This window comes from Nocardiopsis mwathae (assembly GCF_014201195.1).
Taxonomy (GTDB): domain Bacteria; phylum Actinomycetota; class Actinomycetes; order Streptosporangiales; family Streptosporangiaceae; genus Nocardiopsis_C; species Nocardiopsis_C mwathae.
Window position 1 is genome coordinate 1,265,203 of sequence record NZ_JACHDS010000001.1, and the last position, 56,841, is coordinate 1,322,043.

The window sequence follows — 56,841 nt, forward strand, 5'->3', positions numbered from 1 at the left end:
GTCGTGGTCCTGCTTGTGACGGGCGATTCTGACGCAGCACTCGATGCGCTCTCGGATGATTTCTAGAAGGCGCTCGTCGATCCCGTCGAGTTCCGATCGGAGTTCCGATAGCTGGTCTTTTCCTTCATGGGATGCCGACATGGATACCCGCCTTACTTCGACTCTTTGCCCGAACGTCGTGCTGGATTCAATCACATTCTCCAGGCGGTCTCCAGTGCATGACAGGTTCCTGCCAGATGACAATGGACAAGGGGTGCCCGCGTGATCACCAAGGGTGAATTCTGCGAGCTGGGCGGGCATTTTCAGAAGACGCGGTCGGCTTCGGGGTGCAGTGGCGCCGTGCTATCGTCCGCTGCGGCAGGAAATATTTACCGCCCTGTCGGCGGACGCATTCACCTACGATCGTCCACGACGCCGGGAAGTCCGCGGCGCGGGCCCATCCGACCCAATGGTCGGCCGGACCGTCCGCTGAGAATTCACCCAGGATCTCCCCAGCGAATGCCGGGGATCGCCCGGCGGGGTGCGTCCGATGCCTCGCGGGGGCTGCGGGCCCGATGGACGACCGACGATTCGCCCCACCCGATTCGAACATCGCAGGCGGTGTGCAATGACCATGTCCCTCAGCACGACGTCCCACGGTACGACGGCGACATCGGCTGCCCAGCAGCCCGACTGGCAGGACGGCGACCTCCTCGACCACGTCCGGCGGCGGCTGCGCGACCTGCCCGGCCTGACCACCGAGGATGAGGTGGGGGAGCTGGAGCGGGCGCTGGCCGGGGCGGCACGCGGCGAGGCGCTGGTACTCCAGGGAGGCGACTGCGCCGAACGCTTCCACGACGCCGTACCCGACCGCGTCCGCCGCAAGCTCGATCACCTGCAGGGACTGGCATCCGTCCTGCGGGCGGGAACGGGCCTGGGCGTGGTGCCGGTCGGCCGCATGGCGGGCCAGTACGCCAAACCGCGATCGGACCCCTACGAGACACTGCCCGACGGTCGCCGCGTGCCGAGCTACCGCGGTGACGCGGTCAACGACCCGGCCGCCGACCCGGTGCTCCGGGCGGCCGACCCGACCCGGCTGGTCGACGCCTACGACTGCTCCCGGGCGGTGCTCGGGGCGGTGCGCGCCTCGTGGGCGGGTCGGCAGGCGGGTGAACGCGTCTACACCGCCCACGAACTCCTCCTGCTCCCCTACGAGGAATCACTGGTCCGGACGGGGAAGCGGGGCGACTATGCTGCGTCGACGCATTTCGGCTGGATCGGTGCCAGGACCAGCGCGCCGGACGGCGCGCACGTGGGGCTGGCCGCGTCGGTGCACAACCCGGTCGGGGTGAAGATCGGGCCGCGCACCTCGCCGGCCCACGCCGTCGAGCTGGTCCGGAGACTCAACCCCGACGCGGTGCCCGGGCGGCTGACGTTCATCGTCCGGATGGGTGCCGAGCAGCTGGACAGCGCCCTGCCGCCCCTGGTCGAAGCGGTGGCGGCGGGCGGCATACCCGTCGTCTGGCTGAGCGACCCGATGCACGGCAACACGTACCGCGCGCCCGGCGGGGCCAAGACCCGGTCCCTGTCGGCCATGCGCGCGGAGACGGAGGCGTTCGTGCGGGTGCTGCGGGAACACCGGCAATGGCCGGCCGGCCTGCACCTCGAATTGACACCCGACCCGGTGACCGAGTGCGTGGACGTTCCCGAAACAGCCACCGGTCGCCTCGTATTCCCCCATTACCGCTCCGTCTGCGACCCGCGGCTCAATCCGGCGCAGGCCGAGCAGCTCGTGCACGCATTTCTCCGCCTGCTGTGAAAGGGGTCGTCGGCGGACTCAGATCTTCGTCAATCGAGCTTTCTGCAGATCCGGCCCTCCTGTGTCGCTTTCACGCCGGCGGCGAACCTGCTCGTCGCGTTCAGCTCCTCCATGACATCGGCGATCCGGCGCCGCACGGTCCGCACGCTGAGCGAGAGGCGCCTGGCGATCTGTTCATCGGTGTATCCGAGCGCCAGATAGCACAGGATCTGCTGCCTCAGGTCGGCGCGTCCGCCGCTCTTGCTGCATACCAGGCATATGCTCGGGAGCTCCTCGCCTATCGTCAGCGTGTTATCCCAGCTTTCTGAGGCGGTAGAGCCGATGCGGGTGGAGGGAACTCGGGACACGAGCTCGGGCATGATCTGTTCTCCCCTGAGGAAAAGCAACACTGAAGTCCGGCGCGAGCGGGTGAAGGCATTCGTGCCGGACGGGTGATAACGGCCTACATCATCGCGCCGACCATGGAAGGCGATGTGGACGACGTCGTTTCGCCCTCGTCCATCGTCCTCCGTTTCCGGCGTTCCATCCGGATGGGGGGCGGGGACACGTGGGTCGGCGGCGTCGATTCAACGATAGGGAGTGGCCCTGGGCGTCCCCAGTCCTGGAGCGCACAGCACTGGACTCCCAGGGAACTCCTTCGGCGTCACGGCTTCGGCGCCGGCGGCCGCACCACTCCGGGGCCGAAGTGCAGGATGCGGTACTCGCGGGGCGGGATGCCGTAGGTGGCGCGGAACAGGCGTGAGAAATAGCTCGGATCCCGGAAGCCCCAGCGCGCGGCGATCACGCTCACCGGTTCCGTCTGCTGAGCCGGGTCGGCCAGGTGGCGGCGGCACTGTTCCAGGCGGCGCGTCCGAATCCACTCCACGACCGTGGCCTCCTCGGTCTCGAAGAGCTTGTGCAGGTAGCGCGTGGAGATGTGGTGCGCGGTGGCGATGTTCTTCGGGGACAGGTCGGGGTCGTCGAGGTGCCGGTCGATGAACGCATAGACCCGTGTCAGAAGTGCACCGCGGTGGCTTTCGGGCGGCACCTCCGAGTCGCGTTCGAGCCGTCCGGCCAAGGCGACGGCCAACAGGTCCAGCAGCGCGGTCGACAGGCGCACGCCGTCGGCGCCTTCCACGGGATCGCCCTCCAGGTTGTCGGCCAGCCCGACCAGGAAGTTGGAGACCAGCTGCCCCATGCCCCGCTGCCCGTCGATCCGGACCGCGGTCAGCCGGGCGACGTTGTCCACCCGGATGGGCAGGAGGTGGCGAGGGAACGTCACGGTCACAGCGCGTACCGAAGACCGGGGCGCGCAACCCAGGTGGGAGGGGCGCGTGACATCGAGGAACCCGAAGTCGCCGGGGATGAAGCCGGCTTCCCTGCCGTCCTGGTTGAGGACGACGGCAGCGCCCCCCAACTGCAGTTCGAGGAGGTATTCGTCCGACTCGTCCTGGCGAATGTGGCGTGCGCTGCGGAAGATCTCGTAGCTGCCGCTCGCCGTGTATTCCACGAGCGAGTAGTGGACGGCGCCGAGGTTCGTCGACACCACCCGGCCCCAGAAGCCGTCGTCCCTCTGGTCGATTCGGGTGGTGCACCGGACGAAGTTCTCCGAGGTCACATGCTGCCAGTAGTCGATTCGCTCGCCGGGCGCCACGTCATCCGTGCACACTCGATTCACCAAGGTTCTCCCCAGTCATATCCGCTTTTTGTAGGATATATGCCTACCTGATGGGTGTGATCGGCAGGGTCGTTGCGCGTGGCGCGGCAGATGCACATGTCTCCGGGAATCACTGGCAGGAAACTGCCGATGGTTCCCCTTGACAACGGCGCCACCTCGCTGAAAGGCCACCGGGAGTATGCGCCGCCATGGTCGGCCGGCGGTTCCGCCGCGGCATGGCCGGACACGGCCGCCGCGCCGCCACCGCCGCCCGGCGGCCTGCGGACCGGCGCAGGCGGCACGCCGAATCCGCGTCCAGTGCGGGGATGTCGCACGGGCCGCCCCGGGGCCCACCCCGCGCACCCCGGGAAGCGGGCCTGCCCCGGAAATCGACACCGGACGATTTTCCCCGGGCCCGAAAATCCATCGGGAATTCGCATCCCCGGGGCCACTGGAATCCCATTGTCGGCCGCCGGCGCGACGGCCGCCCCGACGTCCCGATCGGATCCGGTCCCCCGAGAATCCGTGCCGCGGAGGCATGAAACAGCCGGTCAGTTCACTCCGCGGGCGCCGTGTGCGCTCTCGTCCCAGTCCGCCGCCCCTTGCCGCGTGAATCCTTTTTGCCACCTGCATTCGTCGCTGGCTAAAGTTGCCGCCGTATGTCGGAAGCGCCCCCCGTCCGGCTCCCCGAACGTTTCCGATGTCCGCGAACACCATGTGGAATGGAATCAATGAGCTCTGCTGACGCACCCCGGTCCGCACCCTCGTCGACGACCCCCCGGCGGGCGACACCGCGGGAATGGGCGGCCCTGGCGGTCCTGACGCTCCCCGTCCTGCTGATCTCCGTGGATATGACGGTGCTCGGCTTCGCCGTTCCCCACCTGAGCAGGGACCTGGCACCCACGTCGGTCCAGCTGCTGTGGATCGTCGACGTCTACGCCTTGGTGCTGGCGTCCCTCCTCGTCACGATGGGTGCGCTCGGCGACCGCGTGGGGAGGCGCAACCTGTTGATGGTGGGTGCGGCGGGCTTCGGCGTGGCCTCGCTCGCGGCCGCCTTCGCGCCCAATGCGGAGGCCATGATCGCGGCACGGGCCCTGCTCGGCCTCGCGGGTAGCACCCTGATGCCCTCCACACTGGCGCTCATCCGCAACATCTTCCGCGACGACGTCCAGCGCAAGTTCGCCATCGCCGTCTGGTCGTCCGCGCTGGCCGGGGGATCGGCGCTGGGGCCGGTCCTCGGCGGTGCCCTGCTGGAGTTCTTCTGGTGGGGCTCGCTCTTCCTGATCAATGTGCCGGTCACCGTCCTCACCCTGGTGCTGACACCGTTCCTCGTCCGCGAGTACCGCGCCGCCCATCCCGCCCCCATCGACGCCGCCAGCGCGCTGCTCGTGTCCGCCACCGTGTTCCCGGCGGTCTACGGGGTGAAGAAGCTGGCCGAGCAGGGGCTCGCCCCCGTGCCCCTGATGCTCGTGGCGGTGGGCGTGTTCTTCGGCTGCGTGTTCGTCCGCAGGCAGCTGCGGCGGGACAACCCCATGCTGGACATGCGCCTCTTCACCATCCGCGCGTTCAGCGTCGGTGTGTGGCTCAACCTCCTCACACTGTTCACGATGATCGCGGGGCTGTTCTTCCTCACCCAGTTCCTGCAGATCGTCCTCGGCATCTCGCCCCTGCGGGCGGGCCTGGCACTGCTGCCCGGATTGATGCTGTCCATCGTCGCCAGCTTCCTGGCGGTCGGCGCAGCGACACGACTGGGCTTCAGGGGCACACTCACCGCCGGCCTGACGCTGATGGCCGGAGGCTTCGCGGTGCTGAGCCAGCTCCCACAGGGGTCGGCCGCGGTGGCCGTCGCCGGCTTCGCACTCATCTGCTTCGGCATGGGGCTCACCCAGACCCTGACCAACGACGCCGTGGTGGGCTCGGTGCCCGAGGAGCGCGTGGGAGCCGCGTCAGCGGTGTCGGAGACCGGCTACGAACTGGGGGCCGCCCTCGGCATCGCGATCCTCGGCAGCGTGCTGTGGGCCTCCTACGCTTCGGCGATCCGCAACGTGGACGGCGTCCCGGGTGAGGCGATGGAGACCGCCCGCGACACCCTCGGCGGCGCGGTGCACACCGCGGAATCCCTCGCTCCGGAGGCCGCGAACGCCCTCGTCACCGCGGCACACGTCGCCTTCGTCGACGCGATCCACGTGACCAGCACCGTGGCCGCGGTCATCCTGGCCCTGGCGGCGATCCACACCGCCTGGGTGCTCCGTCCCGCTGCACCGGCCCCTGACCGGGCTCCCCGCTGACCAGGCCCCCGGGCTCAGGTGCCGGCGTCCGCTTCGGCGAGCGCGGCGGTGGTACCGGCGCCGGTGGGGTACGGCCCGGGGGTGTCGTCTGCGGGTGGGGCGTGGTGGTCGAGCCAGGTCGCGGCCTGGGTCTCGCCGCGGGTGTAGGAGTGGTCCGTGGCGACCCGCAGGGCGCGCTCGTGCAGGAGCCGGGCCCGTTGGGGGTCGCCCTCGGCGAGGGCGGTGCGGCCGAGGCGCGTGAGCGTCTCGACCACCTCGACCCACAGGCGCAGGTCCTCGGCCGTTGCGAGGCATCCGCCGAGCAGCTCGGCGGCGAGCGCGTGGTCGCCGTCGAGCTCGGCCAGGCGGGCGCGGGACCGGTCGGCCCGTAGCAGGCCCCAGCGGTCGCCGAGGGCACGGAACAGTTCGGCACTCGCCGCCGCGTCCCGCCGGGCCGACGCCGGGTCGTCCGCCTCCAGGTGGTGCTCGGCGCGTTCCGCCAGAGCGAGGGCCTGGCCCCAGTGGTCTCCGGCCGTACGGGCGCCGGCCAGGGCGCCGTCGACGAGGCGGCGGCCCGCGTCGCGGCGCCCGGAGCGGTACAGCGCCGCCCCCAGGAACCAGCGCAGCCGCGACCTCAGCCGGGGGTCGCCGACGCGGTCGATCGGCTCCTCCCACAGGTCCAGCGCGGCCGACCAGGCCTCGGCCGTGGCCCGTGCGGGCGCGGGTCCGCCGTCGGTGCCGAGCGCCGCACGCAGTGACCGGCGCGCCTCCGGCAGCCGGCGGCGCAGCACCCAGTACCACGCCAGCCCGTTCACCAGGCGCAGCGCGGTCGAGGCGTCGGCCTCCCGCAGCGCCGTGTCCAGGGCACGGCGCAGATTGACGGTCTCGGCGTCCAGGTACGCCAGATACCGGTCCTGCTCCGGGCCGCGCAGGTGCCGATCGGCCGACTCGGCCTGCTCGGCGTGGAACCCGGCGAAGCCCCGGCGCACCCGCGCCAGCTCCCCGGCCTCCTCCAAGCGCTCGGTGCAGTAGGCGGCGACCGACTCCAGCAGCCGGAACCGCTCCCCGTCGCGGACGACCAGCGACCGGTCCACGAGCCGGGTCAGCACATCCAGCACCTGATCGGGCGGGATGTCGGTGTCGGAGGAGACGACCTCGGCGGCCCGCAGGGTGCAGCCGTCCGCGTGCACGGCCAGCCGCCGCAGCACGGCCTGCTCGGTTTCCCCGAGCAGCTCCCAGCTCCAGTCGATCATCGCCCGCAGCGTCCGCTGCCGCGGCGGGCGGCCGCGCACCGGCCCGGTGGGCAGCGCGAAGCGGTCCTGCAGGCGGGCCGCGATCTGCTCGGGGGAGAGAACACGGAGCCGGGGAGCCACCAGTTCCAGCGCCAGAGGGACACCGTCCAGGCGTCGGCAGATCGCCGCGACCGCCGCCGCGTTGCCGGCAGTGAGGGCGAACCCGGGAACCGCCGCCTGCGCGCGCTGTACGAAGAGGTCGACCGCGCCGGAACCGGCGGCCCCGGATCCGTGGTCGCAGGTGCCGGGCTCGGGCAGGTCCAGCGGTGGCACCGGGCGCACCGTCTCGCCGGGGACGTTCAGCGCCTCCTGGCCGGTGACCAGTATCCGGGCGGTCGGGGCGGCCCCGAGCAGGGCGGCGGCCACCGTGGCCACCGCCTCCACCACGTGTTCGGTGTTGTCCAGGAGGAACAGGGCGTGCCGGCCCGCCAGCGCGGTGGACAGCCATGACAGGAGGCCGAGCGGGTCGGAGTCGGAGTCGGCCGCCGCGGCGTCGCACAGGCCGAGCGCGGTGATGATCCGCTCGGCCACATCCTCCGCCGTGGAGCGGTGGTCCAGGCCGGCGAGCTCCACGAGCAGGACGCCGTCGGGGAAGTCGCCGACCAGGCCTGCGGCGGCGGCCAGCGCGAGCCGCGTCTTGCCGACGCCGCCGGGGCCGGTGAGGGACAGCAGCCGGACGTCCGACACGGGGGACAGGAGCGCCCGAACCTCGGCCACCGCCTCGGCACGGCCGATCAGCGGGGTCGGCGGTGCGGGCAGGTTGGTGCGGGGCCGTTGCGCGGCGGTCGGGTCCGCGGCGAGCCCCGGATCGTGCCGCAGGATCGCCTCGTGCAGTGCGCACAGCTCCGGCCCGGGGTCGGCCCCGAGCTCATCTGCGAGCCGGTTGCGCAGGTCCTCGTAGCCGTCGAGGGCATCGCCGCGGCGCCCGGCCCGGTAGAGGGCGCGCATGTGGGCGGCCCGCAGGCGCTCGCGCAGCGGGTGCCGCTCCACGAGCGCGCCCAACTCGGTGGCGAGGGCGCGGTGCTCGCCGAGTTCGAGGCGCGCCTCCGCCAGGTCCTCGACGGCGGCCAGCCGGAGCTCCGCCAGCCGCGCGATCTCGGCGCGCGCGAACGCGTGGTCGGCGACGTCGGCGTAGGCCTCGCCCCGCCACAGCTCCAACGCCTCGGTGAGCAGCCGCGCGCGTATCCGCGGATGCCGGTCCGCCCCCGCCCGCTCGACCAGGTCGGCGAAGACCTCGGCGTCCAGATCGCCCGCCTCGACCCGCAGCCGGTACCCCGCGGCCTGCCGGACCACCCGGTCGCGCCCCAGCACCCGGCGCAGCTGGGACACCTTGGTCTGCAGGGTGTTCAACGGGCCGCCGGGCGCCCGCCCCTCCCACAGGTCGTCGATGAGCCGGTCGGCCGGCACCGGGCCGCCCCGGTGCGTCAGGAGGATCGCCAGGAGGGCGCGCACCTTCGTCTCGGGGACCCCCGCCTGCCGCCCGTCGGCGTCCCAGACGGCCAGCGGACCGAGTACTCCGTAACGCATGCACGGCACCCTACCCGGCGGCGCCGTGAGCGTTGCGTGCGGGAACCGTGCGCGCCGCTCAGCACTCTGGAGGGCGTTGTCGCGATCGAGAGGAGCCCCTGTCATGAGACGCGCGAGCGGCGGCCGGGCCGGCCCGCGGGAATGGGCCGGACTGGCGGTCCTGGCCCTGCCCACCATGCTGCTGGGACTGGACGTCACCGTGCTGCACCTTGCATTGCCGTCCCTGGCGGCGGACCTGAGGCCCACGGGCACCCAGGAGCTGTGGATCGTCGACGCCTACGGATTCCTGATCGCGGGATTCCTCATCACCATGGGGACGGTGGGGGACCGGATCGGTCGCCGCCGTCTGCTGCTGATCGGCGGGGTCGCGTTCGTCGCCGCATCCCTCGCGGCCGCCTACTCCACCAGCGCCGAGATGCTGATCGCCGCGCGCGCCGCACTGGGGATCGCCGGCGCCACCCTGATGCCCTCGACGCTCGCCCTGATCAGCAACATGTTCGCCGACGCGCGGCAGCGGGCGCTGGCGATCGGCATGTGGGTGATGTTCTTCGCGCTCGGCATGGCCGCCGGACCCCTGGTGGGCGGCGCCCTGGTGGAGTACTTCCGGTGGGGAGCGGCGTTCCTCGTCGCGGTGCCGGTCATCGGGACCATGCTGGTGGCCGCCCCGTTCCTGCTGCCGGAGTACCGCGCCCCCGACAGCGGTCGGCTCGACCTCCCCAGCGTCGCGCTGTCGCTGGCCGCGATCCTCCCGGTCGTCTACGGAATCAAGCAGTTCGCCAAGGACGGACCGCAGCCGGAGGTGGTGGCCGCCCTCGCGGCCGGGGCGGTGTTCGCCGTGGTGTTCGTCCGGCGGCAGCGGACCCTGGCCGACCCCTTCCTGGACGTCACCCTGTTCCGCAACCGCGCCTTCGGCGTCGCGCTGGGCATGATGCTCGTCGGGCTGGTGGGCGTCGGCGGCACCATGCTGCTGGTCACCCAGTACCTGCAGCTGGTGGCGGACCTCCCGCCGCTGACCGCGGGGCTGCTCTACGGCCCGCCCGCGCTGATGATGATGCTGTCCGCGGTCGCGGCCCCGCTCGTCGCGCGGCGCGTCCGCCCCGGGTACGTCGTGGCGGGCGTGCTCGCGGTCTCGGCGGGGGGCTACGCCCTGCTCGCCGTCGTCGGCAGCGACGACGGCGTCCCCCTGGTCGTCGCCGGCTTCTCGCTGATCTACCTGGGCCTGGGCGCGATCGCCGTCCTGGGGACCGATCTGGTGGTCGGAGCGGCGCCGCCGGAGAAGGCCGGGTCGGCTTCGGCGATGTCGGAGACCGTCCAGGATTTCGGCCTGGCGGCGGGGATCGCGCTGCTGGGCAGCCTGGCCACCGCGGTCTACCGGCGAGGCGTCGAGGAGCAGGCGGACGGCCTTCCCGCGGATGTCGCCGTGCCGTTCGGCGACAGCCTCTCCGGGGCCGCCTCGGTCGCCGCGCGGCTCCCCGACTCCCTGCTCGACCAGGCGCGCGCGTCCTTCACCGCGGGCCTGAACACCGCCGGTGCGGTCGGCGCGGTGGGGGTCCTGGTGCTGGCGGCTCTGACCGCGGTGACCCTGCGGCACATCGGCACCATCGGCACCGATGACCCGGGCGACGCGTCGGGCGACGGCGCGGGTGACGGCGCGACGGAACCCGCGCGACCGGTCGGCTGACATGCGCGATGTACCGGGAGCGCCACCCCCGCACCCGCGGGGGTGGCGGCGGCGCCGACCTGCCGATGTGCCCGCGGGGGCACCGGGCGCGCACGGCCCCGCCGTGGCGATGCCCTCCGCGGCCCCTCCGACACCCCTTCCCGCAGAGGGAGCGGGCGGTTACTCTGCGCTCGACAGTCGCCCGCCGTAGCAGTGTGCATACCGAACAAAAGGATCCCCCTATGCACAGACGCTTGACACTCTGTCTCACCGTCGTCTCCCTGGCCGCGCTCGCGCTCCCGTTCGCGAGCACCCACCCTCCGGCCGCGGCCGACACCGCGGCCGACACCGCGGTCGAGAGCGCGGTCGAGAGCGCCGAAGTGGTGCCGATCCAGGTCACCGGCGACCCCAACCGGCGGTTCAACCTCATCGTCCTCGGTGACGGCTACACCGAGGAGGAGATGCCGCTCTTCCACGAACAGGTCCGGCACCACCTGGCGGTGCAGTGGAGCATCGAGCCCTTCCGCGGCTACCGCGACTACTTCAACGTCTACGCGGTCGAGACCCCCTCGGCCGAGTCCGGCGTCGGCTGCGACCCCGACCTCGCCGCCGGCCCCCGCGACACCGCCCTGGGCATGGGCTTCCACGGCGGCTGCCGGCCCGACCGGCTGCAGCGCCTGCTCACCGTCGACAGCGCGGCCGCCGCGGCCGCCGCCGATCTCGTCCCCGGTGTCGCCGCGGACAACCGGCAGGTCCTGGCCCTGGCCAACAGCGACACCTACGGCGGAGCCGGGGGCACCTACGCCACCGCTTCGGCCGGAAACGCGCTGTCCGCACTGATCAGCCCGCACGAACTCGGCCACTCGCTGGGGCGGCTGCAGGACGAGTACCCCTATTACCAGCGCGACACCAGCCTGGGCCGCTGGGACCGCGGCGAACCCGACTCCGCACACCACACCCTCATGACACCCGAGGCGATGACGGAGCGGCGCGCCAAGTGGTGGCGGTGGCTCGGTGAGGAGAGTGAGTCCGGCGGCACCATCGGCGCCGCGGGCTCACCCGGCCACGAGGGCGGGCTCTACCACTCCGAAGGGGTGTGGCGCCCCAGCCGCCACTCGATGATGAAATCCCTGGGTTACTACTTCGACCAGGTGAGCCGGGAGATCATGGTGCAGCGCATCTCCGGGCAGCGCGACCGAGGACGCCTGCCGGTCTCCTCCACCCCCGAGGGCGAGGTCGGGCCCGACGACGCCGTGTGGGTCGATGCGCCGTACCCCGCCTACCACGAGCTCACCTTCACCTGGACGGTCGACGGCGAGGAACTGCCCGAGGCCGAGGGGCGCCGTGCCCTGGACCTCTCCGACCTCGACGTCGGGGCCGGAACCGAGGTGGAGGTCCGGGTACAGGACCCCACCCCCTTCGTGCGCGACCCCGAGATCCGCGCGTCGGCCGCGCTGACGCAGACCCGCGGCTGGACCGTCGGCGCCCCGCGGCCGGCCGACGACGCGCCGGTCGAGTTCGCCGCCGCCCGCGACACCGAGCGCCCGCTCGCCGCTGACGAGGTCGTCTACGCGCAGACCACCCACCCCTCCGACCGGGTCCCCGAGGTGGTCTGGGAGCTCGACGGCGCACGTGTGGCCACATCCGCCGACGGGCGAACCCTCGACCTGGGAGCGCTCGACCTGAGCGGAGACGGGCACAGGCTCACCGCCACCGCCGACCCGGGGGCGCCCGACCCCGACACCCGAACCTGGACCGTCGACGCCACCCCGCCCACCGCCCCGCGTGAGGTGTCGGAGCCCGCCGCGCCGGTGCGCGGCGCCGACGGCGAGCACGGTATCCACCTCGGCTCCCTCACCCTCGGCCTGGAGCCGCGCGACGACCGCGAGGGACCCGTCGTGGCCGAGTTCCGGGTGGACGGGGACGGCTGGCACCACTACTACGGCTGGCCCACCGACGCCGAGGCGCCGTTCCTGCTCACCCCGCGGGGGACCGACATCGACGACCTCGTCTACGGGAGCCTGGGCAGCGGCGGGCTGTCGATGTCCGTGATCGAGGTGGACGGCCACGAGCCCGGCTGGGGCACCCACACCGTCGAACACCGCGCCATCGACGCCGCCGGCAACATCGGCGCGGCCGAGTCCTTCACGGCGACCGTCGTCCCCGGCACCGAGCCGGCGTGCACGCGCACCGTCACCGGAGTGCACCGCGGCGGCCTGGAGGTGCGCGAGGGAACGGTGTGCCTGGACGGCGCGACCGTGCACGGGGGCGTGACCGTTGCCGCGGGCGCCTCCGTGGTCGCACAGGGCGCGACGGTGTGGGGCGGTCTGACCGCGCGGGGCGCGGTGACCGTCCGCCTCGCCGACACCCGCGTCGTCGGTCCGGTGCGCATCTCCGGCGGCAGCGCCGAGACGTCGCTGCTGGGCTCGGAGGTGACCGGGCCGGTCACCCTGCGCGGCAACACCCAGACCCCGGCCGACGACTGGACCGCGTCGTGGTCCGAGGACGCCGCGTCCGGCGGGTACGGCGTGATCGTCGCCGGGAACCGCGTGCGCGGCGGAATCGACTGCAGCGGCAACACACCGTCGGTCACCGATTTCGGCGCTCCCAACACCGTGGCCGGGCCCGCCACCGGTCAGTGCGGCGACCTGTGACCGCTTCCCCGGGCGGTCGGTGGCCCCGTGCGGTCGGCATCCACATGTGCCGGACCGGGGGTTGCCGACCGCCCGCGCTCCGTCCTTTGCCGGGTCGGGACAGGGCGGCCGGCCCCGCGCCGGTCCGGGGAACCGGGCCCCGGCGGCGGGAAGACGGGAAGAAGGGAGCGGCGGACGTGTGGTGCTGCAGTCTGTGCGGAGTTGCGGACGTCGGGCAGATGCGGGCCCGGCACACGGGCGAGCGGCTGTGGGTGTGCCGGGAGTGCGACGCGGTGTGGCGCGAGGGCGACGACCTCTCGGATCCGCCCTTTTCGAGCGTCGCCCATGACGAGCCCGAGGGTGGCGTCTCGTGGGACGACTTCCACCCGGTCGCCGACGCCGCGTGCGCCTGGGACGCCCGCGCGCGATCGGTGCCCGGCGGCCGCGCCACCTCCGCGCACCGGGCCGAAGGAGCGCCGATGTGAGGCCTCCGGCACCGCGGCGGTCAGGCGGACGGTGCGTCGGGCGGGTCGGGGCCGCGGGCGGCGGGGGCGGACTCTGCGGCTGCGGCGCGGGCTGCGGCGAGGCGGAAGGTGCGGTGGAAGGCGAGCGGGATCGCCGCCAGGGCGACGGCCGCGAAGAGGAAGGGGATCTCCAGGCCGATCCGCCCCAGCGCGCCCCCGGCCAGCGCGCCCACCGGGCCGGCGGCTTTGGCCAGGAGGCGGCGGGAGGCCATCGCGCGGCCCATGACCCCCTCGGGGGTGACCGTTTGCAGGAGGGAGATGATGACGACGTTGATGATCGTCATCGCCAGCCCCAGGGCTCCGACCGCGAGCGCGCCCAGGCGGACGCCGGGGGCCAGGGCGAGGGCCGCCAGGACCGAGGCGAGTCCGAGGTGGGTGGCGACCAGGACGCGCGCGGCGCCGTAGCGGCGGGTGAGGCGGTCGCAGACCGCTGCGCCGATCAGCGCGCCGACGGCCGAGACCGCCATGTAGGCGCCGTACAGGGCTATGGGGACGCCGAGGGTCTGGGTGACGAACAGGACGAGGATCGCGTTGAGCGCCCCGGCGGCCAGGGAGCCCGCGGCGGCGCACAGGGCCATGCCCCGCTGGACGCGGTCCGACCAGATGTAGCGGAGGCCGTCCAGGGCCTCGCGGGTGAGCGACGAGGCGCGGGACGGGGGCGGGCGGGGCGGCCCCGAGTGGGAGGGCGGCCCACCTCGGCGGGGGCGCAGGGGCAGGGCGAGGACGAGGGCCGCCCCGACGATGTAGGCCCCGGCGTTGAGGGCCAGGGGGATGGCGGCCGCCACCGCGAACAGCAGGCTCGCGACCGGACCGCCCAGCACGTCCTCGGTGACGATCCGGCCGCCTTCCAGCCTGCCGTTGGCGCGGCGCAGCTCCGGCCGCGGCACGATGCGCGGGAGCAGGGTCCGCCCTGCCGTGTCGTAGACGACCTCGCACGTCATCGCCACGAACATCGCGGCGTACAGCAGCCAGACCGATCGCACACCGAGCAGTGTGAGGAGGGTCAGCGCGGCCAGGCAGCCGCCGCGGACCGCGTTGGCGGCGACCATCGCGACCCGCTGGTCGATACGGTCGACGAGCGCTCCCACGTGCAGCCCGAACAGCAGCCATGGCAGGTACCACACCGCCGTCAGCCCGGCGACCGCCAGCGGGTCGGTCGTGATCGCGACCGCGAGCAGCGGCAGCGCGGTGAGCATGATCCCGTCGGCCAGGTTGCTGCTGGTGTGGGCGGCCCAGAAGCGGGCGAAGAGGCGTCCGGGGCCCCTCCGTCCAGGGGCCGGGGGAGGATCGGATCCGGACGGGCGGGGATCAGCCACCCTGCCCGCTGCCGTCGAACCGGGTCATCCGAGCGGAGTCCAGTGTGGTGGGTCCGTGCAGGTGGGAGACCCGACCCTGGGCGTCCGCCGCGGGCGTACCGACCGCCAGCACGTACAACGCGGGCTCGGTGATGCCGTCGACCCCGAGGAGGTCTTCCACGCCCTCGTCGTGGAACGCGGCCGTCTGGAAGGGGCCGAGTCCCAGCGCGGTGGCGGTGAGGGCGAACGTCTGCGCCAGGTGCCCGGCGTTCATCAGCATCACCCGGTAGGCGCGGGGGTGGCGGTACTTGGCGGTGAGGCGGTCGATGACGGCGGTCAGCACGACCGCGGCCCCCGCCTGTGCGACGCCCTGCTGGTCGCCGCAGAGGGACGCGAGGCGTTCCCGGTGGTCGCCGCGGGCGACGAGTTCGAGACAGTGGTCGCGGACGCCGTAGTGGTAGACCCCCGGTGCCACGTCCTCGACGTCGAACACGGCGACGTAGGCCTCCAGTTCGTGGCGGGCGCCGCCGGAGGGGCTGGTGCGGAGCATGAGGGTGCCGAATTGGTCGGCCGCGATGAAGTCCTTGGGGCCGAACGAGGTCGACAGCAGGGCGGCCAGGTGCTCGCGGGCGATGGGCCGGTCGGCGAACGCCCGGTGGGTGCGCCGCGCGTACAGGACCTTCTCGAACGGGGAGTCCAAGGGCACGGGGGAGCGGGGAAGGAAGAGCCGTTCGGCCTCGGGGTAGGTCGTGAAGAGAGCGGGTCGTCCGCCGGCGACGAGCTCGTCCTTGATCTCGTCGGTGGCGTCGGCGAACTCCTCGTTCCTGGTGGCGAAGTGGAAGGCCGCCCCTTCCGGTGCCCAGGGGCCCCACCGGGCGCACAGCCGCTCGTCGGCGGCCTCCTCGCCGTCGTCGTCCTCCCCCAGCAGCAGCCCGGCGCCGTGCAGCGCCGTGGCCGCGTTCTCCACCGACCGGACGTCGAGCCCGGAGTCCTGCGCGGCTTCCCGCGGATCGGTCCATTCGGTGAAAAGGCCGAGGACGTGGGCGGAGAGCGGGTCGGCCGTGATGTTCGCGCGTGTCCGGTGGTTTCTGACGAGGAACTCCCCGTCTCGCCAGTAGCACCCGATGTTACCCGCCGTCTTGAACTTCATCGCCTTCTCCGAATCCATGGGAAGAGGGCCGACCGGACGGGTCCGGCCGGCCCGGCGCATCTGATCAGAATCAGGAGCTGTAGATGATGATGGTGATCGGCTCTTCCTTCTCGATCCTCAGGTCGAACGCCATGGTCTCCTCCTCTCCTCCATTGTTCGATCACGTCGGCATGGATCGGTCGATCCGGTTGACGGAATGTCTCGGCGATTCCCTTGAATAAGGGACTACTGTGCGGAAGCGGTGTTCCGCGCGACGAAGAATGCCTTCAGATCGGCACTCTCATCGAGGCCTTCGTGCAGTTTCCCGCCCTTGATTCCGTACACGGCGACCAGGTCGAATCCGCTTTCCGCCACCGCGGCGGCCACATCATCGCGCGGGAAGTGCCGGTGCGGGTGGCGCGATTCCAGGCGCTCCCACGTCCCGTCCGCGGTCGCGGTGAAGCAGTCCATGACGACCTCCACGCCCCCGCCCGGAACGAACGGCGCGGACGCCGTCCCGTCGAGGACCGCGAGGCTCCCGGGCCCCCGCCGGATCGCGGGGGCGGCACACAGCGCAGCGAAGGTCCCTGCGGTGTTGAGCTCGAAGACCAGCAGCCCGCCGGGCCGAAGAGCGCCGCGGACGCTCTCCAGCGCCGCGCGCAGTTCGGCGGTGTCCGCCAGGTAGTGGAACTGCTCGCCCGCGGCCGTGGCGGCGTCGAAGGACACCGGAAACCCGGGGAGGCGCCGCAGGTCGCCGACGACGAATTCGATGTCCGCCATCTCCTTCTTCCCGCGGGCGATATCGATCATGGCCGGCGAGATGTCGACGCCTGTGACCTCGTACCCGAGGTCCTTGAAGGCCACGGAGCTCTTTCCCGTTCCGCAGCCGAGGTCGAGGAGTCGCTTTCCGGCGCAGCCGTGTCCCTCGATCAGATCGATGAAAATCTTCATCCACGTCGGATAGCCGGGGACATCGGTGACCGCATCATAAATTCCAGCGATCTTCTCGTAGGTGTCCAGGACGGACGGCGCGGGAGGGGTATCCACCATCGGGGCGGCTCCTACTCCAGTGGGCTGGGGCTTTTTGAGATTACCTCAGTTTGCGCTGGGAAGCACGTGGTGAATATTGCCGATCTTCGGCGAAGATCATTTTATGATTCATCCCCTCATGGGTCCTGGGGCGAGATCATTGCGTCGCGCCTCCCCGCTCATACGCGGCGTCGAACCACTCGGAAACACGGAATTCCGCTTCGCGTGGCGGGAGTTCCGAAATGCGAGAGGAGTCGGCCGTTCCGTTCCTCTTACTTCGGCCACCATGGGCGTGTATCCGAGCACGCCGGTCGCGCCCGGCGGTCTCCCACGCTCATCAGGCAGGAGGATGCGTCGCCGTACCGTTCCGCGGCAAGGGGGGCGCCCCGACGACCGGCGGCCGACCGAGGCGAGCGGGCCGGGCGGCTGGAGGCGTCGGTCATGCCCGCCTGGCCCAGGGTGCGGGAGCGGTCGGACCAGCGTTGGGCGGTGGTGGGGCTGACCTGGAAGCGTTCGGCGGCACGGCGCAGCGGCCAGCCGTCCTCGACGATGCAGCGGGCCAGGGCGAGGCGGCCTGCGGGTGCGAGCTTGGCGTTGGCGTGGGTAGTGTGGGCCACGGAGGGCCTCCTGACCTACTTCAGGTGTTGATCTTGACAATCCACACCTATGTCGGAGGCCCTCTCGTGCTGTCGAATCGCTGCCGGGCTGTACCTAACCTCTGTGGTCAGTACACCTAGGCGAGCGCGTCGAGGTAAGTCCATGCTCCCTCGTGGCGCAGGAAGCGGCTGTCCTCGCGGAGCTCGCCCTCCCGGCCGGCGTCGTCGTAGACGGCGCGGAAGGAGACGGTGCCCTCGGTGTGGAAGGGGGTGCCGCCGCTTGTCGCGATGACCTCCAGGCGCAGCCAGCGCATCCGCGGGTCCAGGTCCAGCCGACGCGGTCGGGTGCCGGGGTGCCAGGACCTCAGCAGGTAGTCGGCGTCGCCGACCGCGAACGCGCTGTAGCGCGACCGCATCAGCTCCTCGGCGGTCGCGGCGGTCCGCTCGCCGGAGTGCAGCCGACCGCAGCACGCACCGTAGGCCTCCGGGCGGCCGCAGGGGCAGGGCGGTTCGGCGGAATCGGGGAGTCGGGGAGCGCGCTTCTCGGCCATCCCCCCATTCTGCGACAGCCGAGGGGTGCCGGCGCCCCCGCCGACACCCCGGAGGCGCACCGGTCCGGCGCTAGACTCGCGCCTTCGGAATCGCTGGCAGCGGGATCAGCGGTTCCAGCGAGGGCATCTTGTCGATGAGCCACAGGACGCCGTTGTCGCCGCCGAGACGGGGGAAGTCGGTGATCACGTCCTGGCACATGTCCTTCAGGTGCTCGGTCATGTCCTCGCCCTCGGGGAACTCGTAGTACTCGAACGTCGGCGCGGCATTGCGGCCCTCGTAGGCCCCCGACGTGATCTTCGTCTGCACCAGCTCCCGGACGCAGCCGAACAGCAGGCCCTGCATGGCCGCGATGAACTTGCGCTCCAGCCCGTACCGCGGGCTCCGCTTACCCGGCTTCACGTCGTCCCACGGGGTCCGGTAGATCTCGTCGAGCAGCCGCAGGGTGTAGACGTAGGCGGCGTTGCACAACTCGGCGAGGTCGCGGATGCCGTCCTCCTCCGGGTACGCGGCGATCCTGGGGTCGGTAGGGAGGGGGTGGATGTTGCCGATCGGCTCCCACTGGTCCGCGATCCGCTTGAACTTGACGTAGTGGGGAAGCTCGAATTCGCCCGGCTGGGGGTCGGCCGGCTTCTTGGGGACGACCTGGCGGTCGTCGTCCATCCCCTCGCCCTGCTCCACGATGGTGTTGATCGCGTCGAGCGCCGTTTTGAGGTTGTGCACGACGATCGGCGACCCGCCCCCGCCCTCGTTCCAGTAGGTCTCCACGTACTGCAGTTCGGGCTTGTTGTTCTTGAACAGGTCGTTCATCCAGGTGGCGTCGAACCGGAACCTCTTCTCCGGGGCGACCTCCGTGCCGAACTCCGCGCCGATGTCGGTGTCGAGGATCCCGGACAGGCGGATGAACCCGTCGTAGATCGCCCGGTAGAACTGGCCGAGCGAGTCGTAGTTCTTCGACTGCGGAGGCGACCCCTTCTTCGCCGGCTGCTCGAACTTCATGAACACGTCCTTGACCAGCTTCGGGGTGAGCGGTGCCAGGTGAAGTTTCAGCGGGTCCTCGGGGTTGCGGTGCAGCATGTCGCACGGATAGGCGGGGATGAACCCCGGGTCGCTGAACTGGATGCGGTCGCCGTATCCGATGGAGATGATCAGGTTCCGGGTGAGCGCCAGGTGCAGCATCTCCTCGATGACGACGCTCTTGATGAGTCGGAACGCGCCGACCCCCGCAGCCCACCGCGAGGAGTTCTGGGTCTGGATGGAGTAGCCGGCGTACAGGTACATCGGGATCGACTGCATCTCCACCCGTGAGGCGTCGTAGAGGTGCGAGAACAGCTCCTCCACCGTCTCGATGTCCTTACTGGCGTCGGGCGTGGTGTACACGGCCTCGGTGCTCTGGGTGCTCTGGGTGCTCTGGGTGCTCATGGTGTCGGGTTCCTTCTTCTCAGGTCCGGCCCGCCGTCGGCGGAGCAGGTGTACAGGCGCTGAACAGTCGTCGTTCCATCCACCGGCGCACGGCCGCGTCGGCCCGGGCGGTCGGCAGGCCGGACCCGGCCGCCGCCTCGCCCACCGCCGTCCCCGCGGCCAGGCGGGAGAGCAGGTCGAACTCGCGCGCGCCGATCTCGGTCGCGCAGACGGTGAAGTCGATCCGGGACAGGGAGAGGTGCACGGGCCGACGTGGTGGGAGGGGCGGGTCCTCGCCCCGGCGGAGCGCGGCCGCGAGCGCGTGTACCGGTGCCCCGGCTCGTATCAGCCGCAGGCACGGCGCGGCCGTGAGCCCGGTCGCCGCCCACTGCGGGAGCGCGGGGTCCGGGAGGGAGTCGGACGCGGGGTAGTCCCGGTTCTCGGGGCCGGGCGCCGTGTAGGCGTCGGCGAAGGCGCGTTCGAAGCGGGCGACGTCGATCAGTGTGTCGATCCATGCGTCGTCGCCGTCCGGTTCCGCCTCCGGCCGCGTCTCGCGCAGGAAGTCGGCGAACTCCGCGCCGAGCGCGTGCAGGGTGTGGCTGCGGGATGGCCGCCCGCGCAGGTACTCCATGGCGAAGGCGTCGAAGACCTCGTCGCCGAGCAACCGGTGCAGCACCGGGTAGTGCGCCCGCATGCACTCCACCAGCCGCGCGCGGTAGCCCTGCTGGTAGATGGCGAGGCGGTACCGTGCGGTCAGGGTGGCCGAAGCCGTCACGTACCGCGATACGGCGTCGGCGGCCGCGGTGTCGGCCCCCGGGGCGTCCGCACCGGTGCCGGGATGGCCGTGTGCCGCGCCGGGATCCAGGATCGCCGCCTGCAGCCACGCCTGCGTCCGGCGCAGGGCGTCATCGGGCATGGCCGTGGACCGCTCCCGTCCGCCCGGCGGCCAGCGTGCGGGCCCGGCAGAGCTCGTCGAGGAGGTCCGGGAACGGGGGGATGCGGTCGTCCCACTCCAGCAGCGTCGATACCGGGCCCATCCGCTCCAGCGCGCCGCGGTACAGCTCCCACACCCGGTCGGCGACGGGCCGGTCGTGGGTGTCGATCACGTGGGTCTCCCGGTCGGTGTGCCCGGCCAGGTGGATCTGCACCACGCGGTCCGGCGGCACCGCGCCCAGGTAGGTGTCCGGGTCGAAGCCGTGGTTGCGGGCGGAGACGTAGACGTTGTTGACGTCCAGCAGCAGTCCGCAGTCGGCGTCCTCGGCCATCCGGGCCAGGAACTCCCATTCCGTGAGGGTCGACGCCGTGTATTCGAGGTAGCTGCTCGGGTTCTCCAGGACCAGCGGCCGCTCCAGCACGTCCTGGGCGACGCGGATCCGCTCGACCACGTGTCGCAGCGACCGTTCGGTGAACGGCATGGGCAGCAGGTCGTGGGTGTTGATGCCGAGCACCCCGGTCCAGCACAGGTGGTCCGACACCCACGCCGCCCCGCACCGGTCGGCCAGGTGTCGGACTCGGCGCAGGTAGCCGAGGTCCAACGGGTCGCTGCTGCCGATCGACATCGACACCCCGTGCATCACCACGGGGTAGGCCTCGGCGACCCGGTCGAGGACGTGCCCTGGAAAGCCGTCCACGTCCAGGAAGTTCTCGGTGATCACCTCGAAGAAGTCCACCGGCGGCCGGTGGGTCAGCACATGGGAGTAGTGGGGCGCCCGCAGCCCGACCCCGAACCCGAGGTAGGGGAGGCCGAGCCGGGCCGGCGGCATCAGGCGCCACCCTCGAAGAACGGGAGCTCGGACACGGTCACCCGGCGGTCGGCGTCGGCCGCCTTCTCCAGCTTCTTGCGCTCCTTGCGGATCGGCTCCAATATGTTGCGCACGCGTTCCTCGTAGGCCGGGACCCAATCGTCGGGGCAGCCCTCACCGGGGGACGGATCGAAGGGGCGGCCGGCGTTCCACATCCGCTGCTCGAAGCGCTTGCGGGCCAGCTTCCACACGCCGGTCCCCTTGAACGGTCCGGCGGAGGCCACGCGGCTCTCGTTGATGGGGGAGGCGCAGCTGCCGTTCTCAGAGCAGGACTGCTCGCCGGGGATGGACTGCTCGTACTCCGCTCCCGCATAGCCGCAGCCGCCCTGGCCGCGGCAGTGGTTGTCGGCGTGGCAGACGTGCTGCACGGTCGCGCAGGTGCAGGTCCCCGCCATGGGGGTCTTCTTCTCGCTGCCCTCCGTGTCGTGCCCCCGGCACGCGTTGAGTCCCATACACACGTGGAGTTCGCGCACCTGCCCCTGCTGGACGGTCGGACGCGGTCCGCCCGCCTCGTGGTGGCTCTCCCGGTTCTCGAAGCCGAGGGTGCCGCCCTCGACGATCAGTCGCTGTAGCTCCGTCTTGGTCATTCTGGGACGGCCGTTGCCGTTGCCCGATCGTGCGTTCACGGCGACTCGCTTTCCTCGTCGAGGCGATGGGACCGGAGGCTCGGTCGGCCCGGCCCAGGGCCGACCGACCACCGGACGTTACATTCCGCGTCCATTTATTCACTAAACGTAATTTTGGCGGTGTGGGGCGATGCGCGGCCGGAACCCCGGTGCCCTCGGGGAAGTCGAGGTCGGGAGCCGGGCCGCGGCGCGGACGTGATCTACGGTGTGTCCGCGGACCGGTGATCCACGGTGAGCCGTGGGTAATCCTCGGTAAAAAGCGGGTAATGCGTCAGGATGGCTATTCGTTCGTTGGGACGCATCGAGTGGTACGGCGAGAGGCGGGGCGAGAGGCGCGCGAGGCGCGTGGCACGGGCGGTGGCGGTGGGCCTCTCGGCCGTGGTCGCGCTCCCGGTCGGGGGTGCGGCCGCCCACGCGGGGGCGGCGCCGGGTGCTTCGGCCCCCGCGCTGTCGGCCCCCGAATTCCGGATGTTCTCCTCGGAGCTGCGCATCGGCGATTCCGGAGCCGAGGTCGAGCGCCTCCAGCAACGGCTGATCGATCTCGGCTACTGGCTGGACGCCGCCGACGGCGAGTTCGGCGGCCACACGCTGCACGCCGTCTGGGCGCTGCAGAAGGCGGCCGGGATCGACCGCGACGGGATCGTCGGCCCGGTGACCCGCAAGGCGCTCGACGACGGTGTGCGGCCCCGCGCGCAGAGCACGTCGGGCGACGTCGTGGAGATCGACCTGGAGCGCCAGCTCCTGCTCGTGGTCTCCGACGGGGAGGTGGAGAAGATCTTCACCACCTCCACCGGCTCGGGGAAGACCTATGAGTCGCAGGGTGAGGAGCGCGTCGCGGTGACCCCGAAGGGGCGGTACACCGTCTTCCGGGACGTGGACGCGTGGGACCCGGGCCCGCTGGGCTCGCTCTACCGGCCCAAGTACTTCAACCGCGGCATCGCCATCCACGGCTACACCTCCGTGCCGCCCCACCCCGCGTCCCACGGGTGCGCGCGGGTCAGTGTCAAGGCGATGGACTGGCTGTGGAGCAGCGGGCGGCTCGACATCCACAGCACCGTGCTCGTGTGGTGAGCCGTGACCCGGGACGCAGAGAAGATGTAGCGGGATTGGCGGGGCATACCCGATCGACCCCGGCGACGCCGTCGGCCACTCGGCCGGCGGCGTCGCCGCTGCGGTGGCCGTTTCCGAGCCTGAATCGACGCCGATTGGTTCGACCTGTTCCGTGGCATATGTTGGCTATTGTCTGGGTTCTTGTGGCATTTTGATTTGTGGACTTCCGGTATCGGGGATATGTGGATCTCGAATTCGTGTTTCGGATGTTCCGCCATCCGATGTGCCGACTCCGTGGGGTTCGGTGATCCGCCGGATTCGATGCAGGCCGAAATCCCGATGTTCTTGCATATTCGCAGGTGGTGAGCGGGCAGACCGCAGCGGTATTTCTCAGGTCGCTGACCGCATCCACGCGCATGCCGCTCCCGCCGGAAAAGGCGGGTGATTGCCCCGTTGCCCACTGCATGTGCACGAGTGCGTCGGGTACGACGACGTCGGTCCCGAGAAGCCCCAGGAATCCACGGAAGTCGCCATCCGCTCGATCCCCCTCGGCGGCGCGCCACCGGCGCGGAAGGAACCCCGCCCGGAAAAGGCGCGTTCCCCGCGGACGTTCGAACGGTGGGTGCGATCCGGCGGCCACGCAGTGGAAAACCCCTGTCGACCCCAAGGAAAGTGGTGGTGCGCACTATGACGGAGCAGACCGAGGCCGGTAACGGAACCGACCCCAATGCGACCCCGCTGAGCCTGGGCACCGCGGCGGCGCGGAACCTCGCCACGACGACCAAGACCCCGCCGCAGATGCAGGGGATCACCTCCCGCTGGCTGCTGCGCATTCTGCCGTGGGTGCAGGCGTCGGGCGGCGCCTACCGGGTCAACCGCCGCCTCTCCTACGTCGTCGGCGACGGGCGGGTCACCTTCACCAACGTCGGTACCGACGTCCGCGTCATCCCCGCCGAGCTCGCCGAGCTGCCGCTGCTGCGCGACTTCGACGACGAGGGGGCACTCGGCGCACTCGCCGAGCGCTTCACCCAGCGGCAGTACGAGGCCGGGCAGGTGCTCGTCGAGGCCGGGGCGCCCGCCGACCGCGTCTACCTGATCGCCCACGGCAAGGTGGACCGGTTCGCCGAGGGGGAGTACGACGAGCAGACCCTGCTCGACGTCCTCGTCGACGGCGACCACTTCGGCGACGATGCGCTGGTCGACGCCGAGTCGACCTGGGACACCACGGTCAAGGCCGTCACCCGCTGCACCGTCCTCACCCTGGAGCGCTCCGAGTTCCAGCAGGTCCTGGACGCGTCCGAGGCCCTACGGGCGCAGGTCGACCGCAACCGCTCAGAGGAGGAGGCCCACGACGCCAACGAGTACGGCGAGGCCGCCGTCGACCTCGCTTCGGGCCACGCCGGAGAGCCCGACCTGCCCGGCACCTTCGTCGACTACGAGATGTCCCCCCGCGAGTACGAGCTGAGCGTGGCACAGACCGTGCTGCGCATCCACACCCGCGTCGCCGACCTCTACAACCAGCCGATGAACCAGGTCGAGCAGCAGCTGCGCCTCACCATCCAGGCACTGCGCGAGCGCCAGGAGCACGAGCTGGTCAACAACCCCGAGTTCGGCCTGCTGCACAACGCCGACCTGCGGCAGCGCATCCCCACCCGCACCGGCCCGCCCACCCCCGACGACCTCGATGAACTGCTGGCCCTGGTGTGGAAGGAACCGGACTACCTGCTGGCCCACCCGCGCACCATCGCCGCCTTCGGCCGCGAGTGCAGCCACCGCGGCATCTACCCGCAGAGCATCGACATGAACGGCCACAAGGTGCCGGCCTGGCGCGGCATCCCCATGCTGCCCTGCAACAAGATCCCGGTCTCCCAGACGCGCACATCCTCCATCCTGCTGATGCGCACCGGCGAGGACCGCCAGGGCGTCATCGGCCTGCACCAGACCGGCATCCCCGACGAGTACGAGCCCGGCCTGTCGGTGCGGTTCATGGGCATCAACGAGAAGGCCGTCATCTCCTACCTCGTCAGCACCTACTACTCCGCGGCCGTCCTGGTCCCCGATGCCCTCGGAGTCCTGGAGAACGTCGAGATCGGCCGCGAGGGGTAGGAACCGCACCCTGCCCGCGCGCGGGCGCCCCGGCCGTGCCCCTGCCTGGGCGCCCGACGACCCGCGCGTCCCCTCCGCTCGGTGGGCGGCACCGAGCGCGGACGGCTTCACCACCGACATCGACCACCAAGGAGAGGCGGTAATCACGTGAACCCTCCCCCAGCCGAAGCAAGGGGATTCCTGGCTCAGGAGGCCCCGCAGGTCGGCGGCCGGCAAGGTCGTACTCCCTCGGCACCGGACGGGTTGGAACCGGCCCGGGGCCGGGAAGCGAGTCCGAGAAGGTGCACGCGCCCGGTTCTCGCCCAGCACAGCGCTGAGGCCTTCCGAGCATGTGAGCGGCGTCTCGCCCTTGGGGCGCAACCCCGCTCCCTGTCCGGCTCCGCAGGAGTTCGATTCCTCTCCGGCCCGAAGGCCGGCGCATCCTCGAAGGAGATTCGGTGACGCGGTCGGGTGACGAAGGTGAGCAGGGCCGACTGAGCCTGAGTACGGCAGCGGCGCGGAATCTCGCGACCACGACCAAGACCCCGCCGCAGATGCAGGGGATCACCCCCCGCTGGCTGCAGCGCGTCCTGCCGTGGGTCCGGACGCAGGCCGGGACCTACAGGGTGAACCGCCGGCTGACCCACACGCTGGGCGACGGGCGGGTGGAGTTCGTCATCACCGGGACGGACGTCCGCGTCATCCCGCGCGAGCTCGGCGAGCTCTCCGCCCTGCGCGGGTATGACGACGACGCCGGCCTGGGCGCGCTCGCCGACCGGTTCGTGCAGCGCCGGTACGCGCCCGGCGAGGTGATCGTCACCCCCGGTGAGCCGATGGACCGCCTCGTCCTCATCGTCCACGGCCGGGTGAACCGGGTCAGGGCGGGGGAGTACGACGAGGAGGCGCTGCTCGACGTCCTCGTCGACGGCGACCACTTCGGCGCCGACACGCTGGTCGGGGAAGCGCCCGTGTGGGCGGACACCTACCGGGCGGTCAACCGGTGCACCGTGCTCACCCTGTGGCGTACGGAGTTCCAGGAGGTGCTGGACCGGTCCGAGACCCTGCGCGCGCACCTCGCCCAGGTGCGGTCCGCCCCCGAGCGCCCGCACAACCGCTGGGGCGAGGCCGAGATCGAGCTGGCCTCCGGGCACAGCGGCGAGCCCGAGCTCCCCGGCACCTTCGTCGACTACGAGATGTCGCCGCGCGAGTACGAACTGGGCGTCGCGCAGACGGTGCTGCGGGTGCACACCCGGGTCGTCGACCTCTACAACGACCCGATGGACCAGCTGCACCAGCAGCTGCGCCTCACCGTCGAGGCGCTCCACGAACGCCGCGAACACGACCTGTTCAACGATCCCGAGTTCGGCCTGCTGCACAACGCCGACCTGCGGCAGCGCATCCCCACCCGAACCGGCCCGCCCACCCCCGACGACCTCGACGAACTCGTCTCGCGGCGCCGCAAGACCCGCTGCATCCTGGCCCACCCACGTGCCATCGCCGCGTTCGGCCGGGAGTGCAGCCGCCGCGGCGTCTACCCCGAGACCACCCTGCTGGGCACCGACGCCGTCACCACCTGGCGGGGCATCCCCATGCTGCCCTGCGACAAGATCCCGGTCTCGGCGTCCGGGTGCACCTCCATCCTGGCGATGCGCACGGGCGAGGAGGACGAGGGCGTGGTCGGCCTGCACCAGACCGGGCTCCCCGACGAGTGCGAACCGGGCGTCTCGGTGCGGTTCATGGGCATCAGCGAGAAGGCGATCATCTCCTATCTGGTCAGCACCTACTATTCGGCGGCGATCCTGGTCCCCGACGCGCTCGGGGTCCTGGAGAACGTCGAGATCGGACGCTGAATGGGAAGCACACCCACCACCGGTCGCGTTCCCGCGTGCGACCGCTCCGCCCGCGAAGTCCTGGCGTGGAGCCGCGACCTGGTCGACCCCGCACTGCGCGACGCCGTCGCGACACTCCCGGCCTCGATGCGGCGCGTCGTCGGCTACCACTTCGGCTGGTGCGACGAGCACGGACGACCGGGCCGCGCCCCAGCCGGCAAGGCCCTGCGCCCGGCGCTCGCCCTGCTCTCGGCCCAGGCCGCCGGAGGGATGGCCGAGGACGCCGTCCCCGCGGCCGTCGCGGTGGAGCTGGTGCACAACTTCTCCCTGCTGCACGACGACGTGATGGACCGCGACACCACCCGGCGGCACCGGCCCACGGCCTGGACCGTCTTCGGCTCCGGGCCGGCGATCCTCGCCGGGGACGCGCTGCTCACCCTGGCCCTGGACGTGCTCGCCGCCACCGCCCACCCCGAGGCCCGGCGGTGCGTCCGCACCCTGAGTGCGGCCGTGCAGTCCCTGGTGGGCGGGCAGAGCGCCGACGTGTCCTTCGAACAGCGCACCGACGTCGACCTGGCCGAGTGCCTGGCCATGGCCGAGCAGAAGACCGCTGCCCTACTGGGCTGCTGCTGCGAGCTGGGCGCGGTGCTCGGCGGCGGCGACGCCGACCGGGTGAGACGCATGCGCGGTTTCGGCGAGCAGGTCGGTCTGGCCTTCCAGCACGTCGACGACCTGCTGGGGATCTGGGGCAGACCGGAGGTGACCGGCAAACCGGCCCACAGCGATCTGGCCAACCGGAAGAAGTCGCTGCCGGTGGTCGCCGCGCTGACCTCCGCGACCCGTGCCGGGCGGGACCTGGCCGAGCTCTACCGGCGCGACGGCGAGCTGTCCGGCGACGACCTGGCGCACGCGGCCGAGCTCGTCGAGACCGCCGGGGGGCGGGCCTGGTCGCGCGGCCAGGCCGACCTCCTGCTGACCGAGGCGCTCGGCCTGCTCTACGGGGCCGACCCTCCCGAGGCCCCCGCGACGGAGCTGGCCGCGCTCGCCCGCCTCGCCACCCGTCGCGACCACTGACCGGGCGCCGCGCAGCAGGGCATGGTCCACAGAACACGCCCTCGACCGGGTGAGATCCCCCACGCGGGGTGTCGGCTCCGATGCCCGCCTGTGGTGCGCACACAGCGGGCCACTCGGCCGACACCGCCGCGTTCTCCCCGGCTTACCTGCGCAGAGAGGAGAGAACCGCCGAGCCTCGGTGTACCGTCGGCGGCGGTGCCGACCGCCGCCACGGCCGGGTGACGTATCCGCTGTTTCTCCACTATTCGCCCCTCGCCCCGGCTCGTCCGGGATCATGTTCTTCACCGTGGTCGCGGGCCACCGGGCGCGGCCCGTGAGGACGAGAGGCAGGTGCGGGGGTGGACGAACAGGGCGGGGACCGCCGCTTCCGGGTGGGGCACGCCTGGCCCCCGGTGCTCCTGCTGCTCGTGGCCCTCCTCGTCGTCGCCGCGCTGACCCCGCTACGGCTCGTCGCCGCCCAGGCCGGATCGCTGGACTCCGACGCGGCCGAGACGCGCGCCGCAGCTCCGCCGCTCCCCGAACTCTTCGACAACGCCGGGATCTCCGGAGACGGTGACCCGGCCGCCGCGGACCTCGACGGCGGCGGCAGCAGCCTGTCCGCCGCGGCCCTGCGGCGGGCGGGCTGGCGCCCCGGGGCACCGCTGACCCTGCACCGCACCGAGCTGACCTGGCCCGACACCGAGCCGGGCGAACCGGACAACGTCATCGCCGACGGCCAGGCGGTCGGGGTGAGCGGACGTGGGGACGCGCTCACCCTCCTCGCCACCGCCACCGGGGGCCCCGCGACCGGAACCGGGCGGATCGTCTACGCCGACGGCACCTCCGCCGACTACACCGTCACCGCCCCCGACTGGGTCACCGGGTCTCCCCCCGCCGCCGCGGTCTCGCTTCCGTACGCCAACGCGCGCACCGGCCGCGTCCCGCGCCCCGTCCTGCTCTACGCACTGACCGTGCCCGCCGACCCCGCGCGCGACGTCGCCCGGGTGGAACTGCCCCGCCTCGCCCACGGCACGGCCCGCATGCACGTGTTCGCCCTCGGGCTGCGCGCCCCCGCGCACGGGTGGACGGGCGCATGGTCCACCAGCACCTCCGGCTACACCGCGGTCGGCCCCTGGGAGGACCAGACCCTGCGCCTGGTCCTGCGCACCACCAGCGGCGGCCTGGGTGTGCGGGTCCGGCTGGACAACACCTTCGCCGAGGAGCCGGTGGCCATCGGCCGCGTCACCGTCGCCCTGCGCGGCCGGGGCGCCGCCGCAACGCACGCGCCGGTTCCGCTCGGCTTCGGCGGTGCCCCGGGAACCCGGATCCCCGCAGGCGGGCAGGTGTTCAGCGACATGGCCGCGCTCCCCGTCCCGGCCGGCGCGGAGCTTCTCGTCAGCGTCCATCTGCCCGAGCGGGTGACGGCCGCGCCGGTGCACACCGCGGTCACCGGGATCAACTACACCACCGCGCCGGGCGCCGGTGACGCCACCGGTGAGGCCGGGGACGCGCCGTTCACCGGCACCCTCTCCTCCTGGCCGTTCCTCACCGGGGTGGACGTGCTGGGCGGCCCCGGCTCGGTGGTCGCCCTGGGCGACTCCATCACCGATGGCGTCGGCTCCGCCCCCGGCGCCGACCGGCGATGGACCGACGTGCTGGCCGCGCGGCTGCGGGACCGGGCCGACGTGCCCGACTACGGCGTGCTCAACCAGGGCATCGCCGCCAACAGGATCGTCACCGACCGCTACCCCGGCCGGGGCGCGAGCACCGACACCGCCGGGGTCAGCGCCGTCAACCGGCTGGAGCGCGACGTGCTGGCGCAGACGAACGCGCACACCGTCATCGTCTTCCAGGGCATCAACGACGTACGGCACACCGGGACCACCGCCGGGGAGGTCACCGCCGCGATCGCCCAGATCGCGGCGCGCACCCGGGCGCACGGAAAGCGCGTGCTGGTCGCCACGGTGGCGCCGTGCGGAGGCTTCCGGGACTGCACCGCCGAGGTCGACGCCAAGCGCCGCGAGGTGAACGCGTTCATCCGCGCCAACGGGCGGCCCGGAGGGCGTTTCGACGGTGTCCTCGACTTCGACGCGGTGCTGCGCGACCCCGACGTCCCCGAGCGGCTGCTGCCCGCCTACGACTCCGGCGATCACCTCCACCCCGGCGACGCCGGATTGCGTGCGATCGCCGAGTCGGTCGATCCGGATGTGTTGCGACCGCCCACCTGACCGGTCCCCGCGAAACCTGTGGGGCGCCCGCGATCACAGTCGTCACCTGCGGTTTCAAACGCCTGACGAATTGCCACTTTCGGCCGGATTCCGCCCGCGGATTCGGCGAGCTCGGACCTAGGCTCGAAAGTGACCGTGATTGACGCGTCAACCATTGATCACTCGACCGAGGAGCCGCCGCGATGCACCTGGATTCCTGCCGAGAACTCAAGCGGTCCCTGCGCGAGCGCGCAACCGCTCTCGCGGCCGACACCGCGGTGCCCTGGGTCGCCGTCGGCGTCGAGCGCACCGCCCCCGGCGACTACGTTCTCGCGGTGCGGGTCCGGGACACCGCGTCGGCCGGCCCGCTGCTGGCCCGCATCGCCGATGAGGCCCGAGGCGAGGTCGACGTCGTGGAGGTCGGGGAGATCCGAGCGCTGGGCGGGGCGCTCAGCCCCGGAGAGCTGCAGAAGATCCACCGTCCGCTGATCCCGGGGTGCTCGGTCGGCCACCCGGACATCACGGCCGGCACGCTGGGCGGGTTCGTCACGGTCGGCGGGGTGGTGCACGCCCTGTCCAATAACCACGTGCTGGGTGACAGCGGGCAGGCGAGCCCGGGCGACACCGTGCTGCAGCCGGGGATCGCCGACAAGGGGGTCGACCCGAGGGACCGGTTCGGTGAGCTCACGGCCATGAGTGCGCTCAGCACCGACCGGGTCAACCTCCTCGATGCCGCGATCGCGCGGATCGACGACGGGATCGGGCACGACGCCGGACGGTACCCCGGCGGACCGGTCACCGGTACGGAGGAGGAGGCCACCGAGGACGTCGCGGTGGAGAAGATCGGCCGGACCACCGGGCACACCCGCGGCCGCATCACCGCCTTCGAGGTCGACGGGCTGCGCATCAACTTCCCCCACGGCGAGCTGGTCTTCGACGACCAGCTGGAGATCTCCGGGCGCACCGGTGCCTTCAGCGACGGCGGCGACTCCGGCTCGCTCATCTGGACCGGCGAGGGGCGCGCTGCCGTGGGGCTGCTGTTCGCCGGCAGCCGGTTCGGCGGCCCGGACGGCACCGGACTGACCTATGCGAACCCGATCCGGGCGGTCCTGGAGGAGTTCGACGCCCGGCTGGTCGGCTCGTGATCACCCTGCGCCAGGCCCGGCTGGCCAAGCGTCTGCTGCGCGAGCGGTTCGGCGCCGACCCCCGGATCCGGGGGATCGGCGTCACCGGTGGGCCGCGGACGGGCTTCGCGGTGGAGGTGCTGCTGAGGCGGCCGATGGACGCGCCAGGGCCCGACGTGCAGCGGGTGGAGTCCGCCGACGACGGGGGCGGCGGGGTGTGCGAGGTCCCGGTGCGCTGGCGGGTCGTCGGCGGGATCGGTCCGCTCGGTGCGAAGAAGTGAGGCGGCCGCGCCCAGGAGCGGCCGCGCCGCTGCGGCTCAGCGGAAGTCGTCGAGGATCGTGCCGAGGTACCGGGCGGAGTCGGGTGCCGAGAGGGCCTCCAGGCACAGCCGGTCCATGACCTCCATGTACCGGTCGGTGTCGTCGGGCTTGTCGAAGTACACGGCGCTGGTCAGCTGTTCGAGGTAGACGACGTCGGGCAGGTCGCCCTCGGTGAAGCGCAGGATGCTGAACGGACCTCCGGCCGCGGAGTGGCCGCCCTTGTTGAACGGGATGATCTGCAGCGTGATGTTGGGCAGGGTGGCCATCTCGATGAGGTGCTCGATCTGCGCGCGCATGGTCGCTGCGCCGCCGAGCGGGCGGCGCAGCGCGGCCTCGTCCACCACGGCCCACAGCTTGGGTGCGTTCGGGCCGGTCAGCCGCTGTCGGCGGGCCATCCGCAACCGGACCCGGTCGTCGATCTCCTCGACGGGGTCGCCGCTGTGGCCGAGCATGATGACCGCCCGCGCGTACTCCTCGGCCTGCAGCAGGCCGGGGACGAACTGCAGCTCGTAGGTGCGGATGACCGCGGCGGCCTCCTCCAGGCCGATGTAGACCTCGAACCAGGAGGGGAGGACGTCGCTGTACTTGTGCCACCAGCCGGGCGTGTTGGCCTGGTGGGCGAGTGACAGCAGCGCGTCGCGCTCGGCCTGGTCGGACACGCCGTACAGGGTGAGCAGGTCGGCGACGTCGCGTTCCTTGAACTTGACCTGGCCGAGTTCCAGGCGGCTGATCTTGGCGTGTGAGGCGCGGATCTCGTATCCGGCGTCCTCACGGGAGATGCCCCGGGCCTGGCGCAGGCGGCGCAGCTGGGTCCCCAGGAGGATCCGCAGCACGGTCGGCCCGCCCCGTGAGGGGGTGAGTACGTCGGCTGCGGGGGCGGCGGCCTCGGCCGCCGGCCGTCTGCTGTCCATGTGCCCTCCTGGCGTGCCCGAGCCCGGTCAGTGAATCAGAAGTATGCCCGGTGCGACAACGCTCCACCCGGTGTCGCGCCGCGGGCGCCGGTACCGCGTCGGGTCGCCCTCCACCCGCTCAGTCGACGGCCGCGGTGTCGAGGAGGTGGTCGAAGTCTCCCTTTTTCGCCCCCTTGACGAAGGCCGCGAGCTCGGCGGGGGTGTAGATGAGGGCGGGGCCCTGCGGGTGCCGGGAGTTGCGCACGGCGAACTCGCCGCCGGGCAGGCGGGTGAGCTCGACGCAGTTGCCGTCGGGGTTGCTGATGCTGCTCTTCAGCCAGTCGGCGCCGTTGAGATCGGCGGCGGGGATGCCGTTGTAGACCTGCTGCATCTGTCTCTCCTCGTGGGTGAGCGGGGTGGGGGATCGGCGAGTCCGGACAGGTGGGCGCCGGGGGCGGCGCCTGGTGGGTGCCCCGTGCACGTGCATCCGTGCTTACATCGAGCGGTTGCACCTGCAAACTACGCCAATGGCGACGGAACGTGTCAAATGGTTGCATCAGCAACAAGTCGGGCGGTCGGTGGGGTCGCCGGGTCGGCGCGTGCCGCGTCGGCCTGCGGCGACACCGTTCGCGGGGGCCGCGGTGCCGCGCAGCGCCGGATCTCGGCGAAATACCCGACGCGACTCCGGAATTTCCGCACTGAACTGCATGAATACGGCGATCCCTGGAGCGTGGTGCGTCCGGCGGGGTGGACTCGGTCGTTGAATTTCTCATAACAAAGCCCCCGAAGGAGGATCTTGCGCCCACTCCACACTAGACTGCGTGATGCACATGCATCCGTGCTTACACATGAAAGAACGCGCGGACGGGGTGCAAGCAGGACCATGTGGTGCGAAGAGTCCGACGATGCAAGGAACGCGATGAATGCGCACTCTGCATACTCCAGGCCCGATGACCTGTTCACCGGGCTGACCCCGCCGTCCGCCGACAGCCGGCCCGGCACCGTCGGCCCCGGCCGCTCGGGCCTGTCGGCCGCCCCCCTGCCCATCGGCCACCACTACATCGATTCCGCCTCGGCCCAGCACGGACTCGGCTTCCACCCCGCCTCGGTCAAACTGGCGCGCGACTTCACCGACACCGTGCTCAGCGGCTGGGGGCTCGGCGACGTCGCCCTGGATGCGCGCCTGGTCGTCTCCGAGCTCGTGACCAACGCCTGCCGCCACGCCGTGCCCACGGTCGGCGGGTCGCTCGCCCAGTGGTCCATCCAGTACGCGATGGCCCGCGACGACGCCCACGTGACCTGCATGGTGCTCGACCCGAGTCGGCTTCCCCCCGTCCTGGGCGACCCCGGACAGGACGCCGAGGGCGGACGCGGACTCCCCCTCATCGACTCCTTCAGCTCCGGCTGGGGCTGGGACATCCTCGACGGCCGCGGCAAGATCGTCTGGGCCGCGTTCACCGTCGCTTAGGACGCGTTCCGCGGATCGGACCCTCACGCGCGGCCACCCGGACAGCACCCGCCGGAACACCCCCGGACCGGCCGCCGGTCGGGGCGCGGCCCACCGGGTACCGCCGATCACCCCGTGCCCACCACCGCGACCGACGCGAGGGGCGGGGCGGTGCATCCGGAGGGCGCGCGGTGGGTACCTCTCCAGCGGAGGTAGCCGATATGGCGGTGTCGACCCTGAGGGCCGGTGTCATCCGGCCGACCGCGCCCGCGGAACGGCGCGTCGCGGTGGTGCCGGCGGCCGTGTCCGGGCTGACCGGCGCCGGATTCGAGGTACTCGTCCAGGCCGGTGCGGGCACCGGCGCCCGATTCGGCGACGAGGACTACACGGACGCGGGAGCGTCCGTTCTCTCTGCGGAGGAGGTCTACGCGCGATCCGACGTCCTCCTCGCGGTCACCGTCCCCGACCCCACCGAACTGCACGGACGGCTGCGCCCCGGACAGGCCCTCGTCGGCCTGCTGCGCCCCCTGGCCGAGCCGCGGCTCGTCGGTGACCTCGCCGCCGCCGGAGCCACCGCCATCAGCCTCGACGGGGTGCCGCGCAACCTGAGCCGCGCCCAGTCCATGGACGCGCTGACCTCCCAGGCCAGCGTCGCCGGGTACAAGGCGGTCATCGTGGCCGCCGCGGCCTACGACCGCTACCTGCCGCTCCTCATGACCGCGGCCGGCGTCGCCCGCCCCGCACAGGTCCTCGTGCTCGGCGCCGGGGTGGCCGGACTCCAGGCCATCGCCACCGCCCACCGCCTCGGCGCCGTCGTCAGCGGTTACGACGTCCGTCCCGAAGCCCAGGACGAGATCCGCTCCCTGGGCGCCGACACCCTGCGGCTCCCCGCCGTCACCCGGGCGACCGCCACGGGCGGGTACGCCCGCGCACTGACCGGCGACGAGCAACAGGCCCAGCGGGAGGCGCTCGCCGCGATCCTGGGCCGCTTCGACATCGTCATCGCCACCGCGCAGGCCCTCGGCGGCCGGCCGCCCCTGCTCATCGACGCCGCCGCGCTGGGCGCCCTGCGGCCGGGTGCGGTCGTGGTCGACCTCGCCTCCGGCCCGCGCGGCGGCAATGTGCACGGCTCCCGGCCCGACGCGACCGTCGAGACGGAGAAGGGCGTCACCGTCATCGGAGCCGCCGACCTGGCCGCCACCGTCCCGCGCGCCGCCTCCGAGGCCTACGCGCGCAACATCACCGCCCTGCTGCGGCACATCGTCCGCGAGGGGGAGCTGCACATCGACCTCGACGACGAGATCCAGGCCGGGGTCGTCATCACCCACGGCGGCCGCGTCGTGCACCCGGGCGCCGCAGCGGCCGTCGCCGAACTCGGAGCCGAGCCGGGGGAGCCCGGCCCGGCGGCGGACCCGATGCCGGAAGGAGACGGGCATGGTGCCCGAAGCGCTTGACGACCTCACCGTCTTCCTGCTCAGCCTGCTGGTCGGCTATGCCGTCATCAGCCGTGTTCCCGCGACCCTGCACACCCCGCTGATGTCGGCGGCCAACGCGATCCACGGCGTCGTCCTCGTCGGCGCCCTGATCATCGCCATCACCGCCGACACCCCGGCCGGGTACGCCCTGGCCCTGGTGGCGACCGCGTTCGCCGCGATGAACGCCGTCGGCGGCTACGTCGTCACCGACCGGATGCTGCAGATGTTCCGCGGCCCCGGACGCCGTCCCGGCCGCGCGGGCGGCGGCGGAGCCGGCGGGGAGCACCACGGCGGCGCGGACGCGGCCGATGCCGCCGTCGATGCCGACCCCGGTGGCCCGGACGCGGCCGCCCGCCGACCCGGGACGGGAGGAGCGCCATGAGCGCCGTGGACGTCGTCGTCCGACTCGTCTACCTGGCCGCGGCGACCCTGTTCGTCATCGGCCTGCACCTGATGAACTCCCCGGCCACCGCACGGCGCGGCAACGTGCTGTCGGCCGTGGGCATGGGGGCGGCCGTGGCCGTGACCCTCGTCCTCCTCCTCGCCGCGCAGACCGTCACCCCCGCCGGCTGGGCGGTGATCGCCGTCGGCACCCTCGTCGGCTCGGCCGCCGGGCTGTACGCGGCGCGCCGCGTCGCCATGACCGCCATGCCGCAGCTGGTCAGCCTCTTCAACGCGGTCGGAGGCGGGGCCGCCGCCCTCATCGGCATCCACGACTACCTGCGCTTCGGCGGTCCTGACGGGGACCTCACGCTGCTCACCACCACCGCCGTCACCCTCGACGTCATCATCGGCACCGTGGCGTTCTCCGGGTCCCTGGTCGCCTCCGCCAAGCTGCAGGGCTGGATGCCGGGCCGTCCCCTGCTGCTCCCGCTGCGCGGGGCCGTCAACCTGGTGGTGGCGGCCGTCATCGCGGTCGCCTCGGTGGGCCTCATCGCCGAGCTGGCCGGAACGCCGGCCCTCCTGCTGATCGTGGTCGCCGCGCTGCTGCTGGGCGTGCTCGTCGTGCTGGCCATCGGCGGCGCCGACATGCCGGTGGTGGTCTCGCTGCTCAACTCGTGCACCGGCGTGGCCGTCGCCATGGCCGGGTTCGTCATCGGCAACTCCATGCTCATCATCGCGGGCGCGCTCGTCGGGGCCTCCGGCGGCATCCTCACCAAGCTCATGGCCGACGCCATGAACCGCCCCATCCGCGCCATCCTCGTCGGCGGCTACGGCACCGGCGACGCCGCCGGCGCGCTGCCCGGCGGGGCGGGCGACGGGGTGCGTACCATCGACGCCGACGACGCCGCGATCCGCCTCGCCTACGCCGGGCGCGTCATCATCGTGCCGGGTTATGGGCTGGCGGCCGCCCAAGCCCAGCACGAACTGCACGAGCTCGCCGAACTGCTGGAGGAGCGCGGGGTTCGGGTCGACTACGCGATCCACCCCGTTGCGGGCCGGATGCCCGGCCACATGAACGTGCTGCTCGCCGAGGCCAAGGTGCCCTACTCGCAGATGCGGGAGATGGACGAGATCAACCCGGAGTTCCCCCGCGCGGCCGTGGCCCTGGTGGTGGGGGCCAACGACGTGACCAACCCGGCCGCGCGACGCCCCGGGACGCCGGTCTCCGGCATGCCGATCCTTGACGTCGACCGCGCGGAGACGGTCATCGTGGTGAAGCGCTCACTGGGTCACGGGTACGCGGGGATCGACAACGAGCTCTACACCGATCCCCGCACGCGCATGTACCTCGCCGACGCCAAGACCGCGCTGAGCGAGCTGGGCACCGCGGTCAAGACCCTGGTGGGGTGAGGGGGGACGGCCCCGGTCTCGGCGGCGGGTGCGGCCGTCACCGCCGCGGGCATCTCAGTTGGTGGTGGATGATCAGGTCGACGTAGACGTCGCCCAGCTCGGGCAGGGAGAGTCCGCCCTCCGGGTCGTACCAGTTAAGGATGGACTCCAGGGTCTCCAGCACGGTCCCGGCCGCCATACCGGGGCCGGCGACGCGGAAGTGGCCCTGCCCGACACCGTCGCCGATGATCTCCCGGATGTGCTCGCGGTAGAGGCGCAGCTGGTCGGAGAGTTCGCGGTAGCGCACCGGGTGGATGGCGCGGAGTGTGGGCAGGAGGGCGCGGCGCAGCTCCTCCTCGGTCCGGTGTTTCCAACAGTGGTCGATATGTCGTCGAACGAGCTGGGAAAGGCGGTCGACGGGGGATTCGGGCGAACTGAAATCGGAAATCTGACGGGCTACCAATTCCCGCGTTGAACGCAGTACGACCGCGTACATGAGATCCAGCCGGGTGGGGAAGTCCCGGCGGAATTCGACGATGCCGATGCCCGTGCGCTCGGTGATCTCCCGGGTGAGTGAGGCCATGCCCAGGCCGTGCGGCCCGTGACGCGCGAAGATCGACGTCGCTGCGTCCAGGGTGTCGGCGGCCAGGCGTGTGTCATGTGGTGAGAGGTCGGCCGTCATGATCATCTCTGGGCTGCGCCGGCCGGTGGGCGAGGCGCTGTCTTGAGGGGTAGGGTCGATTCGGTTACGAATCGATTTCGAGGATAGCGCCGCTCGCCCGTCGATTCACTCCAGAAGGTGAAATCGGGGCTCGGAAATCGTCCGACCGCCGCCCTCTGCGCCGGAAGTGAGCGGTGTTCTGCGCACCGCCGTCACCCCGTTGACGCCGTTGACGCCCAGGTGGTGATGTTCGAGGCTCGGCACGGGGACGGATGGGGCGATGGCCTCCTGTGCGGCCACCCGGCCGTGCGGATCGCCGGTCAGCTTCACGAGCTCGGTCATGTGGTCGGTGATGATCGCGTCCACGCCCATGCCGATGAGCCGGGCCATGTCGGAGAAGTCGTTGACCATCCAGGTGGAGATGGCGTACCCGTGCCGGTGGACCTCGGTCACCAGGTCGCGGGTGAGCAGCTGGTACTGCGTGTTGTAGAAGCGCGGCCGCAGCGTCTGCCACATCTCGGCGGGGGGCAGCGCGGGCCGGTCCCAGGTCAGCACCAGGTCCGCCTCGGGGCGCCGCGCCCGGATCGCGCGCAGTGCCTCGACCGACCCCGCGTAGACCACCTGGTCCTCCAGCCCGTGCTCGTGCACCAGGTCGTCGGCGGCCAGGACGGTGTCCACCGCGTTCACGACCAGCATGAGCCGGGTCGGGCGGGGGTAGGAGACCGCCGCCAGCACCTCCATCAGGGTGGGGATGCGCTGCTCGACCTCGACCCCCAGCGACGCGATCTCGGCCAGGCTCATCTCGGTGACCGGACGGGGCAGGCCCCACAGCCGCCCGCGCGCCTCGGCGTGCATCAGCACGACGTGCCCGTCGGATGTGCGGTCCAGGTCGATCTCGACCATGTGCGCGCCCAGATCGATGGCCGACCGGATGGCGGGCAGGGTGTTCTCGCGGAATCCCGTGGTGTCACCGCGGTGCGCGATCGCAAGCGTCATCTCCAAACCTCCGTTACCACCGTGGCGGTGGGGGTGGACGACGATGTCCTCGGGGGGACGTGCGACAAGCGTGCCAAAGTCGGTGCCCCGATGTGGTGAAGACCGGGGAAAACGCGCTGACCCGGTCCGCGGCGGGACCCGATGCGAGCCGAGTCACCCGGGGGAGCGCCCCGCCACGCCGGGGGGACCTGGGAAACTGCTGGTGTAGGAAGTGCGTCGGTCACACTCGTGAACACGCACGACGAACACCGATACCGAAGGCGAACGATGATCCCCGACCAGCGTCGCGAGCACATCCTCAAGCTCTTGCAGGAACGCCACGTGCTGAGCATCAACGAGCTCACGTCGATGCTGTCCGTTTCGCACATGACGGTGCGGCGGGACATCCAGGCCCTGGAGAACGACGGCAAGGTGCTCTCGGTCACCGGCGGCGTCCGGCTGGCCGCCCGCCTGAAGAGCGAGCCCTCCTACCTGGCCAAGGCGCAGCTGGAGGTGCCGGCCAAACGCGCCATCACCCGGGCCGCCGCGGAGCTGGTCCGGGACAACTTCACGATCTTCCTGGACGCGGGCACCACCACGCTGCAGATGGTGCCGATGCTCACCGACAAGGTGGGACTGACCGTCATCACCAACGACTTCAACGTCGTGGGGCACCTCATGGAGTACCCCGGCATCGAGCTGATCCACACCGGCGGCGTGGTCTCGCACGCCGACCACTCCTCGGTGGGCCAGTTCACCGCGGACTTCCTCGGCAAGGTCAACGTGGACATCGCGTTCATCGCGAGCAGCTCCTGGGACGTGGAGCGGGGCTCCACCACGCCGTCGGAGGCCAAGGTGGTGGCCAAGCAGGAGTTGCTGCGGATCGCGTCGAAGAGCGTGCTGACCGTGGACAGCACCAAGTATGGGAAGTTCGGCACGTTCCGGGTCGCGCGCCTGGAGGAGTTCGACCTCATCATCAGCGACGACCGCCTGCCGCAGTCCGCGGTCGAGGAGATGGGCGAGCGGGACGTGCGGCTGGAGTTGGTGGCGCCGGAGTAGGGCGGTCCGCCGGCGCCGGTGCCGGTCGTGCCCGGTGGCCCGTGGGGAGAGGGCCGGTCAGTCCTCGTCGGAGTCCGGCTCGGCCGGGCAGTACAGTTCGAGCTGTATACCGTCGGGATCGGCGAAGGTCAGCATGGATCCGTGGTCGGCGTGGACGACGGGCGAGTGGTCGATGTCGAGCTCGGTGAGGCGCTCCTCCCAGCCCTCCAGTTCGCCCAGGCAGCTCACCTGGAAGGCGATGTGGTCCACACCGGCGTGGCGGTGGTCGAACCTGCCCTTGAAGTGGTCCTCGTGCTGGGTGAAGCCGAGGACGACACCGCTGGGGTGGCGGCACTCGGTGTGCAGCCACCGCTTGCCGTCACGCGTCTTGTGTTCCTTGAAACCGAGGACGGAGCGGTAGAAGTCGATGCTGGCGTCTCGGTCACGCACGGAGAGCGTGAGGTGCGCGAGGCCAGTCACACTAGGCACGGAAACCTCTCTTCGGCGGTCCTGCATCCGAAGTTTGCGGGGAGGGAACAGCGTAAGCACAATTTTTGAGCGTACGCCCCGATTCCGGGTGGTCAGGCAGCTGTTAATGCATCTTTAACGCATTCGGGGTAAATCACCACACTTCCATCGAAGTGTGTACCCGGCCACGTCCCTCGAAAGCCCCCTTGACCAGGCAATTCTCGGATCGATGCGGGGTCGGGGACGGGGGGTGCGGCAGGGCCGGGTGGTCCGCTTATGATGATCGTCACGCTCAGTGAGGGGCGGTGCGGGCGGCCTTCACATCGACTCACGCAGCGGTGCTCGGCGCCGGCCGAGTCCGCTCCGGCGCGGGCACCGCGTACCAGCGGGACCGGACCACACCGACGGCGACCACCGCGGCACCGAAGGCGGCCGAGGCGGCGACCAGGAACGCCCCGTGGAAGCCGAAGGCCTCGGCGGCGTGGCCCGCGACCGTCGAGCCCAGGGCCTGGCCGAGGATGAGGCTGCTGAGGATCAGCGTCATGGCCTGACCGAGGCGGGCGGGCGGAGCGGCCCGCTCGGCCAGCCCGAAGATCGTGACGATGTGCGGGCCGATGGCGCACCCCATGAGGAACATCGCCGCGCCCAGCGCGACCGGCCCGGGGGCCAGGAACAGCGGGAGCGAGAGCAGGCCCAGCCCCACGGAGGCGGCGCGCAGGCGCGCGGTCAGCGCGATGCGGGCCGGGACCGAGGCCATCAGCAGGCCGGCGGTCGCGCTGCTCACGCCCATCACCGCGTACATCAGGCCGGACAGATCGGCGTGACCCATGCTCTGGGTGTAGGCGGTGACGCCGGTGGCCGCACCGCCGAAGAACAGGCCCTGGCAGAACATCGGCAGGATCAGGACCAGCAAGCCGGGCCGGGCCAGCCGGTCCTGGCCGGGGGTGAACGGGGTGCCGGGCAGCGCGGTCGGGTGCACGGCGAACAGCGCCCCGAAGACACCGATGAGCACGGCCGCCCCCAGCACGCTGGCCGCGGGGTGGACGAGGAGCGCCAGCACGCCGACGAGCGCCGGGCCGATCACGAACCCCGTCTCGTCCAGGACCCCTTCGACCGACAGGGCCGCGGCGATCGACCGCTCCCGGTCGTGCTCGCGCCGCTTGGCCAGGGCGATCCAGCGGGATCGGGCCAGCGGGCCGATCTGCGGCATGCACAGCCCGGCCAGTGCCGCCAGCGCGGCGAGCACCCACACGGGAGCTCCGGCGAAGACGGCGGCGACCAGGAGGGCGAGCAGCGCCGCGTCGAGCAGCGAGGTGAGCAGGACCACCGGGCGCTGCCCGCGCCGGTCGGCGAAGCGCGCGATGACCGGCCCGCCGATGGCCTCACCCAGGGCCAGCGCCCCGGACACCGCGCCGCCGGCGGCGACGCTGCCCACCTGAGTGGTGACGAGGGTGAGCGTGCCGATGAGCGACATCGACACCGGGAGTCGGGCGAGGAACGAGACGAGCAGCAGGGGGGCGCCGGCGATCGCGTGCATGCGTCGCAGCGTTGCCAGGGGAGACATGGAACTCCAGATTCTCTTTCAGTCTTCCGGGCGCTGACGGGCGCGGCGGCACGGCGCGGTCGGCGCGTGTCGCACTCACCGGGCGTGTACGGCCCTGGAGGCCGCACGGGGGGTCGGTGGGCGCGGGGACTGCGAGGAGAAGGTTCCAGTAAAGGTCCCATCATCAGCTCAAAACTCAGAACACGATACTAGGGCGCCTGATTCCCTCGGTCTTCGGACGTGGAGTGTGACCTGAATCCGACCGGTGGTCGGCGTGCATCCTGTGCGCAGCCGCCCTTCGGTCGCATCATCAAGTTCTGCTTCATCGCTTCTCGTAGGCGAATCAACTCGTGCTGCGTGGTCGAAGCTGGCAGAGTGGCGGCCATGCGTCAGACCACCACCCTCCACATCGCCACCGTGTTCCTCGGCGACGGCGACACCGGAGGCAACGAGCTCGGCGTCTTCCTCGACGCCCCGGGCCTGCCCGCCTCGGCCCGCCAGGCGATCGCCACCCACCTCGGCTACGCGGAGACGGTCTTCCTGGAGGATCCCGCCACCGGACGGCTGCACATCCACACCCCCGCTGTGGAACTGCCCCTGGCCGGGCACCCCCTCGTCGGCACGTCCTGGCTGCTGCGTCGGGAGGGGCGCGCCCTCGACACCCTCAACCCCCCGGCCGGACCCGTCGCCACCTGGGCCGAGGGCGAGCGGACCTGGATCCGCGCCGATCCCGACCGGGCGCCGGTCTTCGCGACCCGGCGGCTGGCCACCGCCGCCGAAGTCGATGCGATGGAGGGCGGCGAGCCCGGCGTCGACCTGCACGTGTGGGCCTGGGAGGACGGCGGTGAGGCCACCGGGCGCGTCCGGGTCCGGGTCTTCCCGCACGAGATGGGCATCACCGAAGACGAGGCCACCGGCGCCGCCGCCCTGCGCCTCGGCCAGCGGCTGCGGCGCCCGCTCGTCATCCGCCAGGGCGTGGGCTCCCGTATCGACGTCCGCCCCGGCCCCGACGGCACCGTCGAGGTCGGCGGCCGCGTCGCCCTGCTGGAAAAGCGCGACTACACGCTGCCGTAGTTCCCGGCGGTGGCACCGCCTCGGGGACGGCGGTGCCACCGCACGCCTCCCGTCGTTCTAGGGCGTGTTCGGCGGATGCTTTCCTCCTGAGCGAGCGGCCGTCCGGGGCTGCGCTCGCACGCCGCTGCACGAAGTCGATCCAGGTCGGCTTCACGAGTGGAGCGGCGCGGCGAGCGTCGTTCCGGTGGCCGCGAGCCGGGAATGATCCGTCGAACACGCCCTAGCCTTCAAGGTGGCGGGTGGGACGAGTGGGGAGGATCACCGGGACATGTCGGCGACGCGGTTGCTGGTTCTGGGCGTAGTGCGGGCGTTCGGCCGGGCGCACGGTTATCAGGTGCGCCGGGAGCTGATCTCGTGGGGCGCGGAGCAGTGGGCCAACGTCAAACCCGGGTCCATCTACCACGCACTGCGCCAGCTCGTGAAGGCGAATATGGTCGGCGCCGCCGGGGTGGAGGACAGTGACGAAGGGCCGGAGCGGATCCTCTACGAGATCACCGATGACGGGGAGACCGAGTTCCGGCGGCTCCTGGGTAAGGCGCTCTCCGACGCCGACGCCAAACCCGAGTTCTTCGGCGCCGGGATCACGTTCATGACCTGCCTGCCGCGCCGAACGGTCATCACGTATCTGCGGCATCGCCTGTCCCACCTGGAGGCCGCCGACGAGCTGCTGGCCACGTTGCGGCGGAACGACCTGGAGGAGGGGCGCAAACCCGAGCACGTCTGGGAGCTCTTCGAGTGGTGGGTGGTCGAGGCGCAGGCCGCGTCCGACTTCACCCGCGGCATGATCGAACGCCTGGAGCAGGGCGCCTACACCATGGCCGACGACGCGGGCGGAGGCGCCCCGTTCGGCGCTCCTGCCTCCGCGCCGCCCGGCGCCGACTGAGACGGGTGCCCACCGCAACGCAGTAATCAAGTTTGACTACCTGTTTCGGAAGGGTGCATTCTTGCCTCGGTAATCAAGTTTGACTACTGGAGTCGAGATGATCCATACCCGAGCACTCACCCGGACCTTCCCGGCCAGGGGCACCACCGTCGAGGCCGTCCGCGGACTCGACCTCGACGTCGGTGCCGGTGAACTCCTCGCCTTCCTCGGCCCCAACGGGGCGGGCAAGAGCACCAGCCTGCGCATGCTCACCACTCTGCTGCGCCCCACCTCCGGCAGCGCCACCGTGGCCGGGTGCGACATCGTGGCCGACCCACGGGGCGTACGGCGCCGCATCGGCTACGTCGGCCAGGGCCACAGCGCCGGCGTCGGCCAGCGGGTCCGCGACGAGCTGGTCACCCAGGGCCGCTGCCACGGAATGTCGGGCGGCGAAGCCCGCACCCGCGCCGACGAACTGCTGGCGCTGCTGGAGCTCGATGGAACGGCCGACCGGGAGGCCGCCCACCTCTCCGGCGGCCAGCAGCGCCGCCTCGATGTCGCGATGGGCCTCATCCACCGGCCCGACCTGCTCTTCCTGGACGAGCCCTCCACCGGACTGGACCCGCACAGTCGCGCCAACCTCTGGGAGCACATCGCCCGCCTGCGCGCCGAGCAGGGCATGACCCTCGTCCTGACCACGCACTACCTGGACGAGGCCGACGCCGTCGCCGACCGCGTGGTGGTCATCGACCACGGCGCCGTCATCGCCGACGGCACCCCCGACGAGCTCAAGGGCAAGGTGTCGGGCGACCTCGTCACCCTCACCACCGAGCCCGGCGGCGCGCGCCGCGCCGCCGAAGCGGTCACACGCATCCCCTCGGCGCACGACGTCGACGCCGACGGCGACGGCGCCACCGTCCGGCTGCGCGTCGAGCGCGGCGACGCCGTCCTGCCCGAGCTGCTGCGCGCGCTCGGCGCCGCCGGTGTCGAGCCGCTCACCCTCCAGGTGCAGCGCCCCACCCTCGACGACGTCTTCCTCACCCTGACCGGCCGCAGCCTGCGCGAGGACACGCCATGAGCACGACCACCGCCCCCGCCGTTCCGACCCGCCCTGACAGGACAGGAGCCATGCACGTCCTCCGCGACACCGGCATCATCTGCCTCCGCCAGCTACGCCCCACCCTGCGCAACCCCTTCGCGATGTTCGCCTTCGCGATGCTGCAGCCGGTGCTCTACCTCGTGCTGTTCGGCCCGCTGCTCACCGGGGTCCCCGGCGCCGTGGGCGACGACCCATGGAACTGGTTCGTCCCCGGCATCCTGGCCATGCTCGGCCTGTTCGGAACCGCGTTCGCCGGCTTCGGCCTCCTCCCGGAGCTGCACAGCGGAGCGCACGAGCGGCTGCTGGCCACACCGGTGAGCCGGATCGCGCTGCTGCTGGGCCGGGTGATGCGCGACGTCGTCGTGCTCCTCATCCAGGCGGTCATCCTCATCGCGGCCGTGACGGCGTTCGGCATGCGGCCATCGCCCGCCGGCGTCGCGGCCGGGCTGCTGCTCCTGGCCGTCCTGGGCATCGGCCTGGGCACCCTGTCCTACCTGCTGGCCATGGTGCTGAAGGTGCAGCACATGTTCGCCGGGCTGCTGCAGACGGTCATCATGCCGCTGATCCTCACCTCGGGTCTGCTGCTGCCCATGGACCAGGGGCCGGGATGGCTGTACGCCGTCTCGCGGGTCAACCCGGTGACCTATGTCGTCGAGGCCGAACGCGCCCTGTTCGCCGGGCACCTGGCCGACCCGGCCGTCGCGGTCGGGGCCCTGGTCGCCGTCGCCGTGGCCGCCGCCGCACTGGCCCTGGGCACCCGGCGGATGCGGACGCTGAGCGCCTGACCGCGCCCGGTCACCCCCTCCTCCGTCGATCTCGGAGATATTGGGCTCCCAGCGGCGATTTTTACCCCAATATCCCCGAGATCAACGCAAGGGGCAGGGGTGTCAGTCCGGGCGGGTGACCGGGCGCCAGGGGATGGGGCTGGAGAGGACCATCGTGCTCGACGGGCGGCCGTGTTCGGCCAGCCGGTCGATGACCCCCTCGAAGTGGGCCATCGAGGTGACGCCGAGGAACAGGACGCAGCAGGCGTCGCCGGTGACCCGGTGGACCTGGAGGATCTCCGGGAGGGCCAGTGCCGTCTCGTCGCGCAGCAGGCACAGCGGACCGAAGCACTCCATGCGTACCAGCGCCGTCACCGGGAGCCCGGCCGCCTCCGGGTCGACATGCGCGTGGTAACCGGTGATCACGCCCGTGTCCTGGAGGCGGCGCACGCGCTCGGCGACGGCGGGGGCGGACAGGTTCACCCTCCGGGACAGCTCGTTGTAGGACAGCCGCCCGTCGGCCTGGAGCTCGGCGAGGATCCGCCAGTCGATGCTCTCCATGAGGCTTCCGATCGTGAACTCAAGCGCGGAAATTGCTTACGATTGTTAGGTCGGACGTGCCGAATGGCAAGCGTCGGCCCTTCTCTCCTCCGCCCTTTCTGCAGCATCCTGAGGTTCACATCACATTCGGCGACCTGGCCCCGAGCGGCGACATTCCGGGTGGCGGCACGAAGAGTCGGCGGCACCCGCCTCCACCGCCCGGCGGCCGCCCAGGAGAGGTGGGAACGATGGCCAAGGCCGCAGCGCCGACGGCGGAGCGGGAGCGCGCGCAGCGCGCGGCGGACAACCGGGGGAGGCCCACCGCCACCGTCGCCCAGGCGGGCGAGTACATCCGCTACGGCGCCATCGACACCCTGCACGACCTGCAGCGGCCCCGTACGGACGAGCCCGCCGAAGTCTCGTTCATCATCACCACCCAGGTCATGGAACTGCTCTTCGCGCTGGTCCGGCAGCGCTGGGAGCAGGCCTGCGACGCGCTCGACGCCGACGATGTGCCCGCGGCCGTCGCGGCGCTCCGGCGGGGCACCGCAGCCCAGGACGTGCTGGCCGAATCCTGGGACCTGCTGGCATCGCTCACCCCCACCGAGTTCAACGGGTTCCGCGACGCGCTGGGGGAGGCCTCCGGCTTCCACTCCTTCGCCCACCGCCACCTGGAATTCCTCCTCGGCAACAAGTCCCGGCGGATGATCGAGCCGTATGCCGCCCTGCCCGAGGTGCACGCCGAGCTGGAGCGCGCCCTAGCCAGGCCCGGGCTGTACGACGCGGCGCTGCGGCTGCTGCACCGGCGCGGCCTGCCGGTCCCCGCCGAGCGGGCCGACCGCGACTGGTCGCAGCGCTACACCCCGCACCGCGGCGTCGAGCGTGCCTGGGCCCGGGTCTACGCCGACGCCCGCCCCGGCGACGAGCTGCTCGCCCTGGCCGAGGTCCTGCTCGACACCGCCGAGCGTGTCACCCGCTGGCGGCACCGCCACCTGATGGCGGTCAAGCGGTCGATGGGCGCGAAACCGGGTACGGGGGGCTCCAGCGGCCTGGACTGGCTGGCCGAGAGCGCCGGCGCCGACGTCTTTCCCGAACTCTGGTCGCTGCGCACCTCGGCGTGAGGCACGGCAGGGTGCGGCGGAACCTCGGACAGCGGCGGGCCCCGGGCCCGGCGACGACCTCAGGAGAGCGAGCGGATGACGGGAATCACACGAGAGAAGTGCGCGAAGCTGGACGCGGCCGACCCCCTGGCCCCGTTCCGCGACGAGTTCGTCCTCCCCGAGGGTGTCGTCTACCTCGACGGCAACTCCCTGGGCGCGCTGCCCAAGGCCACCCCGGGCCGGGTGGCCGACATGGTCGAGCGCGAGTGGGGGCGCGACCTCGTCAGGAGCTGGAACACCGCGGGGTGGTGGGACAAGCCGCGCACGCTGGGCGCCAAGCTCGCCCCGCTGGTGGGGGCGGCACCGCACGAGGTGGTGGTCGGTGACGGAACGTCGGCCAATCTGTTCAAGGCACTGGTCGCGGCTCTGCGGTTGAACCCCGGCCGCCGTGTCGTGCTGGGCGAGACGGGCAATTTCCCCACCGACCTGTATGTGACCCAGGGCGCCGTGGAGCTGATGGGCGCCGCCGAGCGCAGGGTCGACCCCGACGGTCCCGAGCTGGCCGCGGCGCTGGGCGCGGGTGACGTCGCCGTGGTCCTGCTCAGCCACGTCGACTACCGCACCGGTGCGCTGCGCGACATGCCCGCCGTCACCCGCATGGCCCACGACAGCGGCGCCCTGGTCGTCTGGGACCTGTGCCACAGCGTGGGGGCGCTGCCCATCGAGCTGTCGGCGTGCGGCGTGGACTTCGCGGTGGGCTGCACCTACAAGTACCTCAACGCCGGTCCGGGCACCCCCGCCTTCGGCTACGTGGCCGAACGCCACCACGCCACCGCCCGCCAGCCGCTCAGCGGCTGGCACGGGCACATCCGGCCGTTCGACTTCACCGGCGACTACGAGCCGGCCGTGAGCGCCAGCCGCTTCCTCAGCGGGTCGCAGCCCCTGATCGCCGACGCCGCGCTGGAGGCGAGCCTGGACCTGTTCGCGCGTGTCGACATGCGGCGGGTGCGCGAGAAGAGCCTGGCGATGACGGAGATGTTCATCGACCTGGTGGAGCCGGTCGGGCTGCGGCTGGTGACCCCGCGCGAGCCGGAGCGCCGCGGCAGCCAGGTGGCGCTCGCCCACCCCGACCCCGAGGCCGGGTATCCGATCGTGCAGGCGCTGATCACCCGCGGCGTCATCGGCGACTTCCGTGCGCCCGACGTGCTCCGATTCGGCTTCACCCCGCTCTACCTGCGCTACGTGGACGTCTTCGACGCCGCGACCGCGCTGGTGGAGGTGCTGGACACCGACGAGTGGCGCGACCCCCGGTTCGCCGAGCGGGCGCAGGTCACATGATCCTTGAACGGCTACTTACCGGTAGGTCAAGAGATGACCACGTGATTCCCGTGAGATGAAGCGCACTTTCGGGTGTGATGAGCACTTCTTTTCGGGAGCCGAGAGCGTCCGAAACGCCCGCGAGTGCGGGCGTTTTACCCTTCGCCCGGCCCGTCCCGACCACACCTGATCTGCGGTTTTACCTTCTGACCTGGTGCGTTTTGCTTTCTCGTGGGCTAGAGTCCTCGGTGATCGGTTCGTGATCTGGATGTGCGGGTGCATCGTGGTGCCCACCGGATCACGCCGATGCCGAGCCCCGGGCTGTCCAACACGCCCCGGGTGAACGAGACCCCCACGTCTCCTCCGGGCCGGGCCGCGCGAATCGAGCGTCTGCCCCTTCGCTCGCCGTCCCCAACTGCGAGCACGGCCCCGACGTCTGGCGACCCAGCCAGGCGAACCCCTTCCCGAAGAGCACTCCGCAGCCGATTCCCGCTGCCCCACACCTGTGGCCGGAATCCGTCTCCGTCGTGCCCACGGTCTCGCTCGGCCCTGTCCCCAACCTGGGTTCTTATAGATGACTTCCGAAAATCCTGTGCAGTACGGCAAGGTCAAAGCGTCCTACTTCTGGGACGACGGCTCCGGCATCAACGGCGACACGGGCCTGCCCGCCTCGGGCGAGCCCATGCAGAAGGGCCTCTTCGCCAGCCCCAGCTGGCCGCTCGGTACCGAGGGCTACATCGTCTACAACGGCAAGCGCGCCGACTTCTTCATCGGCGACCGCGGCCCCGGCAACCCGGCGGAGAACTGCAACGTCCTCCTCGACATCGACGGCAAGACCTTCGCCGAACTGACCGGCGAGTCCTGGAACACCAACAGCCTCACCGTCTCCGGTGGCAACGGCCACATCGACGTCGAGTACTACATCACCTCCTGGGGCAGCGGCCGCGGTGAGCCCGGTGCGCCCAAGCCCATGAGCGGCTCGACCACCTGCAACAGCGCCGTCTCTCCGATCCCCGAGCACGCCAAGAAGGACAGCAAGGCGGAGAAGGAGAAGAAGAAGCGCGAGGAGGAGAAGAAGAAGGCCGAAGAGGCCAAGAAGAAGGCCGAGGCCGAGAAGAAGAAGGCCGAGGAGGCCAAGAAGAAGCAGGCCGAGGAGAAGCAGCAGGCCGAGCTGGCGCAGAACAAGGCCGACAAGGTCGACCAGAAGTCGGGCAACGGCGAGGAGTCGCACACCGGCTTCGAGACCGGCACCGCCACCAACGACCTCTCGGGCATCTCCCTGGCCGGCAACGAGCTGCCGATGGCCGCCGGCGTCCTCACCCTCGCGCTGCTCCCCGCCCTCGCGGTGGCCGTCCTGGCCAAGCGCAACCGCCCCCAGCCCAAGCACGCCCTCGCCGAGGCCGGCGAGAACGGCTCGGGCTCCACCTGGGACACCGTCCGCAACATCGACTGGCAGTCGCTGAAGTCGGCCGACGGGTGGCGCAACCTCGTCTCCGAGCTGCGCCGCAAGTGATCCCGCCCCGGTCAGGCCGCCGGTCGGCCGACTGACCGGACACGCGACGCCTTCGGACACCCCGCCCTAACCCCGCGGGGTCCGCCGACGGCACGGGTATCCCGGCCGGGCGCAGCCGCCCCGGCCCCCATCGCGGGTCAGAGGTCGCCCAGCAGCAGACCGGGCCGCTCCACGCAGTCGGCCACGAACCGCAGGAAGCCCCCGGCCTCCTCCCCATCGCACACGCGGTGGTCGAACGCCAGGGTCAGCTCGGTCACCGGGCGGGCCACGACGTCCTCGCCCACCACCCACGGGCGCTTCACGATGCGCCCCATCCCCACGATCGCCACCTCGGGGTGGTTGATGATCGCCGCGGAACCGTCCACCCCGAACACCCCGTAGTTGTTCACCGTGAACGTCCCGCCGGTCAGCCTCGACGGCGGAAGCGACCCGGCCCGCGCGGCCGATGTCGCCGCCGACATCTCCGCCGCGAGCTCCCGCGTCGTCATCCGGTCCGCTTCACCGACCACCGGCACCATCAGGCCCCGCGGCGTCTGCGCCGCGAACCCCAGGTGGACCCGGCCGAAGCGGACCAGCTCGGAGCGTTCGGTGTCCACCCGCCCGTTCAGGGCCGGGTAGCGCCGCAGCCCCAGCAGGCAGAATTTCGCCAGCAGCGCCAGCACGCTCACCGGCCGCTGCGGGTCGGCGGCGTTCAGCTGCGCACGCAGCTCCAGCAGGCCGGTGGCGTCGGCATCCACCCACACCGTCGCCTCGGGGATCTCCCGCCGCGACCGTGTCAGCCGCTCGGCCATCGTGGCCCGCACGCCGCGCAGCGGGATCCGCTCCTCCTCGCCCGTACCCGCCTGGGACGGCACCGCGCGCGGCGCGACCGCCGCGACGCCGGGAGCGGCGACGTCCGACGCGGTGCTCGGCACACCTGCCGCGGCGGAGGGGCGCTCGCGCCCCTCGATCGCCGCGAGCACGTCGCGGCGCAGCACCAACCCGCCCTCGCCGCTGCCCCGCAGCGACGCGGCGTCGATTCCGTGCTCCCGCGCCATACGCCGCACCAGCGGTGAGACCACCGCGGTGCGCCGCCCCGCGCCGGGGGGCGGGGACGGAGACGCGGACGCCGTTGTCCGCGTCCCGTCCGCCGAGGGGGCACGCCGCCGGCCACCGCTGCGCCGCGGGGCCCCCTCCCCTGTGCCGTAGCCCACCAGGACCGCACCGGACCCCGGCGTCCCTGCGGTGGCGCCGTTGCCACCGCCGCCGGTTTCCGCGGACCCGCGGGCCCCGGGCACGACGACACCGGGCTCGCCGAAACCGGCGTCCGCCCCCGGTGCCGAGGCCGAGGTATCGATGCTGATGAGCGGGGCACCTACAGCGATGACCTCGCCGGGGCCACCGTGGAGCGCCACCACCCTGCCGCCGAACGGGCAGGGCACCTCGACGCTCGCCTTCGCGGTCTCCACCTCCACGACCGGCTCGTCGACGGCGACCTCGTCGCCGACGGCCACCCGCCAGCCGACGATCTCCGCCTCGGTCAGCCCCTCACCGAGGTCGGGTAGGGCGAAGTCGCGGACGGACCCGGGGGAAGAAGCGCGCGCCGTCACGCCCCCACCCCCGTGTGCTGCCGGGTGGAGCGGCCGTCGGCACTGCCCTCCACCCACTCCGACTCCCACTGCAGGCGGTCGACCGCGTCCAGGATGCGGTCGACACCGGGAAGGTGGTACTCCTCCAGCTTGGGCGGGGGGTAGGGGATGTCCAGTCCGCCGACGCGCAGCACCGGCGCCTCCAGGTAGTGGAAGCAGCGCTCGGTGACGCGCGCGGCGACCTCGGCGCCGTAACCGCCGAACGTGGAGGCCTCGTGTACCACCACCGCGCGTCCGGTCCGGCGTACCGAGGACACCACCGTCTCCTCGTCGAACGGGGCGAGGCTGCGCAGGTCGACGACCTCGATGTCGCGTCCCTCACGCCGCCCGGCCTCGGCGGCCTCCAGCGCGGTGGCCACCATCGGCCCGTAGGCGATCAGGGTCACGTCGCCGCCGGCGCGTCGCACCACCGCCCGGTCCATGGGCTCGGTGCGGGCCGGGAGGTCCAGCTCGGCCGTGGCCCAGTAGCGGCGCTTCGGCTCCAGGAACACCACCGGGTCGGGGCACTCGATCGCCTCGCGCAGCATCGAGTAGCCGTCGGCCGGGGTCGCGGGTGTCACCACCCGCAGCCCGGGGGTGTGGGTGAAGTAGGCCTCCGAGGAGTCGGAGTGGTGCTCCACCGCGCCGATCCCGCCGCCGTAGGGGACGCGGATGACCAGCGGCAGCTCCACCCGGCCCCGGGTGCGGTTGCGCATCTTGGCCACGTGCGAGACGACCTGCTCGAACGCGGGCAGCGCGAACGCGTCGAACTGCATCTCCACCACCGGGCGCTGCCCGTACATGGCCATGCCGACGGCGGTGCCGACGATGGCGGCCTCGGCCAGCGGAGAGTCGAAGCACCGGTCCTCGCCGAACGCGGCGGCCAGCCCGTCGGTGACCCGGAAGACCCCGCCGAGCGCGCCGACATCCTCCCCGTAGACGAGCACGTCGGGGTCGTCGGCCAGGGCGTCGCTCAGGGCGCGGTTGAGCGCCCGTGCCAGACTGATCTCGGCCATACTCGCTCAGCCCCTCCGCATCTCGTCGAGCAGCTCCTGGCGCTGCCGCCGCAGCATCGCCGGGGCGGTCGCGTAGACGTGGGAGAACAGGTCCTCCGGATCGAGCCCGTCCGCCCCGTCCAGGCGCTCGCGCACGTCGGCGGCGAGCCGCTCGGCCTCGGCGCCGACGCGCTCCAGCTCCGCGTCGTCGAGGCGCCCCTCGCCGCGCAGCAGCGCCTCCAGGCGGGTGATCGGGTCGCGTGCCCGCCAGAACTCCACCTCGGCGTCGTCCCGGTAGCGCTGCGGGTCGTCGGAGTTGGTGTGCGGGTCCAGCCGGTAGGTCTGCGCCTCGACGATGGCCGGGCCGCCGCCGGCGCGGGCCTCGGCCAGCGCCTGGGAGACCACGGAGTGGACGGCCGCAGCGTCGTTGCCGTCGACGTTGTAGCCGCGCATCCCGTACCCGATCGCCTTGTGCGCCAGGGTCGGGGCGGCGGACTGCTTCTCCAGCGGGACGCTGATCGCCCACCGGTTGTTCTGGATGAGGAAGACCACGGGGGTGTTCCACACCGCGGCGAAGTTGTAGGCCTCATGGGCGTCGCCCTCGCTGGTGGCGCCGTCACCCATGAGCACCAGAGCTGCCGTGTCGCGGCCCTTGCGCCGCGCGGCATAGGTCAGTCCCACGGCGTGTGAGGCGTTGGTGGCCAGCGGGGTGCACTGCGGCGCGCAGCGGTGCGACTCGGGGTCGTACCCGCTGTGCCAGTCGCCGCGCAGCAGCGTCAGCACCTCCACCGGGTCGACGCCGCGGGTGACCAGGGCGACGCAGTCGCGGTAGGTGGGGAACAGCCAGTCGTCGTCCGCCAGCGCCAGCACGCCGCCCACCTGGCACGCCTCCTGGCCGTGCGAGGAGGGGTAGACCGCGAGGCGGCCCTGGCGGGCCAGCGCGCCGGCCTGGCGGTCGAAGCGCCGTCCGATGATCATCGCCCGCAGCAGCGCCAGCAGGGTGCCGGGTTCGGGAGTGGGGTGGAGGCCCTCGCCGACGCGGTTCCCTCCGGGGTCCACAAGTCGGATCGGCTCCTGGGAGGGGAGTGGTGGAGCCGAGCCGGCCGATCCATCGGTGCGCTTCATGTCTTGAATATGAAGTGAATCACCCCATAGTGTCCATATCGTGCGCGCGACCGTGGACGGATGGCCGAAGCGAGTTCCCAGCGCCGCAGAACGTCCTGGATGATCTCCGCTGACGCGGTGTGAGGTGAGACACATGGCCGTGCGACTCGACGCGGTGGACCGGCGCATCGTCGAGCTGCTGCGCGCCGACGGCCGGATGTCCATCCGCGCCGTCGCCCAGCAGGCGCACATCTCCCGGGCCAACGCCTATGCCCGGCTCGACCGGCTGCGCGACCAGGGGGTGATCCGCGGATTCACCGCCGTCATCGACCCCGAGAAATACGGGACCGGGCTGGCCGCCTACGTCTCGGTGCGGATCGAACAGCATTCCTGGGAGAAGTTCCGCGACTACCTGCGCGACATCCCCGAGGTCGACCACGCCGCCCTGGTGTCGGGCGACGTCGACCTCCTCCTGCTGGTCAGGGTGGCCGACGCCGCCGCACTGCGCACCTTCGTCCTCGACCGCCTGCAGCGGATCCCGGAGGTCCGCAACACCCAGACGATGTTCATCCTCGACGAGCCGCCGATCAATCGCCACCCCTGAGATCGGTCGCCCGGGCGGAGAATTCGCCGCCGAATTTGCGGAACGTCGATTCTCCCGGCCTTTCGATTTCTCGGCGCCGCGTCCAGGGCCGCGGGTCGCGAAACGGCGGGGTGTTCTTCGTCACCGTTCCCGCCGTCCGCCCGGTCGAATATGCGGTTTGACGAAAAGTGCCCGGCGGGGCCAGACTGGCAGGGCAGCACCTCGTTCGGTGAGGCTCCTGCGTGAACACAGGCCACTGGTCCGTCGGTGTCGAGAGACGCCGCCGGGTTAGGACAGGCCTCCCCGGCTTAAGGGGTGGCCCCAAGTGGCTTCCGGGCGACCGGATCACGTCACGCAGTGCCAAAGCTCTGACGTGGAGGTTCTTCGTATCCCCGCGCTCTGGTCGAGGGCCGCGGCCGCAATTGGCGGTGCATGCGGTTCGTCCGGCCCACCTCACCGCCCGGTGGCGGCTGCCGTCGCGGGCGACCCGTCCGTGGCGCAGAGGCGCACTGGCCGGTCCGGGCGCGATCAGGGGAGGTGATGGCCGATGAGGCCGGGGCGAAGTCCGTCCGCGACGACCCACGGTAATGCCGCCTTCGAATACCCGCATCCGTGAGGCCGTGATTGTCTGCGGGGTCCGCGTTGCCGTTCCCCGATGTACACGTCGTCCATCCGGGCCACTTCCGTTCGAACGCCGAACGGCTATTTCCGCGTGCCTGCGCTTTCCCTCACGAATTCCGGAGGAGAAACCATGAACCTCGTTCGCACCTCCCTGCGCACGATCCTCGACGAGCCCCGCCCCGAGGCGCTGGAGCGCTGGTTCGGAGACATCACCGACCCGCACGAGCGGGGCGAGGAGCTGGCCGGCCTGGACCAGGAGCGCGCCGGGCGGCTGGCCCACCTCATCGGCCCGGCCGCCACCGCCGGCCTGGTGGAGTCGGTGGACCGGCACACCGCCGCCGATTTCCTCGGCCGGCTGCCGCTGGCGACCGCGGTCGGCGTCCTCGGTCTCATCCGTACCGACCGCGCCGCCGCGATCCTGCGCGAGATGCCTTCCCCGCTGGTGGTCGAGGTACTGGCACGGATGGGACGCGACCGGGCGGCCCCGCTGCGGACGGTGCTGGCCCACCCGCCGACGACCGCTGGGGCGCACATGACGCCGGTGTTCATCGCGCTGCCGGCCGAAACCCCGGCGGGGGAGGCCATCGAGAGGGTGCGGGAGAGCGCCGCCGACGGCGCGGTGGCCTTCACGCTGTACGTCACGGGCGACGGCGGAGAGCTGCTCGGCGTCGTCGCGTTCCGCTCCCTCGTGCTGGCCCCGGCCGCGGCCCCGGTCGCCGAGCTGATGCGGACCCGGGTCGTGACGGTCGCGGCCGACGCGGACCGCGAGGAGGCGGCCCGCCTGCTCAACGCGCACGACCACGCGGCCCTGCCGGTGGTGGACGACGGCCGGATCATCGGTGTCATCACCGCCGACAGCGTCGCCGAGATCGTGGAGGAGGAGGCCACCGAGGACGCCGAGCGCCAGGGCGGATCGGCCCCTCTGGACGTGCCCTACCTGCACGCCTCCCCGATGAAGCTCTGGCGCAAGCGGATCCTGTGGCTGCTGGTCCTGTTCGCCGCTGAGGCGTACACGGGCACGGTCCTGCGGCACTTCGAGGAGGAGCTCGAAGCCGCCATCGCGCTCGCCTTCTTCATCCCGCTGCTGATCGGAACCGGCGGCAACACCGGTACCCAGATCACCACCACCCTCGTCCGCGCGATGGCCACCGGCGAGGTGGCCCTGCGGGACATGGGGCGGGTCGTTCGCAAGGAAATGGGCACCGGCATGCTCATCTCGATGGCGATGGCCGGCGCCGCGATGATCCGCGCCTGGATGTTGGGGGTGGGGCCGCAGGTCACCCTGGTGGTGGTGCTGTCGGTCGCGGCGATCGTGCTGTGGTCGGCGCTCGTCTCCTCGATTCTTCCGCTGGTGCTGCGCCGCGTCGGCATCGACCCGGCGGTGGTGTCGGCTCCGTTCATCGCGACGCTGGTCGACGGCACCGGGCTGATCATCTACTTCGAGATCGCCAAGCTGGTGCTGTGGTGAGCAGGCGGCGGCCCCCTGGCGTCCGGCCCGTCCCCGAGCCCCAGCGGGCGGAAAACCGCGGACACCGGGGCGGCCGTTCAGCCGTGCGGACGGTATGTCACCGGATCGTCTCGCGCACCGCCTTGATGACGCCCGGGTCCCACATCATGGAGATGTGCTCCAGGCAGCGGGTCCGATGGTTGGTGGCGCCGTCGAGGCGGGTGCTGCCGACCGGGGAGATGATCAGGTCGCAGGGGGACCGGAAGGTCGTGTAGGTCACGCCGGGCGGGGTGGGATCGCCGTCGTTGAGTTCGCCGAGGAAGCCCGACCCGCGCTTCATCTCCCGGCAGGAGGTCAGCAGGGTGGAGCAGAACCCGGCGACCCGGGTCCCGTTGTTCGGTCCGCCGATGGAGACCCAGTCGTCGACCACGTCGGCCCCGCCGAGGTACCTGATGTACCAGCGCGAGGACAGCCCGCCCATGGAGTGGGTGACCACGTCGACCTGGGTGGCG

Annotated in this window: 49 protein-coding genes, 1 pseudogene and 1 riboswitch (2 of these 51 cut by a window edge); of the genes and pseudogenes, 26 read left to right on the plus strand and 24 right to left on the minus strand. The window is 71.7% G+C overall.

Annotated elements, in window-relative coordinates:
• A protein-coding gene (locus tag HNR23_RS05070; RefSeq protein WP_184073973.1) for a chorismate mutase family protein crosses the window boundary here: on the minus strand, positions 1-141 show its start. 168 nt of this gene lie to the left of the window's left edge; the window shows 141 of its 309 coding nt (coding positions 1-141); the start codon lies at positions 139-141; its stop codon lies off the left edge, out of view.
• A 466-nt stretch (positions 142-607) separates the two neighbouring features.
• Between HNR23_RS05070 and HNR23_RS05075 the strand changes: the two genes are divergently transcribed.
• Entirely contained in the window at positions 608-1,798 is a 1,191-nt protein-coding gene (locus HNR23_RS05075; protein WP_184073975.1) for a 3-deoxy-7-phosphoheptulonate synthase, read from the plus strand.
• Positions 1,799-1,827: 29 nt separating this feature from the next.
• Here HNR23_RS05075 and HNR23_RS05080 read toward each other — a convergent pair whose 3' ends face one another.
• Both HNR23_RS05080 and HNR23_RS05085 read right to left on the minus strand, forming a co-directional pair.
• Positions 1,828-2,157: a response regulator transcription factor gene (locus tag HNR23_RS05080; protein ID WP_184073977.1), complete on the minus strand. Its 330-nt coding sequence runs from the start codon at positions 2,155-2,157 to the stop codon at positions 1,828-1,830.
• A 284-nt stretch (positions 2,158-2,441) separates the two neighbouring features.
• Positions 2,442-3,446, minus strand: a complete 1,005-nt coding sequence (locus HNR23_RS05085) for a helix-turn-helix domain-containing protein (RefSeq protein ID WP_184073979.1) — start codon at positions 3,444-3,446, stop codon at positions 2,442-2,444.
• 719 nt (positions 3,447-4,165) lie between these two features.
• On the opposite strand from HNR23_RS05085, the gene HNR23_RS05090 reads away from it, so the two are divergent.
• Positions 4,166-5,722: an MFS transporter gene (locus tag HNR23_RS05090; protein WP_184073981.1), complete on the plus strand. Its 1,557-nt coding sequence runs from the start codon at positions 4,166-4,168 to the stop codon at positions 5,720-5,722.
• A 14-nt stretch (positions 5,723-5,736) separates the two neighbouring features.
• Here the strand turns inward: HNR23_RS05090 and HNR23_RS05095 are convergent, their stop codons facing one another.
• The gene (locus HNR23_RS05095) at positions 5,737-8,520 is read right to left on the minus strand and encodes a BTAD domain-containing putative transcriptional regulator (RefSeq protein ID WP_184073983.1); all 2,784 of its coding nucleotides are present in this window, start codon (positions 8,518-8,520) and stop codon (positions 5,737-5,739) included.
• Between the two features lie 103 nt (positions 8,521-8,623).
• Between HNR23_RS05095 and HNR23_RS05100 the strand changes: the two genes are divergently transcribed.
• From HNR23_RS05100 to HNR23_RS05110, 3 genes are all read left to right on the plus strand, one after another.
• Entirely contained in the window at positions 8,624-10,201 is a 1,578-nt protein-coding gene (locus HNR23_RS05100; protein ID WP_184073985.1) for an MFS transporter, read from the plus strand.
• A 221-nt stretch (positions 10,202-10,422) separates the two neighbouring features.
• Positions 10,423-12,834 carry a M64 family metallopeptidase gene (locus HNR23_RS05105; RefSeq protein ID WP_184073987.1) on the plus strand — a complete coding sequence of 804 codons (2,412 nt, stop codon included), beginning with the start codon at positions 10,423-10,425 and terminating at the stop codon, positions 12,832-12,834.
• A gap of 218 nt (positions 12,835-13,052) precedes the next feature.
• A complete protein-coding gene (locus HNR23_RS05110) occupies positions 13,053-13,298 on the plus strand; it encodes a hypothetical protein (RefSeq protein WP_184073989.1) in 246 nt (81 codons plus the stop codon).
• 20 nt (positions 13,299-13,318) lie between these two features.
• Here the strand turns inward: HNR23_RS05110 and HNR23_RS05115 are convergent, their stop codons facing one another.
• The 9 genes and pseudogenes from HNR23_RS05115 to HNR23_RS05155 all read right to left on the minus strand — a co-directional run bounded on the left by HNR23_RS05115 (position 13,319) and on the right by HNR23_RS05155 (position 21,764).
• A complete protein-coding gene (locus HNR23_RS05115) occupies positions 13,319-14,653 on the minus strand; it encodes an MFS transporter (protein WP_184073991.1) in 1,335 nt (444 codons plus the stop codon).
• A complete protein-coding gene (locus HNR23_RS05120) occupies positions 14,646-15,800 on the minus strand; it encodes a SagB/ThcOx family dehydrogenase (protein WP_246421598.1) in 1,155 nt (384 codons plus the stop codon). Before HNR23_RS05120 ends, HNR23_RS05115 begins: the two co-directional genes overlap by 8 nt.
• Before the next feature lie 207 nt (positions 15,801-16,007).
• Positions 16,008-16,811, minus strand: a complete 804-nt coding sequence (locus HNR23_RS05125; protein ID WP_184073993.1) for a class I SAM-dependent DNA methyltransferase — start codon at positions 16,809-16,811, stop codon at positions 16,008-16,010.
• Positions 16,812-17,179: 368 nt separating this feature from the next.
• Positions 17,180-17,407: pseudogene (locus HNR23_RS05130) on the minus strand (leucine zipper domain-containing protein); the annotation flags it as partial.
• Between the two features lie 116 nt (positions 17,408-17,523).
• Complete coding sequence (locus tag HNR23_RS05135) at positions 17,524-17,937, minus strand: YchJ family protein (protein WP_184073995.1); 414 nt, start codon at positions 17,935-17,937, stop codon at positions 17,524-17,526.
• A 70-nt stretch (positions 17,938-18,007) separates the two neighbouring features.
• Positions 18,008-19,357 (minus strand): ferritin-like protein, encoded by a 1,350-nt coding sequence (locus tag HNR23_RS05140; protein WP_184073997.1) that lies wholly within the window; start codon positions 19,355-19,357, stop codon positions 18,008-18,010.
• A 19-nt stretch (positions 19,358-19,376) separates the two neighbouring features.
• A complete protein-coding gene (locus HNR23_RS05145; protein WP_184073999.1) occupies positions 19,377-20,252 on the minus strand; it encodes an HvfC/BufC N-terminal domain-containing protein in 876 nt (291 codons plus the stop codon).
• On the minus strand, positions 20,242-21,099 hold the full coding sequence (bufB, locus tag HNR23_RS05150; RefSeq protein WP_184074001.1) for an MNIO family bufferin maturase: 858 nt from the start codon (positions 21,097-21,099) through the stop codon (positions 20,242-20,244). The genes HNR23_RS05145 and bufB overlap by 11 nt, the downstream gene beginning before the upstream one ends.
• A complete protein-coding gene (locus HNR23_RS05155) occupies positions 21,099-21,764 on the minus strand; it encodes a hypothetical protein (protein ID WP_184074003.1) in 666 nt (221 codons plus the stop codon). Before HNR23_RS05155 ends, bufB begins: the two co-directional genes overlap by 1 nt.
• A gap of 276 nt (positions 21,765-22,040) precedes the next feature.
• Here HNR23_RS05155 and HNR23_RS05160 point away from each other — a divergent pair, with 276 nt between their 5' ends.
• From HNR23_RS05160 to HNR23_RS05190, 7 genes are all read left to right on the plus strand, one after another.
• Positions 22,041-22,835 carry a L,D-transpeptidase family protein gene (locus tag HNR23_RS05160; RefSeq protein WP_184074005.1) on the plus strand — a complete coding sequence of 265 codons (795 nt, stop codon included), beginning with the start codon at positions 22,041-22,043 and terminating at the stop codon, positions 22,833-22,835.
• A gap of 666 nt (positions 22,836-23,501) precedes the next feature.
• Positions 23,502-24,920, plus strand: coding sequence for a family 2B encapsulin nanocompartment shell protein (locus HNR23_RS05165; protein ID WP_184079929.1), 1,419 nt, complete (start codon positions 23,502-23,504; stop codon positions 24,918-24,920).
• A 437-nt stretch (positions 24,921-25,357) separates the two neighbouring features.
• The gene (locus HNR23_RS05170) at positions 25,358-26,749 is read left to right on the plus strand and encodes a family 2B encapsulin nanocompartment shell protein (RefSeq protein ID WP_184074007.1); all 1,392 of its coding nucleotides are present in this window, start codon (positions 25,358-25,360) and stop codon (positions 26,747-26,749) included.
• Positions 26,750-27,802 carry a family 2 encapsulin nanocompartment cargo protein polyprenyl transferase gene (locus HNR23_RS05175; protein ID WP_184074009.1) on the plus strand — a complete coding sequence of 351 codons (1,053 nt, stop codon included), beginning with the start codon at positions 26,750-26,752 and terminating at the stop codon, positions 27,800-27,802.
• Positions 27,803-28,140: 338 nt separating this feature from the next.
• The gene (locus HNR23_RS05180; protein ID WP_343070427.1) at positions 28,141-30,009 is read left to right on the plus strand and encodes an SGNH/GDSL hydrolase family protein; all 1,869 of its coding nucleotides are present in this window, start codon (positions 28,141-28,143) and stop codon (positions 30,007-30,009) included.
• A gap of 182 nt (positions 30,010-30,191) precedes the next feature.
• A complete protein-coding gene (locus tag HNR23_RS05185) occupies positions 30,192-31,133 on the plus strand; it encodes a chymotrypsin family serine protease (RefSeq protein WP_184074011.1) in 942 nt (313 codons plus the stop codon).
• Positions 31,130-31,393, plus strand: a complete 264-nt coding sequence (locus HNR23_RS05190; protein ID WP_343070428.1) for a hypothetical protein — start codon at positions 31,130-31,132, stop codon at positions 31,391-31,393. The genes HNR23_RS05185 and HNR23_RS05190 overlap by 4 nt, the downstream gene beginning before the upstream one ends.
• Positions 31,394-31,429: 36 nt before the next feature.
• Here HNR23_RS05190 and HNR23_RS05195 read toward each other — a convergent pair whose 3' ends face one another.
• Positions 31,430-32,344, minus strand: a complete 915-nt coding sequence (locus HNR23_RS05195; protein WP_184074013.1) for a helix-turn-helix domain-containing protein — start codon at positions 32,342-32,344, stop codon at positions 31,430-31,432.
• A gap of 118 nt (positions 32,345-32,462) precedes the next feature.
• Positions 32,463-32,714, minus strand: coding sequence for a DUF397 domain-containing protein (locus HNR23_RS05200; protein ID WP_184074015.1), 252 nt, complete (start codon positions 32,712-32,714; stop codon positions 32,463-32,465).
• Positions 32,715-33,242: 528 nt separating this feature from the next.
• Between HNR23_RS05200 and HNR23_RS05205 the strand changes: the two genes are divergently transcribed.
• The 4 genes from HNR23_RS05205 (at position 33,243) to HNR23_RS05220 (ending at position 37,039) form a co-directional block, all read left to right on the plus strand.
• On the plus strand, positions 33,243-33,791 hold the full coding sequence (locus HNR23_RS05205) for an ATP-binding protein (RefSeq protein WP_184074017.1): 549 nt from the start codon (positions 33,243-33,245) through the stop codon (positions 33,789-33,791).
• Positions 33,792-33,991: 200 nt separating this feature from the next.
• Positions 33,992-35,224, plus strand: a complete 1,233-nt coding sequence (locus HNR23_RS05210) for an NAD(P) transhydrogenase subunit alpha (protein ID WP_184074019.1) — start codon at positions 33,992-33,994, stop codon at positions 35,222-35,224.
• Positions 35,205-35,627: an NAD(P) transhydrogenase subunit alpha gene (locus HNR23_RS05215; protein WP_184074021.1), complete on the plus strand. Its 423-nt coding sequence runs from the start codon at positions 35,205-35,207 to the stop codon at positions 35,625-35,627. Before HNR23_RS05210 ends, HNR23_RS05215 begins: the two co-directional genes overlap by 20 nt.
• Complete coding sequence (locus tag HNR23_RS05220; RefSeq protein ID WP_184074024.1) at positions 35,624-37,039, plus strand: NAD(P)(+) transhydrogenase (Re/Si-specific) subunit beta; 1,416 nt, start codon at positions 35,624-35,626, stop codon at positions 37,037-37,039. The genes HNR23_RS05215 and HNR23_RS05220 overlap by 4 nt, the downstream gene beginning before the upstream one ends.
• A gap of 37 nt (positions 37,040-37,076) precedes the next feature.
• On the opposite strand, the gene HNR23_RS05225 is transcribed toward HNR23_RS05220, so the two are convergent.
• Positions 37,077-37,700 carry a TetR/AcrR family transcriptional regulator gene (locus HNR23_RS05225; protein WP_184074026.1) on the minus strand — a complete coding sequence of 208 codons (624 nt, stop codon included), beginning with the start codon at positions 37,698-37,700 and terminating at the stop codon, positions 37,077-37,079.
• 105 nt (positions 37,701-37,805) lie between these two features.
• A complete protein-coding gene (locus tag HNR23_RS05230; RefSeq protein WP_184074028.1) occupies positions 37,806-38,675 on the minus strand; it encodes a glycerophosphodiester phosphodiesterase in 870 nt (289 codons plus the stop codon).
• 267 nt (positions 38,676-38,942) lie between these two features.
• On the opposite strand from HNR23_RS05230, the gene HNR23_RS05235 reads away from it, so the two are divergent.
• The gene (locus HNR23_RS05235; protein WP_184074030.1) at positions 38,943-39,713 is read left to right on the plus strand and encodes a DeoR/GlpR family DNA-binding transcription regulator; all 771 of its coding nucleotides are present in this window, start codon (positions 38,943-38,945) and stop codon (positions 39,711-39,713) included.
• Positions 39,714-39,770: 57 nt separating this feature from the next.
• Here HNR23_RS05235 and HNR23_RS05240 read toward each other — a convergent pair whose 3' ends face one another.
• Together HNR23_RS05240 and HNR23_RS05245 are read right to left on the minus strand one after the other, a co-directional pair.
• Entirely contained in the window at positions 39,771-40,181 is a 411-nt protein-coding gene (locus HNR23_RS05240) for a VOC family protein (RefSeq protein ID WP_184074032.1), read from the minus strand.
• A gap of 307 nt (positions 40,182-40,488) precedes the next feature.
• Positions 40,489-41,724 (minus strand): MFS transporter, encoded by a 1,236-nt coding sequence (locus HNR23_RS05245; RefSeq protein ID WP_184074034.1) that lies wholly within the window; start codon positions 41,722-41,724, stop codon positions 40,489-40,491.
• Positions 41,725-42,087: 363 nt separating this feature from the next.
• Here HNR23_RS05245 and HNR23_RS05250 point away from each other — a divergent pair, with 363 nt between their 5' ends.
• The 4 genes from HNR23_RS05250 to HNR23_RS05265 all read left to right on the plus strand — a co-directional run bounded on the left by HNR23_RS05250 (position 42,088) and on the right by HNR23_RS05265 (position 45,523).
• Positions 42,088-42,777 (plus strand): PhzF family phenazine biosynthesis protein, encoded by a 690-nt coding sequence (locus tag HNR23_RS05250; RefSeq protein ID WP_184074036.1) that lies wholly within the window; start codon positions 42,088-42,090, stop codon positions 42,775-42,777.
• Positions 42,778-43,045: 268 nt separating this feature from the next.
• A complete protein-coding gene (locus HNR23_RS05255) occupies positions 43,046-43,660 on the plus strand; it encodes a PadR family transcriptional regulator (RefSeq protein ID WP_184074038.1) in 615 nt (204 codons plus the stop codon).
• 97 nt (positions 43,661-43,757) lie between these two features.
• Positions 43,758-44,717 carry an ATP-binding cassette domain-containing protein gene (locus HNR23_RS05260; RefSeq protein ID WP_184074047.1) on the plus strand — a complete coding sequence of 320 codons (960 nt, stop codon included), beginning with the start codon at positions 43,758-43,760 and terminating at the stop codon, positions 44,715-44,717.
• Entirely contained in the window at positions 44,714-45,523 is an 810-nt protein-coding gene (locus HNR23_RS05265) for an ABC transporter permease (protein ID WP_184074049.1), read from the plus strand. The genes HNR23_RS05260 and HNR23_RS05265 overlap by 4 nt, the downstream gene beginning before the upstream one ends.
• A 102-nt stretch (positions 45,524-45,625) precedes the next feature.
• Here the strand turns inward: HNR23_RS05265 and HNR23_RS05270 are convergent, their stop codons facing one another.
• A complete protein-coding gene (locus tag HNR23_RS05270) occupies positions 45,626-46,063 on the minus strand; it encodes an Lrp/AsnC family transcriptional regulator (RefSeq protein ID WP_184074051.1) in 438 nt (145 codons plus the stop codon).
• Positions 46,064-46,290: 227 nt separating this feature from the next.
• Between HNR23_RS05270 and HNR23_RS05275 the strand changes: the two genes are divergently transcribed.
• The 3 genes from HNR23_RS05275 (at position 46,291) to HNR23_RS05285 (ending at position 49,972) form a co-directional block, all read left to right on the plus strand.
• Positions 46,291-47,163 carry a tryptophan 2,3-dioxygenase gene (locus tag HNR23_RS05275; RefSeq protein ID WP_184074053.1) on the plus strand — a complete coding sequence of 291 codons (873 nt, stop codon included), beginning with the start codon at positions 46,291-46,293 and terminating at the stop codon, positions 47,161-47,163.
• Between the two features lie 75 nt (positions 47,164-47,238).
• Positions 47,239-48,480, plus strand: a complete 1,242-nt coding sequence (gene kynU / locus HNR23_RS05280) for a kynureninase (RefSeq protein ID WP_184074055.1) — start codon at positions 47,239-47,241, stop codon at positions 48,478-48,480.
• Positions 48,481-49,033: 553 nt separating this feature from the next.
• Positions 49,034-49,972 (plus strand): hypothetical protein, encoded by a 939-nt coding sequence (locus HNR23_RS05285; protein WP_184074057.1) that lies wholly within the window; start codon positions 49,034-49,036, stop codon positions 49,970-49,972.
• Positions 49,973-50,109: 137 nt separating this feature from the next.
• Here the strand turns inward: HNR23_RS05285 and HNR23_RS05290 are convergent, their stop codons facing one another.
• The 3 genes from HNR23_RS05290 to pdhA are packed head-to-tail and all read right to left on the minus strand — an operon-like array spanning position 50,110 to position 53,699.
• Complete coding sequence (locus HNR23_RS05290; protein ID WP_343070429.1) at positions 50,110-51,561, minus strand: dihydrolipoamide acetyltransferase family protein; 1,452 nt, start codon at positions 51,559-51,561, stop codon at positions 50,110-50,112.
• Positions 51,558-52,595: an alpha-ketoacid dehydrogenase subunit beta gene (locus HNR23_RS05295; RefSeq protein WP_184074061.1), complete on the minus strand. Its 1,038-nt coding sequence runs from the start codon at positions 52,593-52,595 to the stop codon at positions 51,558-51,560. The genes HNR23_RS05290 and HNR23_RS05295 overlap by 4 nt, the downstream gene beginning before the upstream one ends.
• Before the next feature lie 6 nt (positions 52,596-52,601).
• Positions 52,602-53,699 carry a pyruvate dehydrogenase (acetyl-transferring) E1 component subunit alpha gene (gene pdhA / locus HNR23_RS05300; protein ID WP_184074063.1) on the minus strand — a complete coding sequence of 366 codons (1,098 nt, stop codon included), beginning with the start codon at positions 53,697-53,699 and terminating at the stop codon, positions 52,602-52,604.
• Positions 53,700-53,832: 133 nt separating this feature from the next.
• On the opposite strand from pdhA, the gene HNR23_RS05305 reads away from it, so the two are divergent.
• Positions 53,833-54,282 carry an Lrp/AsnC family transcriptional regulator gene (locus tag HNR23_RS05305; RefSeq protein WP_184074065.1) on the plus strand — a complete coding sequence of 150 codons (450 nt, stop codon included), beginning with the start codon at positions 53,833-53,835 and terminating at the stop codon, positions 54,280-54,282.
• A gap of 193 nt (positions 54,283-54,475) precedes the next feature.
• A riboswitch (M-box (ykoK) riboswitch) is annotated at positions 54,476-54,647 on the plus strand.
• A gap of 365 nt (positions 54,648-55,012) precedes the next feature.
• Complete coding sequence (gene mgtE, locus HNR23_RS05310) at positions 55,013-56,350, plus strand: magnesium transporter (protein WP_184074068.1); 1,338 nt, start codon at positions 55,013-55,015, stop codon at positions 56,348-56,350.
• 97 nt (positions 56,351-56,447) lie between these two features.
• Here mgtE and HNR23_RS05315 read toward each other — a convergent pair whose 3' ends face one another.
• Positions 56,448-56,841, minus strand: the 3' portion of a protein-coding gene (locus HNR23_RS05315; RefSeq protein ID WP_184074070.1) for an esterase/lipase family protein. It continues 290 nt past the right edge of the window; the window shows 394 of its 684 coding nt (coding positions 291-684); the start codon falls outside the window, past its right edge; the stop codon is at positions 56,448-56,450.

Bases quoted from the DNA above. Each gene is read 5' to 3' on its own strand.
- HNR23_RS05075 (WP_184073975.1), top strand. From the start codon at position 608: ATGACCATGTCCCTCAGCACGACGTCCCACGGTACGACGGCGACATCG.
- HNR23_RS05080 (WP_184073977.1), bottom strand. From the start codon at position 2,157: ATGCCCGAGCTCGTGTCCCGAGTTCCCTCCACCCGCATCGGCTCTACC.
- HNR23_RS05090 (WP_184073981.1), top strand. From the start codon at position 4,166: ATGAGCTCTGCTGACGCACCCCGGTCCGCACCCTCGTCGACGACCCCC.
- HNR23_RS05095 (WP_184073983.1), bottom strand. From the start codon at position 8,520: ATGCGTTACGGAGTACTCGGTCCGCTGGCCGTCTGGGACGCCGACGGG.
- HNR23_RS05100 (WP_184073985.1), top strand. From the start codon at position 8,624: ATGAGACGCGCGAGCGGCGGCCGGGCCGGCCCGCGGGAATGGGCCGGA.
- HNR23_RS05105 (WP_184073987.1), top strand. From the start codon at position 10,423: ATGCACAGACGCTTGACACTCTGTCTCACCGTCGTCTCCCTGGCCGCG.
- HNR23_RS05110 (WP_184073989.1), top strand. From the start codon at position 13,053: ATGCGGGCCCGGCACACGGGCGAGCGGCTGTGGGTGTGCCGGGAGTGC.
- HNR23_RS05120 (WP_246421598.1), bottom strand. From the start codon at position 15,800: ATGGATTCGGAGAAGGCGATGAAGTTCAAGACGGCGGGTAACATCGGG.
- HNR23_RS05125 (WP_184073993.1), bottom strand. From the start codon at position 16,811: ATGGTGGATACCCCTCCCGCGCCGTCCGTCCTGGACACCTACGAGAAG.
- HNR23_RS05135 (WP_184073995.1), bottom strand. From the start codon at position 17,937: ATGGCCGAGAAGCGCGCTCCCCGACTCCCCGATTCCGCCGAACCGCCC.
- HNR23_RS05140 (WP_184073997.1), bottom strand. From the start codon at position 19,357: ATGAGCACCCAGAGCACCCAGAGCACCCAGAGCACCGAGGCCGTGTAC.
- HNR23_RS05145 (WP_184073999.1), bottom strand. From the start codon at position 20,252: ATGCCCGATGACGCCCTGCGCCGGACGCAGGCGTGGCTGCAGGCGGCG.
- bufB (WP_184074001.1), bottom strand. From the start codon at position 21,099: ATGCCGCCGGCCCGGCTCGGCCTCCCCTACCTCGGGTTCGGGGTCGGG.
- HNR23_RS05160 (WP_184074005.1), top strand. From the start codon at position 22,041: ATGGCTATTCGTTCGTTGGGACGCATCGAGTGGTACGGCGAGAGGCGG.
- HNR23_RS05165 (WP_184079929.1), top strand. From the start codon at position 23,502: ATGACGGAGCAGACCGAGGCCGGTAACGGAACCGACCCCAATGCGACC.
- HNR23_RS05175 (WP_184074009.1), top strand. From the start codon at position 26,750: ATGGGAAGCACACCCACCACCGGTCGCGTTCCCGCGTGCGACCGCTCC.
- HNR23_RS05185 (WP_184074011.1), top strand. From the start codon at position 30,192: ATGCACCTGGATTCCTGCCGAGAACTCAAGCGGTCCCTGCGCGAGCGC.
- HNR23_RS05195 (WP_184074013.1), bottom strand. From the start codon at position 32,344: ATGGACAGCAGACGGCCGGCGGCCGAGGCCGCCGCCCCCGCAGCCGAC.
- HNR23_RS05200 (WP_184074015.1), bottom strand. From the start codon at position 32,714: ATGCAGCAGGTCTACAACGGCATCCCCGCCGCCGATCTCAACGGCGCC.
- HNR23_RS05205 (WP_184074017.1), top strand. From the start codon at position 33,243: ATGAATGCGCACTCTGCATACTCCAGGCCCGATGACCTGTTCACCGGG.
- HNR23_RS05210 (WP_184074019.1), top strand. From the start codon at position 33,992: ATGGCGGTGTCGACCCTGAGGGCCGGTGTCATCCGGCCGACCGCGCCC.
- HNR23_RS05215 (WP_184074021.1), top strand. From the start codon at position 35,205: ATGGTGCCCGAAGCGCTTGACGACCTCACCGTCTTCCTGCTCAGCCTG.
- HNR23_RS05220 (WP_184074024.1), top strand. From the start codon at position 35,624: ATGAGCGCCGTGGACGTCGTCGTCCGACTCGTCTACCTGGCCGCGGCG.
- HNR23_RS05225 (WP_184074026.1), bottom strand. From the start codon at position 37,700: ATGACGGCCGACCTCTCACCACATGACACACGCCTGGCCGCCGACACC.
- HNR23_RS05230 (WP_184074028.1), bottom strand. From the start codon at position 38,675: ATGACGCTTGCGATCGCGCACCGCGGTGACACCACGGGATTCCGCGAG.
- HNR23_RS05235 (WP_184074030.1), top strand. From the start codon at position 38,943: ATGATCCCCGACCAGCGTCGCGAGCACATCCTCAAGCTCTTGCAGGAA.
- HNR23_RS05245 (WP_184074034.1), bottom strand. From the start codon at position 41,724: ATGTCTCCCCTGGCAACGCTGCGACGCATGCACGCGATCGCCGGCGCC.
- HNR23_RS05250 (WP_184074036.1), top strand. From the start codon at position 42,088: ATGCGTCAGACCACCACCCTCCACATCGCCACCGTGTTCCTCGGCGAC.
- HNR23_RS05255 (WP_184074038.1), top strand. From the start codon at position 43,046: ATGTCGGCGACGCGGTTGCTGGTTCTGGGCGTAGTGCGGGCGTTCGGC.
- HNR23_RS05260 (WP_184074047.1), top strand. From the start codon at position 43,758: ATGATCCATACCCGAGCACTCACCCGGACCTTCCCGGCCAGGGGCACC.
- HNR23_RS05265 (WP_184074049.1), top strand. From the start codon at position 44,714: ATGAGCACGACCACCGCCCCCGCCGTTCCGACCCGCCCTGACAGGACA.
- HNR23_RS05270 (WP_184074051.1), bottom strand. From the start codon at position 46,063: ATGGAGAGCATCGACTGGCGGATCCTCGCCGAGCTCCAGGCCGACGGG.
- HNR23_RS05275 (WP_184074053.1), top strand. From the start codon at position 46,291: ATGGCCAAGGCCGCAGCGCCGACGGCGGAGCGGGAGCGCGCGCAGCGC.
- kynU (WP_184074055.1), top strand. From the start codon at position 47,239: ATGACGGGAATCACACGAGAGAAGTGCGCGAAGCTGGACGCGGCCGAC.
- HNR23_RS05285 (WP_184074057.1), top strand. From the start codon at position 49,034: ATGACTTCCGAAAATCCTGTGCAGTACGGCAAGGTCAAAGCGTCCTAC.
- HNR23_RS05295 (WP_184074061.1), bottom strand. From the start codon at position 52,595: ATGGCCGAGATCAGTCTGGCACGGGCGCTCAACCGCGCCCTGAGCGAC.
- pdhA (WP_184074063.1), bottom strand. From the start codon at position 53,699: ATGAAGCGCACCGATGGATCGGCCGGCTCGGCTCCACCACTCCCCTCC.
- HNR23_RS05305 (WP_184074065.1), top strand. From the start codon at position 53,833: ATGGCCGTGCGACTCGACGCGGTGGACCGGCGCATCGTCGAGCTGCTG.
- mgtE (WP_184074068.1), top strand. From the start codon at position 55,013: ATGAACCTCGTTCGCACCTCCCTGCGCACGATCCTCGACGAGCCCCGC.